Source organism: Streptomyces sp. NPDC006602 (genome assembly GCF_042870385.1).
GTDB lineage: Bacteria > Actinomycetota > Actinomycetes > Streptomycetales > Streptomycetaceae > Streptomyces.
The window spans coordinates 57,358-115,028 of record NZ_JBIAHG010000005.1 but is presented as its reverse complement, the minus strand read 5'-3'; the positions used below and the strand labels follow the sequence as shown (position 1 = coordinate 115,028).

41 protein-coding genes and 2 pseudogenes (2 of these 43 only partly in view) are annotated in these 57,671 nt (G+C 70.2%); 21 read left to right on the top strand and 22 right to left on the bottom strand.

From position 1 onward, the window contains the following. Positions 1-2,935, bottom strand: partial view of a hypothetical protein gene (locus ACFYO2_RS15570; RefSeq protein WP_388348805.1) — the 5' portion only. Its footprint begins 74 nt before the window's first position; only the first 2,935 of its 3,009 coding nucleotides appear in the window; the start codon lies at positions 2,933-2,935; the stop codon falls past the left edge of the window. Between the two features lie 505 nt (positions 2,936-3,440). Here ACFYO2_RS15570 and ACFYO2_RS15565 point away from each other — a divergent pair. After that, entirely contained in the window at positions 3,441-3,620 is a 180-nt protein-coding gene (locus tag ACFYO2_RS15565) for a hypothetical protein (RefSeq protein ID WP_388348803.1), read from the top strand. On the opposite strand, the gene ACFYO2_RS15560 is transcribed toward ACFYO2_RS15565, so the two are convergent. The 5 genes and pseudogenes from ACFYO2_RS15560 to ACFYO2_RS15540 all read right to left on the bottom strand — a co-directional run bounded on the left by ACFYO2_RS15560 (position 3,610) and on the right by ACFYO2_RS15540 (position 8,397). Continuing rightward, a complete protein-coding gene (locus ACFYO2_RS15560; RefSeq protein ID WP_388348801.1) occupies positions 3,610-5,253 on the bottom strand; it encodes an IS200/IS605 family accessory protein TnpB-related protein in 1,644 nt (547 codons plus the stop codon). The two genes, ACFYO2_RS15565 and ACFYO2_RS15560, sit on opposite strands and share 11 nt — an antisense overlap. Next, positions 5,250-5,720 (bottom strand): annotated as a pseudogene (locus ACFYO2_RS15555) (IS607 family transposase); the annotation flags it as partial. The pseudogene ACFYO2_RS15555 and the gene ACFYO2_RS15560, both read right to left, overlap by 4 nt. A 122-nt stretch (positions 5,721-5,842) precedes the next feature. After that, positions 5,843-6,400 carry a tellurite resistance TerB family protein gene (locus ACFYO2_RS15550; RefSeq protein ID WP_388348799.1) on the bottom strand — a complete coding sequence of 186 codons (558 nt, stop codon included), beginning with the start codon at positions 6,398-6,400 and terminating at the stop codon, positions 5,843-5,845. A gap of 146 nt (positions 6,401-6,546) precedes the next feature. Then, the gene (locus ACFYO2_RS15545) at positions 6,547-7,821 is read right to left on the bottom strand and encodes a helix-turn-helix domain-containing protein (protein ID WP_388348797.1); all 1,275 of its coding nucleotides are present in this window, start codon (positions 7,819-7,821) and stop codon (positions 6,547-6,549) included. Positions 7,822-8,031: 210 nt separating this feature from the next. Next, a complete protein-coding gene (locus ACFYO2_RS15540) occupies positions 8,032-8,397 on the bottom strand; it encodes a hypothetical protein (protein WP_388348795.1) in 366 nt (121 codons plus the stop codon). Here ACFYO2_RS15540 and ACFYO2_RS15535 point away from each other — a divergent pair. Then, positions 8,387-8,764 carry a DUF4232 domain-containing protein gene (locus ACFYO2_RS15535; RefSeq protein WP_388348793.1) on the top strand — a complete coding sequence of 126 codons (378 nt, stop codon included), beginning with the start codon at positions 8,387-8,389 and terminating at the stop codon, positions 8,762-8,764. The genes ACFYO2_RS15540 and ACFYO2_RS15535 overlap by 11 nt on opposite strands. Positions 8,765-8,889: 125 nt before the next feature. Continuing rightward, a complete protein-coding gene (locus ACFYO2_RS15530) occupies positions 8,890-9,681 on the top strand; it encodes an Fpg/Nei family DNA glycosylase (protein ID WP_388348791.1) in 792 nt (263 codons plus the stop codon). 57 nt (positions 9,682-9,738) lie between these two features. Here ACFYO2_RS15530 and rutA read toward each other — a convergent pair whose 3' ends face one another. Next, the gene (rutA, locus tag ACFYO2_RS15525; protein ID WP_388349589.1) at positions 9,739-10,821 is read right to left on the bottom strand and encodes a pyrimidine utilization protein A; all 1,083 of its coding nucleotides are present in this window, start codon (positions 10,819-10,821) and stop codon (positions 9,739-9,741) included. A 180-nt stretch (positions 10,822-11,001) separates the two neighbouring features. On the opposite strand from rutA, the gene ACFYO2_RS15520 reads away from it, so the two are divergent. Beyond that, positions 11,002-13,950, top strand: coding sequence for a SpoIIE family protein phosphatase (locus ACFYO2_RS15520; protein ID WP_388348789.1), 2,949 nt, complete (start codon positions 11,002-11,004; stop codon positions 13,948-13,950). Positions 13,951-14,149: 199 nt separating this feature from the next. After that, positions 14,150-16,618, top strand: coding sequence for a SpoIIE family protein phosphatase (locus tag ACFYO2_RS15515; protein ID WP_388348787.1), 2,469 nt, complete (start codon positions 14,150-14,152; stop codon positions 16,616-16,618). Between the two features lie 4 nt (positions 16,619-16,622). Here ACFYO2_RS15515 and ACFYO2_RS15510 read toward each other — a convergent pair whose 3' ends face one another. Further along, positions 16,623-18,623, bottom strand: a complete 2,001-nt coding sequence (locus ACFYO2_RS15510) for a glycoside hydrolase family 97 catalytic domain-containing protein (RefSeq protein ID WP_388348785.1) — start codon at positions 18,621-18,623, stop codon at positions 16,623-16,625. A gap of 247 nt (positions 18,624-18,870) precedes the next feature. Here ACFYO2_RS15510 and ACFYO2_RS15505 point away from each other — a divergent pair, with 247 nt between their 5' ends. Beyond that, entirely contained in the window at positions 18,871-19,761 is an 891-nt protein-coding gene (locus ACFYO2_RS15505) for an alpha/beta hydrolase (RefSeq protein ID WP_388348783.1), read from the top strand. A gap of 139 nt (positions 19,762-19,900) precedes the next feature. Here ACFYO2_RS15505 and ACFYO2_RS15500 read toward each other — a convergent pair. Next, positions 19,901-20,744, bottom strand: a pseudogene (locus ACFYO2_RS15500) (SDR family oxidoreductase). A 206-nt stretch (positions 20,745-20,950) separates the two neighbouring features. Between ACFYO2_RS15500 and ACFYO2_RS15495 the strand changes: the two are divergent. From ACFYO2_RS15495 to ACFYO2_RS15480, 4 genes are all read left to right on the top strand, one after another. Beyond that, positions 20,951-22,645, top strand: a complete 1,695-nt coding sequence (locus tag ACFYO2_RS15495) for an NAD-dependent malic enzyme (protein WP_388348781.1) — start codon at positions 20,951-20,953, stop codon at positions 22,643-22,645. A gap of 312 nt (positions 22,646-22,957) precedes the next feature. Further along, positions 22,958-23,902 carry an RNA polymerase sigma-70 factor gene (locus ACFYO2_RS15490; protein WP_388348779.1) on the top strand — a complete coding sequence of 315 codons (945 nt, stop codon included), beginning with the start codon at positions 22,958-22,960 and terminating at the stop codon, positions 23,900-23,902. A gap of 138 nt (positions 23,903-24,040) precedes the next feature. Further along, the gene (locus ACFYO2_RS15485) at positions 24,041-25,249 is read left to right on the top strand and encodes an NAD(P)/FAD-dependent oxidoreductase (protein ID WP_388348777.1); all 1,209 of its coding nucleotides are present in this window, start codon (positions 24,041-24,043) and stop codon (positions 25,247-25,249) included. Between the two features lie 282 nt (positions 25,250-25,531). Continuing rightward, complete coding sequence (locus tag ACFYO2_RS15480; protein ID WP_388348775.1) at positions 25,532-27,502, top strand: YncE family protein; 1,971 nt, start codon at positions 25,532-25,534, stop codon at positions 27,500-27,502. Positions 27,503-27,586: 84 nt separating this feature from the next. Here ACFYO2_RS15480 and ACFYO2_RS15475 read toward each other — a convergent pair whose 3' ends face one another. Then, the gene (locus tag ACFYO2_RS15475) at positions 27,587-32,011 is read right to left on the bottom strand and encodes a choice-of-anchor D domain-containing protein (protein ID WP_388348773.1); all 4,425 of its coding nucleotides are present in this window, start codon (positions 32,009-32,011) and stop codon (positions 27,587-27,589) included. Between the two features lie 196 nt (positions 32,012-32,207). After that, a complete protein-coding gene (locus ACFYO2_RS15470) occupies positions 32,208-35,261 on the bottom strand; it encodes an FG-GAP-like repeat-containing protein (RefSeq protein WP_388348771.1) in 3,054 nt (1,017 codons plus the stop codon). 470 nt (positions 35,262-35,731) lie between these two features. Between ACFYO2_RS15470 and ACFYO2_RS15465 the strand changes: the two genes are divergently transcribed. Both ACFYO2_RS15465 and ACFYO2_RS15460 read left to right on the top strand, forming a co-directional pair. Beyond that, positions 35,732-37,381: a serine/threonine-protein kinase gene (locus tag ACFYO2_RS15465; protein ID WP_388348769.1), complete on the top strand. Its 1,650-nt coding sequence runs from the start codon at positions 35,732-35,734 to the stop codon at positions 37,379-37,381. After that, positions 37,378-38,211 (top strand): hypothetical protein, encoded by an 834-nt coding sequence (locus ACFYO2_RS15460; protein WP_388348767.1) that lies wholly within the window; start codon positions 37,378-37,380, stop codon positions 38,209-38,211. The genes ACFYO2_RS15465 and ACFYO2_RS15460 overlap by 4 nt, the downstream gene beginning before the upstream one ends. Positions 38,212-38,544: 333 nt before the next feature. On the opposite strand, the gene ACFYO2_RS15455 is transcribed toward ACFYO2_RS15460, so the two are convergent. Beyond that, on the bottom strand, positions 38,545-39,351 hold the full coding sequence (locus tag ACFYO2_RS15455) for a hypothetical protein (RefSeq protein WP_388348765.1): 807 nt from the start codon (positions 39,349-39,351) through the stop codon (positions 38,545-38,547). Between the two features lie 404 nt (positions 39,352-39,755). Between ACFYO2_RS15455 and ACFYO2_RS15450 the strand changes: the two genes are divergently transcribed. Further along, a complete protein-coding gene (locus tag ACFYO2_RS15450; protein ID WP_388348763.1) occupies positions 39,756-42,761 on the top strand; it encodes a hypothetical protein in 3,006 nt (1,001 codons plus the stop codon). A 96-nt stretch (positions 42,762-42,857) separates the two neighbouring features. Here the strand turns inward: ACFYO2_RS15450 and tgmB are convergent, their stop codons facing one another. The 6 genes from tgmB to ACFYO2_RS15420 form a co-directional block, all read right to left on the bottom strand. Beyond that, entirely contained in the window at positions 42,858-43,814 is a 957-nt protein-coding gene (gene tgmB / locus ACFYO2_RS15445) for an ATP-grasp ribosomal peptide maturase (RefSeq protein ID WP_388348761.1), read from the bottom strand. Positions 43,815-43,828: 14 nt separating this feature from the next. Then, the gene (tgmA, locus tag ACFYO2_RS15440) at positions 43,829-44,020 is read right to left on the bottom strand and encodes a putative ATP-grasp-modified RiPP (RefSeq protein WP_388348759.1); all 192 of its coding nucleotides are present in this window, start codon (positions 44,018-44,020) and stop codon (positions 43,829-43,831) included. 305 nt (positions 44,021-44,325) lie between these two features. Continuing rightward, positions 44,326-45,102, bottom strand: coding sequence for a hypothetical protein (locus tag ACFYO2_RS15435; RefSeq protein WP_388348757.1), 777 nt, complete (start codon positions 45,100-45,102; stop codon positions 44,326-44,328). Then, a complete protein-coding gene (locus ACFYO2_RS15430) occupies positions 45,095-45,823 on the bottom strand; it encodes an RNA polymerase sigma factor (RefSeq protein ID WP_388348755.1) in 729 nt (242 codons plus the stop codon). The genes ACFYO2_RS15435 and ACFYO2_RS15430 overlap by 8 nt, the downstream gene beginning before the upstream one ends. A 210-nt stretch (positions 45,824-46,033) precedes the next feature. Continuing rightward, complete coding sequence (locus ACFYO2_RS15425) at positions 46,034-47,218, bottom strand: LCP family protein (RefSeq protein WP_388348753.1); 1,185 nt, start codon at positions 47,216-47,218, stop codon at positions 46,034-46,036. A gap of 15 nt (positions 47,219-47,233) precedes the next feature. Next, positions 47,234-49,333: a bifunctional polysaccharide deacetylase/glycosyltransferase family 2 protein gene (locus ACFYO2_RS15420; RefSeq protein WP_388348751.1), complete on the bottom strand. Its 2,100-nt coding sequence runs from the start codon at positions 49,331-49,333 to the stop codon at positions 47,234-47,236. Between the two features lie 697 nt (positions 49,334-50,030). Here ACFYO2_RS15420 and ACFYO2_RS15415 point away from each other — a divergent pair. Continuing rightward, positions 50,031-50,231: a hypothetical protein gene (locus ACFYO2_RS15415; RefSeq protein ID WP_388348749.1), complete on the top strand. Its 201-nt coding sequence runs from the start codon at positions 50,031-50,033 to the stop codon at positions 50,229-50,231. A 25-nt stretch (positions 50,232-50,256) separates the two neighbouring features. Here ACFYO2_RS15415 and ACFYO2_RS15410 read toward each other — a convergent pair whose 3' ends face one another. Continuing rightward, positions 50,257-51,777 carry an NCS1 family nucleobase:cation symporter-1 gene (locus ACFYO2_RS15410; protein WP_388348747.1) on the bottom strand — a complete coding sequence of 507 codons (1,521 nt, stop codon included), beginning with the start codon at positions 51,775-51,777 and terminating at the stop codon, positions 50,257-50,259. A gap of 767 nt (positions 51,778-52,544) precedes the next feature. On the opposite strand from ACFYO2_RS15410, the gene ACFYO2_RS15405 reads away from it, so the two are divergent. From ACFYO2_RS15405 to ACFYO2_RS15385, 5 genes are all read left to right on the top strand, one after another. Continuing rightward, positions 52,545-52,805: a CopG family transcriptional regulator gene (locus ACFYO2_RS15405; RefSeq protein WP_388349587.1), complete on the top strand. Its 261-nt coding sequence runs from the start codon at positions 52,545-52,547 to the stop codon at positions 52,803-52,805. Further along, positions 52,802-53,245: a PIN domain-containing protein gene (locus ACFYO2_RS15400; protein ID WP_388348745.1), complete on the top strand. Its 444-nt coding sequence runs from the start codon at positions 52,802-52,804 to the stop codon at positions 53,243-53,245. Before ACFYO2_RS15405 ends, ACFYO2_RS15400 begins: the two co-directional genes overlap by 4 nt. Positions 53,246-53,484: 239 nt before the next feature. Next, positions 53,485-53,751, top strand: a complete 267-nt coding sequence (locus tag ACFYO2_RS15395; protein ID WP_388348743.1) for a hypothetical protein — start codon at positions 53,485-53,487, stop codon at positions 53,749-53,751. 279 nt (positions 53,752-54,030) lie between these two features. Further along, positions 54,031-54,252 carry a type II toxin-antitoxin system VapB family antitoxin gene (locus tag ACFYO2_RS15390; protein ID WP_172629543.1) on the top strand — a complete coding sequence of 74 codons (222 nt, stop codon included), beginning with the start codon at positions 54,031-54,033 and terminating at the stop codon, positions 54,250-54,252. Further along, positions 54,249-54,659 carry a PIN domain-containing protein gene (locus ACFYO2_RS15385; protein WP_388348741.1) on the top strand — a complete coding sequence of 137 codons (411 nt, stop codon included), beginning with the start codon at positions 54,249-54,251 and terminating at the stop codon, positions 54,657-54,659. The genes ACFYO2_RS15390 and ACFYO2_RS15385 overlap by 4 nt, the downstream gene beginning before the upstream one ends. On the opposite strand, the gene ACFYO2_RS15380 is transcribed toward ACFYO2_RS15385, so the two are convergent. The 3 genes from ACFYO2_RS15380 to ACFYO2_RS15370 all read right to left on the bottom strand — a co-directional run bounded on the left by ACFYO2_RS15380 (position 54,596) and on the right by ACFYO2_RS15370 (position 56,346). Continuing rightward, entirely contained in the window at positions 54,596-55,270 is a 675-nt protein-coding gene (locus ACFYO2_RS15380; protein ID WP_388348739.1) for an SNF2 helicase-associated domain-containing protein, read from the bottom strand. The genes ACFYO2_RS15385 and ACFYO2_RS15380 overlap by 64 nt on opposite strands. Positions 55,271-55,499: 229 nt before the next feature. After that, positions 55,500-56,066, bottom strand: coding sequence for a hypothetical protein (locus ACFYO2_RS15375; protein WP_388348737.1), 567 nt, complete (start codon positions 56,064-56,066; stop codon positions 55,500-55,502). Positions 56,067-56,091: 25 nt separating this feature from the next. Further along, positions 56,092-56,346: a response regulator transcription factor gene (locus ACFYO2_RS15370; protein ID WP_388348735.1), complete on the bottom strand. Its 255-nt coding sequence runs from the start codon at positions 56,344-56,346 to the stop codon at positions 56,092-56,094. Between the two features lie 281 nt (positions 56,347-56,627). On the opposite strand from ACFYO2_RS15370, the gene ACFYO2_RS15365 reads away from it, so the two are divergent. Beyond that, positions 56,628-57,008 carry a peptidase inhibitor family I36 protein gene (locus tag ACFYO2_RS15365; protein ID WP_388348733.1) on the top strand — a complete coding sequence of 127 codons (381 nt, stop codon included), beginning with the start codon at positions 56,628-56,630 and terminating at the stop codon, positions 57,006-57,008. A gap of 87 nt (positions 57,009-57,095) precedes the next feature. Further along, positions 57,096-57,671 carry the 5' portion of a hypothetical protein gene (locus ACFYO2_RS15360; protein ID WP_388348731.1) on the top strand. It continues 294 nt past the right edge of the window, so only the first 576 of its 870 coding nucleotides appear in the window; the start codon lies at positions 57,096-57,098; its stop codon lies beyond the right edge, outside the window.

Genomic DNA, 57,671 nt, shown 5'->3' with positions numbered 1-57,671 from the left:
CCCAGGCGATCGATGCGTCGCCGGTGCCGTCGGCCGTGTCCGAGCTCAGGGAGACGCTCGGGGTGCCGTGGAACTCGTACGAGTCCAGGGAGACCCAGGCGTTCTTGCCGCCGGTGTCCTGGGAGATCGTCTTGGTCACGACGGTGCCGTCACCGAGGTCGATGCGGTACGTCGCCTGGCCGGTGTTGGCCTCGTGGTCCGGCAGGTGCACCAGGACCCGCGCCCAGCCCTGGATCGACCGGTCGGGCGTCCAGGTGCCGGTGATGACCGAGTCGGTGTAGGTCGGCACCCGGGTGTGGGTGAACCAGAAGTGGCCGCCGAAGCCCGAACCGAGCTGATGGAAGTCGATCTTCGACGGGTAGACGGTCGCGCCGTTCTGCTGGGCAGAGCCGAAGGTGAACGACAGGGTGCCCCGGCTGGTCCAGTTCTTCTCGCCGGCGCAGGGGTTGGTGCCGCCCACCAGGAACTTCACCGTGTTGGGCACGTCGTCCACGATCAGCGCGTCCGACGGGAGTGTGGAGGTGCAGGACGCCGGACGGGGTGAGGTGGCCTTCGGCTCGGGGTCGGTCGCCGCGTACGTCAGCACCTCGGTGCCGCAGGTGGCGGTGCAGTCCGTCCACGTCGACGGCTCGTGCCACCAGCACTTGAAGTCGTCCCGCTGGCAGGGGCCCTCGGGCTGGCTCGAACCCTCGACCTTGTGCGGCTTGGAGGTGTCGCACTCGTTGACCGCGGGATCGCAGAAGGCGGCGTGCGGCGGCTGGGCGTCCGGCGCGTTGCCGGTCGGCCAGGTGCCGACGGTGAAGGCCCGGCCGGTCGTGCCGGTCGTCGGGTCCGTCTTCTGCTGCGAGTACGCCGCCCAGCCCAGGACCCGCTCCGGGTAGGTCCACTGGTTGGGGTTGCGGGCGTCGTCGTAGCCGGAGGACAGGAACATCTTCCGGTCCGGCGGGTAGAGGCCGTTGGCCGGGTTGTTGAACCAGCCCAGGCCCCAGGGGGCGGCGGCGTCCGAGGCGTCCGGCTGGTTGAAGCCGCTGTTGTACGCCCACAGCGCGAACCACCAGTTCTCCAGGTACCGGGGGTCACCGCCGTTGGCGAGAATGCCCTGCTTGTGCAGCTGGTTCCACTTGTCCTGGAGGATCTGCACACTGGCGGCGATGTTGGCCGCGTAGTCGACGGTGATCGCCTTCTGCTGCTCGGCGGTGTAGGTGGTGTCCGAGCGGGCCATGCCGCTGGTCACCTGGCCGATGCCGTAACCGCAGTCGGCGGCCGACCAGTCGACGGTGTGGACGCTGCCGCCGTTGCCGTAGTAGCCGCCCTGGATGAAGTTGCCGCTCTCGCCCGCGGCCGCCCGGGAGGTCGCCTGCACCAGGTTGGACTCCTGGGTGAGCACGCCGAGCATGACCTGCGCGGGCACCCGGCCGCCGCCTTCGAGCGTGACCGGCGGGAACATCCCCTGGGGCGTGTACGACGCAAGGTCGGTGCCGTTCCAGCCGGACCGGCGGCGGACGTCGAGCTTGCCCTGGACGGCGAGGTCGGTGGCCCACTCGACCATGGCGGGGGACGGTTGCAGCGCCTGGAGTTCCGGGTCGTTGCGGGTGACGGCGCAGGCACGGTCCGGGTCGGTCGTGGTGTGCGCCGGGTCGTCGGCGCCGCCGTCCGCCCGAGTGGCGGCCGACGGGCTCTCGACGCTGTCCGTGTGCGGGCCGGCCGACGAGCTCTGGAGGCTGTCCGTGTGCAGGCCGGCCGACGGGTTCTCGACGCTGTTCGTGTGGAGGCCCGTCGATGTGTCCGCCCCGGCCTTGCCCAGGGCCGGGGACTGCTCGGCGCCCTGTCCCTGCCGCGGTGCCCCGGGCTTCACGCGGAAGTCGAAGGTCGCGCCGGTGTCCGGTGCCAGGGCGTCGATGCCGACCGGCTGGGCGGCGTCGGCGGCCGGGAACACGGTGACGGTCTTGCCGCCGGCCGCCTCCGCGCCGTTGCCGACCCGGGTCAGGGCGAGATCGCCGGTGGTGGAGACCTCGGACGAGGCCGGGACGTCGAGGACCTGCCAGCCCTTGGGCCAGCTCTTCGGCAGCACGGAGCCCGGAGTGTCCTCCTGTGCGCCCTTCCCGGTCACGAAGACCCGGCCGCCGGTGCCGCGCACCGCCAGGGCGCCGAGTGCGCCGGAGCCGAGCAGCCGGTCGGTGCCGTCGTCGGTGACCCGGCGGACCTGCACCTTCTTCCCCGTGGCCGGGACCTGGTACGCGAGGCCGCTGTGCGCGTCCGGCACCAGACGGAACGGCGCTCCCGCCGTCCGGGCCAGGGTGTGGACGTCGCCCTGCCGGTTCACCGCCACCACCGAGTCGCCGGTGGCCGCCGCGATGCCGGTCCCGAAGGGCACGGCCGAGGTGAGCTGACCGGGCACGGTCTGCTGACGCGTCACACTTCCCTGCCGCGCGTCCACGGTCAGCAGCTGCGTGCCCTCGCCCTGCGGCCGGGAGAGCACGGCCTGTTCGCCGTCGCCGCAGCCGGGGTTGAAGTAGGCGAGCGACACCAGCTGCGGCAGCTTGGTCACGGTGCCGTCCGCCAGGTCGACCACGGCCGCGAACGCGCCCTGCTGGAAGCCCAGCTGGTCGTTGCTGGCCTGCCGGGGCGCGTAGACCACCACGGCCCGGTCGCCCGACGCCGTCACGCAGCTCTGCCCGATCCACTGGTCGGTGTCGATGCCCGGCTCGGACAGGGTGGCCGCGGTGCGCCACTTGTAGGCGTGCGCGGCGTCGGCGACCAGGACGTGCAGTCCGGTGCCGTCTCCGTCGTAGGTGACGACGCGGTCGTCGGACTGCCGCCATCCGGACGGCAGTTGGGAGGTGTCGGTCACCCGGTCCGGCAGCGGCGTGGCGCCGGGCTGCGACGGGCTGGTCAGGGCCGCCGACGCCAGCGGTGCGACAAGTGCCCCCGCCACTACGGCTGTTCCGCCGGCCGCGAGTATTCGACCGCGTCGACTTTTCGGCACCCGCCAGCGGTGCCTTCCTCCGGGATTTTCACGAGAAGCGCGCAAGGCATTCCGTCCGGGTTCATTTTTCAAGGTCTGGTACCGGCTTTGCGGTTCCCCCGGGCCGGTGAGCGGAAGTTATCAGTCCGCTATGACTGCGGTTGGCGCCTGAGAGGCGCTACCGGGGGGTATCCACGAAATATCCACGAGAAGTGGAGAGCAGTTCATCTCTCGCTCCTCAGAGTGGAGTTGAGGTCACATGTGGTGAACTCCCCGCCTCGGCCATTCGGCTGATCCGCCGGGCGTCGAATCGGGTTACGCTGCACACCAATTCACCTTTGCGAACCCTAAGGAACAGCGTGTCATCGAAGAACAGCCGTCTCAGGATTGGTTTCCTGGCTCTCGTCGTGGGCTGGCCGGCCTGGCCACGGCGGGGCCCGCGGCGGCGGCCACCACGCATCAGTCCGCCGCCGCGGTGTCGTCCGCACCCGTCGACTTCGTGGACCTGCCCGCGAGCCCCCTCGCGGCCGACGGACAGAGTCATGAGGTCACCGTCACCTACCGAAACGAATCGTCGGCGGACCAGACCGTCGCCCCGCAGCTCCTGGTGGAGTCACCCGACGCGGGCCCCTTCCTCACCGTTCCTAAAGACTGAGCGGGAGTGAGTCCTGTTGCCAGGACCCATGCTCAGCCGCGTGTCCCGAACGGTGTTGGGCACGCTGGTTCCCCGCTGTGACCGCACGGCCGGTCGCCGCCCTCTGGGGGCTGGTTCCGTTCCGTGTCCGGCGGAGTCCCTCACGCCCCCGAGTACCACAATCGGCCTGGACGGTCCGATGCCCGCCACCATCGCTCTGGTGGTGGCGGGGCGGTTTCGTCCGTCGCCGGATCGGGTGCCCGAGGGCGCGCCTTCCGATCGCGATGCCCGCTGCGTCGTGGCGGGTCATCGCACGCTTGCTGCTGGTCAGGGGTGTCTTCCAGTGCTCGGCGCCCCACTTGGAGGTGTATGCCGGGTCGACGGCGACCAGGGCCAGGCCGTGCTCGGCGGCCATGTTCACCAGCCTGGCCTTGACCTTGCCGGTGGGGATGCCGTGGATGAGCTGCCGGAAGCGCTTCTTGCGGCCGAACTTCTCGCGGGTCTTCCCGTCGGAGAAGTCGAGGTCTTCGACGGCGATCGCGGTGACGCCGATCCGGGTGGCCCAGCGCAGCAACTGGCTGAGCGCGTGGCGTAGCTGCGCGTCGCGGTGGTCCGCCGAGCCGGTGAGGTCGTAGGTGAACCGTTGCGGGTCACCGACCGGGTTGCCGTGCTGGTCGAGGCGGTACGCGGCGAAGTGGTCGGCGTTCGTGTCCACACCGATCAGCCCGCCCGCCCGCGCCGCCTCCAACGGGAGGGTTTGCACGGCGGGGCGCTTCCACGAGGCGGTCAGGTACCAGCGGCCCTTGGCCACGTCGTAGTGGATCTCGTACGCGACCGCACGGTCGTGGGCGATGCGGTCGGCCCACTCCTCGCCCCGGTGCTGGAACGCGACGCGGCTGGTCAGGACGTACCGGCCACGCGGGCTGTTGGCCAGGTACCGAAGCGGCTTGGGCAGCTTGATCGAGACCTCGCCGTCCGGGGCGACGCGGATCGTCTCGTTCCCGAACCGCTTCCCCGACTCGCCGTCCGCGCTCAAAAACCAGCGGGCAGCCTCCCAGCGTTCCCGCCATCCGGTCTCGGTGAGTTGGGCGGCGGCCAGGTTGTGCCGGTTGTTCGCGAGCCTCTTCCCGCCGCGCACGACGTGCACCCGACCGGTCGCGATGTCCTGCGAGACGGCCGCGAGACGGGCCTTGAGGATGTGGAGTCGGCGGGACTTGCGGAACCACTCCGCCTGCGACCGGTACCCACCCGGCCTGCCCTTCGTGCCCTTCTCCCCGACCGGGAGGGACAGACGGTGCCGAAGCATGCGGATGCCGTCGGTGAGCTTGTCGCGGTATGCGAACTGGCCGCGCCGGGCCAGGGCGTACTGGTCGTGGGTGCCCTTGGTGACGGCACCGGCCCAACGCGACGACGACCCGGCGGTCAGGTCCTGCTTGCGGGTGGCCCAGGTCTGGTTGGTGCGCTCGAAACCGGCCCGCGAGTACAGGGCGAGGTCAGCGGCTGCGAGAGAACCGAGGTGGGCGCCGACCAGACGCAGGACCTTGTCGTCCTGGGGTGTGAGGTCCTTGAACCGGTCACGGATCGCGACACCCGCCCGGTCCTGGACCACGAACGGGTCCCGGACCGGACGGAACGGCTGCGTTCGCTCGTTCACTCCGCGGCCGCCTCAAGTGCTTTCTGCGCCCGGTTCCCCGCCGAGCGGCGGCCGTACAGGCGGGCACAGAACGAGGTCAGGACCTCGGTCATGTCGCGGACCAGGTCGTCCTCGACCTCGCCCTCGTCGAGGACGACCAGGCGGCGGCCGTGCGCGGCCAGAGCGGCCTCGACGAGCTCAACATTCATCCGGCCCAGGCGGTCCTTGTGCTCGACGACCACGGTCGTTACGGCCGGGTCGGCCAGCAGGCGTCGGACCTTCGCCCGCGCTCCGTTCATGCCCGAGGCGATCTCCGACTCCACACGCACGACCCGGTGCCGGGCCTTCGCCGCCCACTTTGCAAGGCGCGCGGTCTGCCGCTCCAGGTCAGCCTTCTGGTCATGGGAGGAGACCCGGGCGTACAGGCCCACACCACCGGTGACATCCACGGCCTGGCTGGCCTCGATGTTCGCCAGGATCGTGCGCGGAATAATCGCTCATCTTCACTAGAACGAGTGCAGTTCAAACCCCGGCGCGGCCGCGGCCTACCGCGACCTGCACGGCTGAGCGGGGCCGGTCGCGACCTGCCGCCGCGCGGCGGCGCCGTGCGTCAGAGGCCGAACTCCTGGGCGGACAGGCCGAGTACCGAGCAGGCCTCGCGCAGGATCTGCTCCTCGGCCGGCGCGATGTATCCGTCCGCACCCGCGACGACGAAGCCGGTCTGTACGACCGCCCTGGCCTCCGTGGGCTTCTTCGCGGCCTTGGCGATCTCCTGCAGGGCCTCGGCCTTGCCCTGCTGGAAGTTGAGCGCCAGCTGGTCGACGTGCTTGTTGAAGCGCTGCCGCAGCTGTTCGGAGGGGAAGTTCTGCAGGACGTCGTTGTTCAGGATCAGCGACTCCACATGCTGCCGCTCGGCCGGGTCGACCTGCCCGTCGGCAGCGGCGACCAGGGCGCACATGGCCATGCTGGCATCCCGGTAGGCGCCGCTCTTCAGCTCCGTCTTGAGAGAGGTGAGCTGGGACTTGAGGGTGTTGACCAGCTGCGCCCGCGATCCCCCGGCGGATCCCGACCCCGACCCCGGCCGCCCGTGGCTGCCGGCGCCCCGCGTGCCCTGCGCCTGCTGCTGCAGCCCCTTGGCCTGGTCCTTGATCCGATCCCACATCGCCATCAGTGCCACCTCGGCTTCCCCATGTCGTTCCGGTCGCCCGAAGGCGTTCCGCCGGTCCTCCTGCCAACTCCTCCCGGCGCCCCTGAGTTCCATGGTCGCAATGCCGCCTGTCGTGTACCGCCTGTCATGCACCGCCTGTCGTGCGCTCAGCCGGGGATGTCGGGGTTCCACTCGTCCCGCGCCCACTCGGAGCCACCGAGCGGGTAGTTGTACGCGGGCCGCCCCACGTTCCCGCTCGTTCGGAACGGCTTGCCGTGGTCGTCGATGCGTACGGAGCCCTGCTTGCCGCCGCTGGACCAGTCCAGCTCCAGGTACCAGCTCACGTTGTGCGCCCGCGCGTCCGCGAAGACGTAGAAGACCTCGGGGTCGGACTCGCTCACCTTGTACGGGAAGTCGCGCTGCCCGGCCTTCGGGGAGGTCGAGGGCCGCCCGGCATCCAGGTTCACACCGAACGAGGCGGTCTCCACGCCGCCACCGCACCCGACGCCCATCGCGAAGTCGTTCCAGGCGAGCGGCGCGCTCTTCTCCACCACCCGCACATGCAGTTTGTCCAGGACGACGGTGGCCTTCCCGGTGCCCTGCACGGTCAGCGCGAGCATCTGCTGCCCGCCGGCGACCCCGCCGAGCGCGGTGACCCACCCGCGCGCGTCCGGCTCGGCCGGCGGCGGAGGGATCTGCTCGGGCTTCCGGTCGACCAGGTAGTGCTGGCTGCACGGCCCGTCCCACTTGTACGGATCCACGGCGACGTCGGGCGCGGTGGCCCCGTCCTCGGAACCGCCGCCCTGTCCCGCTCCGGCCCCGCCGCTGCGGGAGGGGGAGGCGGTGGCAGCCGTAGGACCGCCGCTGCGGGAGGCGGACGGCGAGGCCGAAACCGACGCCGACTCGCCTTTCCCGCCAGGGGACTTCGAGGCGCCGGGACTGTCGTCCACGGACTTTGAGGCGGCTCCCACGGACTGTTTCGCGCCCTGGTCGTCATCACCCTTGCCGGAGACGAGATTCACCACGAGCGCGGCCGACACGACGGCGGCGGCCACGGCGGCACCGGCGAGGACGACGGTACGCCGCCGCCGCGCCACGGGAGCCTCCGCCGCTACGTCCGCCACCACGTCCGCCGCTACCTCCGCCCGAGGTTGTTCCTCGGCCTCGGTCTCGGTCTCGGCCGGGGCACCGCCCGCCTTCTGCCCCCGCCGGGCATCCGCGAGCACCCACCGCCGGTGCAGTTCCACCAGCTCCTCGGGCGTCGCCTTGCACACGCGCGCGAACCGCTCCACGGGCGCGTAGTCCGTCGGTACGGCGTCCCCGTTGACGTACCGGTGAAGCGTGGACGCACTCGTGTGCAGCCGCTTTCCGAGCACCCCGTAACTGAGCCCGGACCGCTCCTTCAGCCGGCCCAACAGCTCCGAGAAGTCGTCCCCCGCCACCGTTCCTCCCTCTCCCCTTGTTCCGTAACCCCGTTCCAGGGGAAGGTCGTTCCCCCTGGTCACAGCTGGTGCAGGCGTTCCAGCGTCCCGGATGCACCGGCAGACGTGGCGGCCGGGACGGATCACCGCACAAGCTCTGGTCATCCAAGCACGCCGCTCCCGGCACCCGGTCGAGCGGCCCGTGCCAACGCCCGTACCGCACCAGGGGGATCACATGTCCGCACGCACCCACCGCACCCGTATGCTTGCCGCCGCCGCGATCACGGTCGCCACGCTGACGCTGGCGGCGTGCAACCAAGGAGAGGGCGTCCGTGACGAGGGCGCGTCGGCGGGATCGGGGTCCACGGCTTCCGCCACGTCCTCGCCCACACCGTCCGCGGCGTCCGCCACGCCGTCGACCGAGGGGAGCGGGGGAACGTCCACGGGGACGGGACAGGGCGACCCCGCGAGCCCGGCGTCCGGGGGTTCGAAGGGCTCGGCGTCCGGAGGTTCGACGGGTTCGGCGTCCGGAGGCTCGAAGGACTCGGCGTCCGCCACCGTCCCCTGCTCCGCCACCATCACCCGGATGGCCGCCACGGAGGTCTCCCGGCCCTTGAACCACCTTCTCCTCACCGTCACCAACACCGGCTCGAAGAACTGCGACCTCACCGGCTACCCGGCCGTCCGGTTCGACGAGGCCCAGTCCGTCCCGCCGGCCTTCGAGGACTCCAAGCCGCAGGCGGTGGTCACGCTGGCCCCGGGCGAGTCGGGCTATGCGAGCGTCCTGCTCGCGGCCGGGGACGGCAGCGGCTCCCACGGCCACACCGCCAAGTCCCTCGCGGTCTTCCTCGACAAGGGCACGAGCGCCGCCCACCCGTCACTCCCCGCGAAGGGCGTGTACGTCGACGACTCGATCGGCGTCTCGTACTGGCAGTCGACCATGGCGGACGCCCTGACCTGGTGACGCACCGGCTTGGTGACGCACCGCTTGGTGACGCACCGGCACGCTGACGCGCGGAGCGTGTGGGGCTGCGCGTCGGCCTGCCGCGAGTGACCATGTCCTGAGGGAGGGGAGAGAGGACGTGCCCCATGCCCGAGCTGCCGGACGTCGAGGGATTCCGCGAGGTGCTCGAGTCCTGCGCGAAGGGCAGGGTCATCCGCCGCGTCGAGGTGCGCGACGCGGGAGTCCTGCACGGGGTGAGCGCGCGGCGGCTGCGCGAGGCGCTGGAAGGCCGCCGGTTCGGCAGGCCGGAGCGGCGCGGGAAGTGGCTGCTCGCCCGCACCGGCGACGGCCCCACCCTCATGCTGCACTTCGGCATGACCGGCCGGCTGGTCTGCGGCAGCCCCGACGACCGGATCGAGGCCCACGACCGGGTCCTGTTCACCGTGGACGGCGACCGCCAGGTCCGGTACCGCGACCAGCGCAAGCTCCGGGGTCTGTGGCTGGCCGACGACGAGTCCGGTGTCGTACGGCTGCTGGACGGGCAGGGGCCCGACGCGCTGGCGGTGGACCGCGACGACTTCGAGGCGGCGCTCGCTTCCCGCCGCGGCCGGGTCAAGACCGTCCTCACCGACCAGTCGGTCCTGGCGGGACTCGGCAATCTGCTCGCCGACGAGATCCTGTGGCGGGCCGGGCTGAGCCCCATGGGCCGGGCGAACGACCTCACCGAGCCCGAACGCCGCCGCCTCTACACCCAGATGCGCCGCACCCTGCGCTCCGCCGTCACCGCCGGCTGCGTCCCCCCGCGCGACTCCTGGCTCACCGGCCACCGCGACGACCCCGACCCGGCCTGCCCGCGCTGCGGCACCCACCTGCGTCGTTCCCGTATGGCGAGCCGCACCACGGTGTGGTGCCCGCACTGCCAGCCCGACGGCTCCTGACCCCCGACGGCTCCTGACCCCCGACGGTTCCTGAGCCCCGGGGGCAGGAAAGCCGGGTCAGGCCGCCGCCGACCCGCCCGACCGGGACGTCATCAGCGGCTGGACGCGCGTACCGAAGGTCTCGAGGCCCTCGAGGAAGTCGTCGAACACCAGCATGATCCCCTTGGTGCCGGCGACCTCGGCGACCTCGTCGAGCATCTTGGCGACGGTCTCGTACGAGCCGACGAGCGTGCCCATGTTGAAGTTCACGGCGCCCTCGGGCAGCGAGATGGTCCGCGCGGTGGAGGAGTCGTCGGCGGTCGTGTCCGTGGCCGATTCCCCCGCCATGTACGCGAGCGCCGCGCGGTCGGCGTTGTCGTGGTAGTCCTGCCACTTCGCCCGGGCGGCCTCGTCGGTCTCGTCCGCGATGACCATGAAGAGGGAGAGCGCGCCGACGTCACGGCCGGTTTCCCGCGCCATGTCCACGAGCGTGGCCGTGGTGTCCGCGAGGGCGAGCGGGGTGTTCACGCCGCTGCCCAGGATGAAGTTGTACTCGGCGTGCTCGGCGGCGAACTTCATGCCGGTGTTGCTCTGGCCCGCGGCAACGATGTCAATGTGCCCGTTCACCGGCCTGGGTGACAGCACGCAGTCGTCCATCTCGTAGAACTCGCCCTTGAAGTTGCTGACGCCCTCGCTCCACAGCTCCTTCATCACGGTGACGTACTCGACGGCACGGGCGTAGCGGTTGCCGAAGTGCTCGTCACCGGGCCACAGGCCCATCTGGGAATACTCGCCCGGCGCCCAGCCGGTGACGATGTTGACGCCGAACCGGCCGGGGGCGATCGAGTCGACCGTCACGGCCATGCGCGCGACGATCGCCGGCGGCAGCGCGAGGATCGGCGTGGAGGCGTACAGCTTGATCCGGTCGGTCACGGCGGCCAGGCCCGCCATCAGCGTGAACGACTCGAGGTTGTGGTCCCAGAACTGGGTCTCGCCGCCGAACCCCTTGAGTTTGATCATCGACAGGGCGAAGTCGAGGCCGTGTTCCTCGGCCTTGCGCACGATGGCCTTGTTCAGCTCGAAGCTCGGCATGTACTGCGGAGAGCTCTTCGATATGAGCCAGCCGTTGTTGCCGATCGGGATGAAGACGCCGATGTCCATGTCGCTCCTCAGCGGTCGGGGGGCCGTGGTCTCGCGCCGGACGATCACGCGGACGTCGCGGTCCAAGATAACTCCGCCTGGTTTCCCCGCTGTTGATTCCCTGAGGGCAGACCCTGGTCCGAGCGTGAGAATCCTGCGAAGCACTGCTTCGGATGAGACGGGAACGGTTAGATACCGGGTATGAACGCACGGCTGGCCCTGCTCAGCACGGTGGACCCGGGTGTCGCGGAGAGCGAGGTCTTCCGGCTGGCGCTCCAACATGCGGTGGGAGAACTGGGCGCCTTGGGAGGAACGATTCACCTCCGCGGTCCCATGTCCGCGCTGCGCTTGGTGTCGACGACCGGTCTGCCTCCCGTCCTCACGCGCTCCTGGGAGATCGTCGACCAGGAGGGCCCGCTGGCCCCGGCCCGCGCCCTGTACCAGGGCAGCGGCGTATGGGTGCCGCTGAGATCCGCCGAACCCGTCGATCCGGCCGAGCACGCCGCCCCGGCCGGATGGCCCGGCACCGGTCTGGCCGCCGTACCGGTGTTCAGCGGGGACCGCAGCATCGGCGCGCTCACCGTCCTGATGGGCGACGGGGGCGAGCCCACCCCGCGGCAGTGGGACTTCCTGCGGGCCGTCGTCGCCTGGACCGAGGAGCGCATGGGCCAGGCACCGCCGCCGTCCGGGCCCGCGCAGACGGAGCTGGGCGGTGAGCGCCTGCGGCAGGCCCTGAAGGAGGTCAGTGTCGGCTCGTGGGACTGGGACATCCGGACCGGCGAGCTGATCTGGGACGAGGCGGCCCTGGAGCTGTACGGCACCCGGCCGCAGGACTACACCGGCAAGATCGAGAACTGGATGCGGATCGTCCACCCCGACGACCTGGCGCCGACCCTGGACGCCGCCGGGCGGGCGATCGGGGACCACGGCGTGTACGAGGCCGAGTACCGGGTGCGCAAACTGGACGGACGGTGGGGCTGGACCCAGGCCCGCGGCAGGGCGACGTACGACGAACAGGGTGAACCCCTCCGGATGATCGGTGTGGGGTGGGACAGCAACGAGCCCCGTTCCGCCCGCGACGCGCTCGGCCGCGCCCTGCGCCACATGAGCGACGGCTTCCTCGCGGTGGACGACGCGTGGCGGATCACCTTCGCCAACCTGGAGGCGGAACGCACGCTGGGCTTCTCCGAGGAGGAGCTGTTCGGGCGCGTCCTGTGGGACCTGCCCTCCGCACGGCAGGTCCCGGGCCTGGAGAAGGGCTGCCGGAAGGCCGCGGCCGAGGAGCGGTCCGCCGGTTTCGACATACACATGCCGGACACCGGCCGCCGCTACCACCTGCGGCTGGTCCCGGGTCCCGACGGCCGCACCCTCTACTTCACCGACGTCACCGAGAAGCGTCGCCTGGAGGAGGAGCGACAGGCGTCCGAGGGCGCCGCCTCCGAACGCGCGGCCCGGATCGCTGAGCTGACCGCGGCCCTCGCCAAGGCGACGACCTCGCGGGACGTGGTGGAGGCGGTCGCCCGACGGGTGCTGCCGCCGTTCGCCGCAGCCGGAATCCTGGTCCAGGCCGTGGAGGGCAAACGCCTCCACAACGTCGGAGCCGTGGGCTACTCGGACGACTTCCTCGACGACGTCAACAGCGTCCCGTGGACGACGAGCAACCCGGCCTGGGAGGCGATCGAGGCGGGCACGCCGCTGTTCGTGTCCTCCGTACGGGAGTTCGCCGCGCGCTGGCCCGACCTCACCGACCTGGTCGAGCGCGGCGACAAGGAGTCCTGGGCGTTCCTGCCGCTGACCGCGTCCGGGCACACGTTCGGGGTGTGCCTGGTCTCCTTCGACCGGCCGCGCCGCCTCACCGGCGAGGAGCGCACCCTGCTGACCACGATCAGCGCCCTCGTCGCCCAGGCCCTGGACCGGGCCCGGCTCTACGACGCCGAACACACCCGCTCCCGCGAACTCCAGCGCAGCCTGCTCCCCCGGGGCCTGCCCGACCTGCCCGCGTGCACGGCCGCGGCCCGCTATCTCCCCGCCGGACAGGGCATGGACGTGGGCGGCGACTGGTACGACATCATCGCGCTCTCCGGCGGCCAGGTCGCCCTCGTCGTCGGCGACGTGATGGGCCACGGCCTGCCCGAGGCGGCCACCATGGGCCGCCTGCGCACGGCCGTCCACACCCTGGCCGACCTCGAACTGCCCCCCGACGAGATCATGAGCCACCTCAACGACATCGTCGGCGGCATGGGCGAGGAGTCGTACGTCACCTGCCTGTACGCGCTCTACGACTCCACCACCCAGGTCTGCTCCATCGCCCGAGCCGGACACCCGCCGCCGGCCCTGGTCCACCCCGACGGCACCGTGGCCTTCCCGGAACTGGCCGCCGATCCACCCCTCGGCGCGGCGGAACCGCCCTTCGAGACGGTCGAGCTGACCGTCCCCGAGGGAAGCCTGCTGGTGCTCTACACCGACGGCCTGGTGGAGTCGTCGAAGCGCGAGATCGACGAGGGCATGGCGGACCTCGCCCGGCTCCTGCGCACGGCTCACGAGAACGGCACGGCGGCGGACCTGGAACAGCTCTGCGACACCCTCACCGCCGGCCTGCTCCCCGCCGAGCACCAGGCGGCCGACGACGCGGCGTTCCTCGTCGCCAGGCTGCACGCCCTGACCGGCGACCGGATCGCCTCCTGGCCGCTCCCCGAGGACCCGAAGGCGGCCGGCCAAGCCCGCCGGCACGTCCGCGAACAACTCTCCGACTGGGGACTGGACGACCTGACCCCCACCACGGAACTGCTGGCCAGCGAACTGGTGGGCAACGTCGTACGCCACGCCAAGGGCCCGGTCAGCCTGCGGCTGCTGCACGGCGCCGAGCTGATCTGCGAGGTCTTCGACGGCAGCCTGACGATGCCCCGCATCCGCCGCGCGACGGACACCGACGAGGGAGGCCGCGGCCTGCAACTGGTCACGGCGCTCTCCCAGCGCTGGGGCACGCGCTACACCGCGACAGGGAAATGCATCTGGACCGAGCAGGCGCTGCTGGGCCCGGGCGGCCGGAAGGATCCACCGCCCGACGCGGTGGCGGCCCTGATGTTCCCGAGCGTGGACGGGTTCGACGGAGACCTGGACGCTCGCCCCTTCGGGGACGAGGACCTGTAGCGACTGTTCTCCCGGACGGCCACGGCTCATGGGTCGAGCCGGTCATGGCGATGCTCACCGGTCGACTCCACCCGTGAGCGCGCGCTCCTTCGCGATGGCCGGTGCCTTGGGGGACCTGATGCGACACATTGATAACGGAATAAGACGGAATAAGGTGGAACAGACGCAATGGGGCTCAACGAGAGCGAGATGAGCGGCCATGGAGCGGCACATCGTCGACGAGCCGGGAGCGCGGCACGGCCCGGATGTGGTCCTTGAAGCGCTCACCGCGCGCGCCACCGTCGACGAACACGGCACCGTGACCGGCTGGAGCGACGGCGCCGAACGCCTGCTCGGGTACTCGTCGACGCGGATCCTGGGCCGGCCGGCCGCCTCACTTCTGGCCGACGAGCCCAAGGTGAGCGACCTCCCGCCCTTCCCGGAGCTGCCGAGGTGGCACGGCCCGCTCGCTCTCCGGCACCGTGACGGCCGCCGCGTCGAGGCCAAGGTCCTGGCGCATCACAGGACGCCGGACGCCGGGCCCCGCGACTGGCTCCTGGTCTCCGCCGTGACCGGGGCGCAGCCCCACCCCGAGGACGACGCACTCATGAGGCAGGGTTTCCTTCTGTCCCCGTTCTGCGCGACCTCGGTGTACGACACGGACCTGCGCTTCCGCAGGTCGAACCGGTCCTCGCAAGGCGCACTGGGCCTGAGCGACGACGACATGCGCGGGCTGCGGCTGCGGGACGTCCTGGACGACCCCATGGTCGAGGAGATCGAGCGGCTGATGCTGCTGGCCCTGGAGACCGGCGAGCCCCAGTACATGGAGAACCACGCGCGTGCCCCCGGTGAGACGCGTGAGCACGCCTGGTCGGTCCACCTCTACCGCCTGGAGGACCCGGACGGCCGCATCGTGGGCGTGGCCTCCACCGGGCACGACATGACGGAGCAGTACTGGGCCCGCAAGCGCCTCCAGCTGATCGCCGAGGCCGGCAAGCGCATCGGCAGCACCCTCGACGTGACGCGGACGGCGCAGGAACTGGCAGACGTGGCGGTCCCGCACCTCGCCGACTTCATCAGCGTCGACCTGCTGGCGTCCCTCGACGACCTGCACGAGGAGGCCCCGGCGATCCCGGCGGCGGACCGTTCCCTCGCACTGCGGCGCATCGCCCACCAGTCCGTGCTTCCGGGCGTCCCCGAGGCGGTCGTCGCTCCGGGCGAGGTGGACCGGTACCCGGCGGGCTCCCCGCCGGTCGAGAGCCTGAGGTCGGGACGCGCCGCGCTGCATCACGTGACGGCGCCCGCGATCGCCGAGTGGGTGGAACGGGCGCCCCCGAGGGCCTCCCGGATCCGCGATTTCGGCTTCCACTCGGTGATGACCGTGCCCCTGTCGGCGCGCGGAACGACCCTGGGTGTCGCCGTCTTCGTCCGTCACCGGCATCCCGACCCGTTCCAGCAGGACGACCTGGTACTCGCCCAGGAACTGGCGGCCCGGGCTGCCGTCAGCATCGACAACGCCCTGCGCTACACCCGCGAACGGCGCACCGCCGTCACCCTGCAGCGCAGCCTGCTGCCGCGCGGCCTGCCCGTGCAGGCCGCGGTGGAGGTCGCCTCCCGCTACCTCCCGGCCGGCGCCCGGGCCGGGGTGGGCGGCGACTGGTTCGACGTGATCCCGCTGTCCGGAGCCAGGGTGGCGCTGGTGGTGGGCGACGTCGTGGGCCACGGCATCCACGCCTCCGCGACCATGGGCCGGCTGCGGATCGCCGTACGCACCCTGGCCGACATCGATCTGCCCCCCGACGAACTGCTCACCCACCTCGACGACCTGGTGGGCCGCCTGGCCACCGAGGCTGAGGGCACGGAGCGGAACGCCGGGCACGGGGAGACCACGGGAGACGTCGGAGCGACGTGTCTGTACGCCGTGTACGACCCCGTGTCCCGCCACTGCACGCTCGCCCGGGCAGGGCATCCGCTGCCCGCCGTGGTGAGCCCGGACGGCACCGTGGAACTGCTCGACCTTCCCGCGGGGCCCCCGCTCGGCCTGGGCGGACTTCCCTTCGAGTCGGTCGAGATCGAACTGCAGCAAGGCAGCCTGCTCGCTCTCTACACCGACGGCCTGGTCGAATCCCGCGACGACGACGACCTCGACCTCGGCATCTCCCGGTTGCGGATGGCCCTCGCCGCTCCCGCCGCATCCCTGGACGTCCTGTGCGACACGGTCCTGGGATCCGTACTCCCCAAGCGGCCCACCGACGACGTCGCCCTGCTTCTCGCCCGCACCCGGGCGCTCGACGCCGACCAGGTCGCCGCCTGGGACGTGCCCCCCGACCCTTCCGCAGTCGCCGAGGCCCGCAAGAACGCGGTCGACCGACTGGCCTCCTGGGGGCTGTCCGACTCCGCCTTCGTCACGGAGCTGGTCGTCAGCGAACTGGTCACCAACGCCATCCGGCACGCCGAACCGCCCATCCAGCTGCGCCTCATCCACGACACGAGCCTCATCTGCGAGGTCTCGGACGCCGGCAACACGGCCCCCCACATGCGCCGCGCCCGCGCCTACGACGAAGGCGGCCGCGGCCTGCTCCTGGTCGCCCAGCTGACCCAACGCTGGGGCACCCGCCCCACCCCCACCGGCAAGACGATCTGGACGGAACAGAGCATCGCCCCGCCCCAACCGCCTCTCACCGCCTGAGCCGTCAGTCCCGCTTCAGGATGATCGCCTGACCGCCCGCCTTGGCCATGGCCACATCCAGCGTGGTCTGCGAGGTGACGGTCCGGGTGCTGACCACGACCGGGGTCTGGTACGGGTTGGTGCCCGGTATGCCGTCGGCGTAGACGGTCGCCGTGTAGGTCCCGTCGTCCAGGAACGACAGCGGGATCGGCAGGGTCCTGGCCGTCTCGTTCGTCATCGCTCCGAGGTACCAGGTGGACCCGTTGCGGCGGGCGACGGCCACGTACTCGCCGATCGAGCCGGCCAGGGTCCTGCTCTCGTCCCAGGTGGTGGGGACGGCGTTGAACCAGGGCAGTCCGGGCCAGTTCGCGGTGCCCGCGTACTTGGACGGCTTGTCGTACCAGAAGAGGAAGTTGAGGGGCTGGTAGTAGACCGCGGCCATCGCCATCTGATGGGCGTTGGTCGTCTTGTCGCGTGACTGCCCGTAGCAGATGGTGTAGTCCATCGGGCCGCCGATGTTGCGGGCGAAGGGCAGCGTCACGTTGTGCGTGGCCGTCGGGAACTGCTCGTTGCCCCGGACGCCTTCCAGGCTGATCCAGTTCGGGTACGTGCGCTCGTAGCCGAACGGCCGGACGTCGTCGTGCATGTCGATCAGCAGCCGGTACTTCGCGGCCGTCTTCGCCCAGTCGATGATCTGGTCGGTCATCGACCGGGTGCCGTCGTTGATGAAGCCGAGCTTGATGCCCGCGACGCCCCAGCTCTTGTAGAGACCGAACAGCGCGTCCGCGTCGGTCAGCGCGAGCCGGTTGACGTAGAGGAAGACGCCGATGCCCTTCCCGGTGGCGTACGAGATGACCGACGGCATGTCGATGGCGGCGATCGGGGTCGTCGCGTCGATGGTGGTGAACTCGGGCCCGTACCAGCCGGCGTCGTACTCGATGTACTCCAGGCCGCGGGCCACGGCGAAGTCGACACCCGAGACGCCGGCGGCGGTGCTGAGCTCGCAGCGGAAGACCTTGCCCGGTTTGATCCATGAGGTGTCGGTGAGTGCGCTCGCCGGGGCCAGATTGAGCACCAGTTCGGCGTTGTCGACCAGTTCGGCGTGCGTCGACCCGATCACCACCGCGCGCCACGGCGTGGCGAACGGAGTGGTGACCGTGGTGGTCGTCTCGACCGGGCCGGTGCCGCGGGCGGTGTGCTCCATCAGGAAGGCGGAGAGGGCGCCCGGCTGCCCGGAGACCGAACTGAGCATCAGACGGGGGAAGTTCACCCTCGCGGACTCGCAGATGCAGGCGATGATCCCGTTGGACAGGGTGGCGGTCAGCGGCAGGTCGGTCAGGGGGCCCTGGTCCGTGCTCGACGTTCCGGTGGAGGGGATGGCGTCGGGGGCGACCGGGAGGTAGGCGTTCTCGTCGCGGGCGCTGTAGACGGTGGTGCCGTCCGGGAAGACGAAGGTCGTCAGTTCGTCGGCGATGGTGGCGGTGATGTCGCTGTCGCCGCCGGTGTCGGTCGCTGTGCCTGTGTCGAGCAGGACGTAGCGGAGGGCGACGCCGGTCCTGTGGGCGCGGGCCTGGACGCCGAAGCGGATCCCCGAGGCGGTGTCCTGGAGGGTCCAGCGCTGCTCCTGGTAGAGGTCGGTGACGGTCGCGTTGCGCCCGTAGACCGGGGACCAGGTGTCGTGGCTGGTGCAGAGCGCGTTGTCGGTCACCGTCACGTCGCTGCCGAGGGTGGTCCCGTCACTCAGCCTGAGGCCCAGGGCGGAGGTGTCGATCACCGTCCTGCCGCCCCGCGCGACGGACCACTGGAGTGCTCCGCCCACCACCGACATCGTGATGGACGTGCCGCCCATGCGTGCGGTGGCGCTGACCGCGGCGTCCGCGGCGTAGGCCGGCCGTGTGGTGCCGAGCCCCACCGCCGCCATCCCGACCGTGACGGCCGCCCCCTTGAGGATCCCCCGGCGGGACAGCGCCCCCGAGCGGCCGCCTCTGTCCGCGACAGGCTCTTCCTGGTCTCCTGCGGCTCTCATCGTGAAGGGACCCCTCCTGGGCGCACGGAATTTAGGTAGTAACCGGTTACTGCGAGGGGAACGTACGCCCGGAGCACACGCGGGTCAAGATCCTGGACGTCTGAGAACAGCAAGGACGCACGCAGGCGCCGGACCGACACGCGATCCCGGACTCACCCGTGACGCGCTGACCGTTGCGTGATGCAGGATGAGCGTCCATTATCAGGAATCCTGTTAATTCAAAGTTGCATCGAATGAGGGTGGGGCCATGCTGTTCGCCAGATTCCAGGCCAGAGGGGTGCAGCTGCTGCTCGGCGGCATGATGGCCCGCGTGCACGAGGACCTGCGCTTCACCGACATCCCCAAGCACACCGAATCCCTCCAGGTGGAGACCACCGCGGGACCGGTGACCTGCACCGTCTACCGCCCGTCGGCCACAACCGGCACTCCGCCCCCCGTGTACATCAACTTCCACGGAGGCGGCTTCGTCGTCGCCCGTCCCGAGCAGGACGACCACATCTGCCGCTACATAGCCGCCACGGCCGACTGTGTCGTGATCAACGTGGACTACGCCGTCTCCCCGCAGCGGCAGTTCCCCGCAGCCGTCACCCAGGCATACGACGTCACCGCGTGGGTCGCCGAGAACGGACCCGCCAACAACTGGGACGGCTCACGGCTCGCCGTGGGCGGACACAGCGCCGGGGCCAACCTGACCGCCGCGGTCTGCCGCACGGCCCGGGACCGCGGCACCTTCACGCCCCGCCTCCAGATCATCGACTCCGCACCGCTCGACCAGCTCGCCGACCCCGCCGCCAAGCATTCCCCCATCGCCAAGCCGCTGCTCACCCCCCACCTCATGCGGGTCTTCACCGCCGCCTACGTCCCGGATCCCGCCGATCGCGCCCTTCCCCTCGTCTCTCCCGGTCTGGCCGACGACCTCGCCGGGCTGCCGCCCGCCCTGGTCATCGTCGCGGAGCACGACCGCCTGCGCGACGAGGGCGACGCCTACGCCAAGGCCCTGGACGCCGCGGGCGTCCCGGTCACCCACCGCGTCTTCGAGGGCGTCGACCACTACTTCACCCACACCGGTCCGGCGCCGGCCGGCAAGGAGGCCATCGAACTGATGGCCTCGGAGCTGCGCACCGCACTCAGTACCTGACGGCCTCGGCGACCCGGCCGTCGGTCAGGCCGGTACGGCCCAGTCGTTCGGCGATCGCCCGGCCGCCGAAGAGGTGTTGCTTGACGGGGGTGGTCAGCGGCAAGGGGTACCAGTCACCCCCCTAGGTCCTGACAGGGAGTCAGAGGATCGGCTGGCCGCCCGTGACGGCGATGCGCGCACCCGAGACGTACGCGGCCTCGTCCGAGGCGAGCATGACGTCCACGGGGGCGAGCTCGGCCGGCTGCCCGGCCCGTCCCAGCGGGGTCTGGCTGCCGAAGTCCTCGACCTGCTCGGGCGGCATCGAGGCGGGGATCAGCGGCGTCCAGATGGGCCCCGGGGCGACGCTGTTGACCCGGATGCCCCGGTCGGCGAGGGCCTGGGACAGCGAGCCGACCATGTTGGCCAGGCCCGCCTTCGTCGCGTTGTACGCCAGCAGGCCAGGCGGCGGGGTGTCGGAGTTCAGCGAGCTGGACGCGATGATCGACGCACCCGGCTTCATGTGCGGCACCGCCGCCTTGCAGAGGTGGAACATGGCGCTGAGGTTGGTCGCCAGCGTGTGGTCCCACTCCTCGTCCGGGACCTCCTCGATCGACTCGCGGAACATCTGGAACGCCGCGTTGCTGACCAGGACGTCGATGCGGCCGAACGCCTCCACGGCCCGCGCCACCACCTCGCGGCAGTGGGCGGGATCGGACAGGTCGCCCGGCACCAGGACCGCCTTGCGGCCGGCCTCCTCCACCCAGCGCGCCGTGTCGCGGGCGTCGTCCTCCTCCTCGTTCAGGTGTGAGAGGAGGACATCGGCGCCCTCGCGGGCGTAGGCGATCGCGACCGCCTTGCCGATGCCGCTGTCACCACCGGTGATCACAGCTGTCTTCCCGGCCAGTCGGCCCGATCCGCGGTAGCTGTGCTCACCGTGGTCCGCCCGGGGCCGCAGGTCCCGCCTCGGAACCCGGAGGCTGTTGCTGCTGGGCGGGCTCGTGCATGGGGATGTCCCCCTCTTCTCTTTCTTTCGTCGCGGGGATCGCCGCACCGGCTGGGAGGCGTGAGAGCCGCCGTACCCGAACGATGGGCCACGTCAAAGAGCGGCAAAGGCTTGGGGCGCCGGTGCGCCTGTCGTGCCGAGCGGGGTACCCGGGGCGGCCGGCAGGAAACGAGCCCCGACGGCAGTCGTGCGACACGAGGAGAGCCGATGGCCCCGCCCCGAAACCGTGCACAGGACGACCACCAGAGGAAGGGGAAGGGCCACACCGGCCGCCGGCAACCGGACGGGCGCGCACTGCTCGCGGACCCGCTGAGCAACAAGGGCGTCGCCTTCACCCAGGAGGAGCGGGAGCGGCACGGCCTGGTCGGGATGCTGCCGCCCGCGGTGCTGTCCCTGGAGCTCCAGGCCCGCCGCGCCTGGGAGCAACTGCGGGCGCAGCCGGACGACCTGGCGAAGAACGTGTACCTGGAGCAGCTCCACGACCGCAACGAGGTCCTCTACTTCCGGCTGCTCACCGACCACCTCACCGAGCTGCTGCCGATCGTGTACGACCCGACCGTGGGCGAGGCGATCAAGCGCTACAGCCACGAATACCGGCGACCGCGCGGTGTCTACCTCTCCATCGACCGGCCCGAGGACATCCGACCCGCCTTCCAGGTGCTCGGCCTCGGCCCCGACGACGTCGACCTGGTGGTGGCGACCGACGCGGAGCAGCTCCTCGGCATCGGCGACTGGGGCGTCGGCGGCATGCAGATCTCGGTCGGCAAGCTGGCCGTCTACACCGCCGCCGCGGGCATCCACCCGGGCCGGGCCGTGCCGGTGATGCTCGACGTCGGCACCGGAAACCAGGCACTGCTCAACGACCCGCTGTACATCGGCAACCGGCACAACAGGGTGCGCGGCGAGGCGTACGACGCGTTCATAGCCGCCTTCGTGGAGGCGGTCACCGAGCTGTTCCCGCGCGCGTTGCTGCACTGGGAGGACTTCGGCCCCGGCAACGGCCGCCGCATCCTCCAGCAGTACGGCGAGAAGATCCGCACCTTCAACGACGACATGCAGGGCACCGGCGCGATCACGCTGGCCTGCGTCCTGAACGCGGCACGAGTCACCGGTACGCCCATGCGGGATCAGCGGGTCGTGGTCTTCGGCGCCGGGACGGCGGGCGTGGGCATCGCCGACCAGCTGCGCGACGCGATGGTCCGCGACGGACTGGACCGCGAGGAGGCCACCCGGCGTATCTGGTGCGTGGACCGCCAGGGCCTGCTACGGCAGTCCACAGAGGGGCTCCGCGACTACCAGCAGCCGTACGCGCGCCCCGACGACGAGTGGCCCGACGACCAGCCGGCCGACCTGCCGAGCGTGGTGGACCGGGTACGGCCGACCGTACTGGTGGGAACCTCCACACAGCACGGGGCCTTCACCGAGGACGTGGTGCGCTCCCTGGCCCGCCACGTGGACCGGCCGCTCGTCCTGCCGCTGTCCAACCCCACGGAGAAGATCGAGGCCATGCCACAAGACGTCCTGCGGTGGACCGGCGGCAAGGCCCTGGTCGCCGTCGGCATCCCGGTCCCTCCGGTGGAGCTGGACGGCACGACCTACGTCATCGGCCAGGCCAACAACGCCCTCCTCTACCCGGGGCTGGGGCTGGGCGCCGTGGTGGCCGGCGCCGAGCGGATCACCGACGGCATGCTCCAGGCCGCGGCGGAAGCCGTCGCCGGCCTCGCCGACCTGTCGCAGCCCGGCGCCGCCCTGCTGCCGGAGGTGGAGAACCTGCGTACCTCGTCGGCCGTGGTCGCCGCGGCCGTCGCCCGCCGGGCCGCCGAGGAGGGCGTCGCGCGGGCCCGCTTCGACGACGTGATCCAGCAGATCCAGGACGCCATGTGGCAGCCCGAGTACGGCTGACTACGGCTGACAGGACGAGGCAGCGCCTGCGACGCATGGACGGAGGCCGCAAGAGAGGGGGAAGCGGCGTCGACCTCCCCAGGCACTCCGCCGCTTCCCCACCGGCACGCTCGACTACCCCGAGGCCGCTGCCCTATGCCTGTCTGTATTTCCGGGAAGCCGAACAGCACCGGTCGAGGGGCGCGGGGCCGCAATGCGGCGGCCGTCGCGCGCCGCGCGAACTAGGGGGTGTTTTGAAAGTCCCGCACAGCACCCACGGCGCCCGGCACGCACCCTCGCCGCACTTTCAAAACACCCCCTAGGATCCCGGCCATGACCCTGACCATGAACGACGTGGACCGGTTCGAGGCATCCAGGCCCCGCCTGGAGGCCATCGCGTACCGCCTCCTCGGCTCCGCGAGCGAGGCCGAGGACGCCGTGCAGGAGACGTTCCTGCGCTGGCAGGCCGCTGACGTCGCCCATATCGAGGTCCCCGAGGCCTGGCTGACGAAGGTCCTCACCAACCTGTGCCTCAACCAGCTCACCTCGGCCCGCGCGCGGCGGGAGACCTACGTGGGCCAATGGCTGCCCGAGCCGCTGCTCGCCGGAGACCCGATGCTCGGCCCGGCCGACAGCGTCGAACAGCGCGAATCGGTCTCGTACGCCGTTCTCGCCCTGCTGGAGCGCCTCTCCCCCAACGAGCGGGCGGTGTACGTGCTGCGGGAGGCCTTCGACTACCCGCACCGGGAGATCGCCGAGATGCTCGACATCACCGAGGCGGCCAGTCAGCAGATCCTCCACCGCGCCAAGAAGCACGTCGCGGACGGCAAGGCCCGCACCGAGATCGACGAGGCCGCCGCCCGACGCGTCGTCGAGGAGTTCCTCGCGGCCGCCACCAGCGGCCGGACCGAGCCGCTCGTGCGGCTGCTCACCCAGGACGCCGTCTCGATCGGCGACGGCGGCGGGAAGGTGCCGGCCCGCACGAGGGCGTTCGAGGGCGCCGTCGCGGTCGCGAAGTTCATGCGGGGCCTGTTCAAGCCGGGCAAGGCCAAGCGCGCCCTGGTCGGCGGCTCGCCCGAGGTGTACGCCACGACCGCCAACGGCGACCCCGCCGTCGTGGCGGTCGTCGACGGCCGGGTCGTCGGCGTCATGTGCCTGGAGGTCACCGACGAGGGCATCGCCGCTGTCCGCAGCCAGGCCAACCCCGACAAGCTCGCCCGCGCGACCGCGCAGTGGGCGGCCGCCGACCACGGCGAACCGCTGCTCCGCGCCTTCTGACCCTGATGTGAGGTGCTTCACACCGCGTTCCTGTCAGGAAACGGCGGGCCGTCCGGTTCAAGGGGCGAATCCGCTCGGTCCGCTCGGTCCGCTCGGTCCGCTCGGTCCGCTCGGTCCGCTCAAGACAGGGAGCCAGGAATGCAGCACCGCATCATCGTCCTCGGAGCCGGATACTCCGGAGCCATCACCGCCGGGCGCCTCGCCAGGCGGCTGCGCAGCGAAGACGTCGCCATCACCCTCGTCAACGCCGAGCCCGACTTCGTCGAGCGCGTCCGCAATCACCAGTTGGCGACCGGCCAGTCCCTCAAGCCCCGGCCCTTCAGTGAGATGTTCGCGGGCACCGGCGTCGACCTGAAGCTCGCGAGGGTCACGGGAGTCGACGTCGACCGCAAGACCGTCACCGTCCTCCCCGTCCGCGACGCGAACGGCGCCGAAGCCGAAGAGCTGGAGTACGACACCCTCGTCTACGCCCTCGGCAGCGGATGGAACGACCAGGGCGTCCCCGGCACCGCCGAGCACGCCCACGAGATCGCCGACCGCCCCGGCGCGCTTCGGCTGCGCGAGCGCCTGGCCCGCCTGGACGCCGGGCAGCCCGTGGTCGTGGTGGGCGGCGGCCTCACCGGCGTGGAGGCCGCGACCGAGATCGCCGAGGCCCGCCCGGACCTCGACGTCGCCCTCGCCGCCCGCGGCGGTCTCGGCGACTGGCTCTCGCCCAAGGGCCGCCGGCACCTGCGGAAGGTCTTCGACAAGCTCGGCATCACCGTGCACGAGCACGCCGTCGTCACCGCCGTCGAGGCCGACCGCATCACCACCGCCGATGGCAAGGCCGTCCCGGCCGCGGTCACCGTGTGGACCGCCGGATTCGCCGTCCACCCGATCGCGAAGGCCACCACGCTGGAGGTCACCGACACCGGCCGGATCGTGGTCGACCGGACCATGCGCTCGGTCTCGCACCCGGACGTGTACGCCGTCGGCGACGCCGCCCTGGCGATGGGCCCCGGCGCCAAGCCGCTGCGCATGTCGTGCGCCTCGGGCGTCCCCATGGCATGGCAGGCCGCCGACGCCATCGCGGCCCGCCTGACCGGCGGGAAGCTCCCGAACGTGCCGCTGCGCTACTTCAACCAGTGCGTCTCGCTGGGCCGCAAGGAGGGCCTGATCCAGTACGTCACCGCCGACGACCGCGCCGTCCGGGCGGCCCTGACCGGACGGATCGCCGCCGTCTACAAGGAGCTGGTCTGCAAAGGCGCGGCCTGGGGCGTCGCCAACCCGTTGCTCGTGCCGACCCGGCGCCGCCGCATCGTACGAGAGCCGGTCCGGGCGGACTCGGCGGTCACGACGCCGGTCTGACGCGCACACCGGAGCGGGCGCCCTCGACGCGAGGGCGCCCGCTCCACTGTCTCGTCAGCCAACAGGTCGTCGCGGTCCGACCGGCCTGCGCCCCCTCGGTCCCTCGGGCCTGCTCCGCTCCGGACCTCCGTGTTATTTCAGTCCTCAATTGTCACTGGCATGCCATACGCTGCATTCCTTGGCAGCGTCCACACACCCATCGTCGGTGTGAGGGGGGACGCGCGGCCTACTCATCTTCGGCCCGGCGACCACCGGGCTGCTTCTGTGGGGGTTCACATCACTGTGCGCAGGCGCACCATCGCGACCGCGACCACACTCGCGGTCGTCTTCAGCTCCGCGGTCCTCGCCGTGGGTGCCGCGGGACCGGCCGCGGCCGACTCCACGAAGATCCTTCCCGTGAAGTCCGTCGGCGACCTCGTCGTGGACGGCGCCCACCAGCGCGTCTACGTCTCCGACCCGACCGGCGGCAAGATCGTCGTCACCGACTACGCGGGCGCCGTGAAGGCGACGCTGACCGGGCTCCCCGGCGTGAGCGGCCTCGCGCTGTCCGCCGACTCCGGGCAGGTGTACGCGGCCGTGACGAACGACAACCGGATCGTCTCGGTGGATACGGGGACGTCCACCCCGACCGCGAGTTACCCGGTCGGCACGGCGCCCGGCGACCTGGAGGTCGTGGACGGCCGGATCTGGTTCGCCCACGGCACCGACTTCGGTTCGCTCGACGTCTTCGGCACCGAACCCGTCGTCCACCTGGCCGAGCGGGGCGACGTCGAATTCCACGGCGCCTTCGGGATGTTCCTGGCCTCCGATCCGGCCGTCCCGGGCGTCCTCGTCGCGGGCAACGGCGGCACGCTCGCCGTGTACGACGTCTCGGCCGACGGGGCCACGCTGCGGCGCGAGGGCGACATGGACACCGCCGTGAAGCAACTGGACCTGACGCCCGACGGCAGCCAGGTGCTCACCTCCTGGGGCAGCCCCGAAAACGGCTACGGCATCGGCGCCTACTCGACCACCGACCTCGCCAAGCAGGCGGGCTACCCGATCGACGCGTACCCGAACGCCGTGCGGATCGCGCCGGACGGCAGCGTCGCGGGCGGCAGCAACTCCTCGTACGACCCCGATGTCCACATCTACCGGCCCGGCGACCAGACACCGGTGCGGGAGTACGAGTTCCCCGACACCGACAACACCAGCGGCTCCGACGCCCTGGTGGACGGCGCGCTGGGCTGGGCCCCGGACAGCAGCCGGGTGTTCGCCGTCTCCGTGAACTACGACGGCGTCCACACCCTGCGCGCCCTGACCGACCCCACCAAGGAGCTGCCCGCCCTCACGGTGTCGGCTCCCGCGAAGGCGGACCGGGCCAAGAAGCTCACCGTCACCGGCAAGCTGACCTCGAAGACGAGCCTGCCCGCGGGCACCGGCCTGAAGGTGACCCGCACGGACCTCGAGTCGCCGAACGGCAAGGCACTGCCCGCCGTCACGACGAAGGCCGACGGCGGCTTCTCCTTCGCGGACACCCCGCCCGCCGGCGGCAAGGTCACCTACAAGGTGTCCTACGCGGGCGACGCCACGCACGCCCCCGCCGCCGGCTCCGACGCGGTGCAGGTCTCGCGCAAGGCGACCACGCTGACCCTGAACAACAACGGCAAGCTGTACTCGTACGGCAAGGACGTCACCTTCACCGCGCACCTCGGCACGACGTACAAGAACCGCACCGTCGCGATCTACGCGGACCCCTTCGGTTCCGACAAGCCGAAGAAGCTCCTGAAGAAGGCCAAGGTCAACGCAGGCGGCAACCTGTCGGCGACCGTCGACATGACCCGCGACACCGCCGTCACCGCCGTCTTCGACGGCGACGCCCGCACCGCGCCAAAGACCGTGAAGTCGACCGGGTACGCCCAGGCGAAGATCTCCACCGCCGTCTCCAAGCACTACAAGAAGGCCAAGATCGGCTCCACGACGTACTACTACTTCCGCAAGAACACCGACCCGGTGTTCACCACGACGATGAACTACTACTCGGGCCGCCAGCAGCGGTTCCAGCTCCAGGTCTACTACCAGGGCTCCTGGTACGACTCCGGATCCGAGTACTTCGCACTGGCCGCCAACGGCAAGTCGGCCGTGAGCCTGGAAGCGCCGGGCGAGTCCGGCATCCGGGCCCGGATGCGCTCGTCGTACATCAACGGCTCCTCCGGCGACACCGTCAACTCCACGACCCACGGCGCCTGGAAGTACTTCACCTTCACCAACTGACAGACGTTCGCAGATGGACCTGAACTGCCCCGCCCTCGGACAGCGCGAGAGGGCGGGGCAGTTCTGTTGGGTCGCAGTCGCCGCTCACTGCCTGGCGGTGAAGTATTGCCAGGCGCCCCAGGTGCTGAGGTTGGTGTTGTCCGTGCTGCTGTGGCGGTACTCCGAGGCCACACGGAACCTGCTGTTGACGGCCCTGGTGAGAGACATCTGCTGGCGGCCGGTGCTGGTGGAACTGAGGGCGGCACAGGGGGTGGTGGTCTGCGTGTGCCAGGCGCCGCTGTAGTACCGCTGCACGTGGAAGACAACGCACTGGCCGGCCTTGTTGGGTGCGACGGTGATGTCGAGTCGCTCGCCCGCGGTGTGGTGGTACACCCGGTAGAGGGTGCTTCCGTAGTACGTGCTCGTGTAGTAACCGGACAGCTTCTGCGAGATCCCCACATACGAGTGCACGCTTCGGGCGACGGTCTTCGGGGCGTACCGGTAGTCGCCGGCGAACACCGCGCTGAACGTGGTGTTGCGGGCGAGCTTGTAGGAAGCCGTCAGATTGCCGTGCGAGTCCACCGTGCCCGACTTCACCAGGACCTTCGTGCCGCCGTACGGCTGAGCGTAGATCGCCGCCGTCCGCTTGTTGTAGGTCGTACCGAGGTGAGCGGTGATCTTCGCGTACTGGCCGTACTTGTACGTCGAGTGGTCGGTGGCGATGGTCAGGGACGTCGAGACCCGGGATACCTGGACGGTGGCGGTGCGGCTGCCGGGCTTGTGTGAAATGTCGCCGCTGTAGGCCACCTTGTAGGTGTTGGCGCCGCCGATCTGCGGGGTGTCCGCGAACCTGAACGAACCGTCCGCGGCGACCTTCGCGTCGGCGAGTGCGACACCGGACGGGTGTGCGAGGTCGGTCTTCGTCACCTTGACGACCGCCCCGGCGGCGAAGGGCGAGCCGGAGAGCTTGCCGGACACGGTGAGTGCGCGTGTGCGGGTGGCCGTGGTCGGCGCCGTCAGGGTGACCGAGGTGGGCAGCTTGGAGACCTGGACGAGGCTCGCGGCGCTCGCCGTCTCGTGGGTCTCGTCCCCCGCGTAACGCGCGGCGTACGTGTACGTGCCCTCTGCCGGCGGAGTGTCGCTGAACGTGAAGGAGCCGTCCGCCGCCGTCGTCACATCGCGCACTGCCGCCGCGTTCCGCGTGATGTGTACGACCTGGCCCGGGGCGAGCGCCGCGGTCGAGTCCAGCGTGCCGCGGGCGGTCAACGGCCGGCCCGGGACACCCGTGCTCGGGGCGGTGAGACTGAGCGTGGTTGCCGCCTTGGGCCCCGGAGCCGGGGGCGCCGCCTCGCTGACGATCAGGCCGCTGACCGTCTGCGCGTCAGCACTGTCGCCCGTGGCGCCGGAGAAGGCGACGAGTGCGCTGGATGTCAGCGTCGGTGTCGCGTCCAGTACCTGCGTCCCGTCGACCCAGAGGTACACATGGCCGGCGTCCACCAGGACGTCCACCTGGTGCGTGCCCTGGCGCAGGGAGGTGCCGAGTTTGGCCACCGACTGGTAGTCGATCTCCGAGGAGCCGGCCGAACTGTGGCCGACACCCACGAAGTTCTGTGTCTGCAGCGTGTTGTTCCAGCCGGTGACGAGCGCGATCACCGCGCCCGGCCGCCCCGCGATTCCGAGGCCGCCGCCGGTCCCGCCCAGTGCCGAGGCGGAGTTCTGGGCGGGGTCGAGGAGGGAGAGCGTCATGCCGTTCCCGCCGCTGCCAGGACCGAACTTGGCGGTGAAGGTGGCCCGCAGGCCGTCGGTGCGCAGCGGCTTGGTGTACACCGCCGTGCCCGCCTGGTTGCTGGTGGCCGGGGTCAGCTGGACGCTGCCGTCGTCGGCCGCCGTCGCCGAGCCGTTGGCCTGCCACAGCCCGTCCTTGGCCGAGGTGGTCGTGGCGGAGCCGGTACCGGTGCCCTTGACCGATACGTACATGGCGCCCTGGCCGTTGCCGTCTCCGTCGACCCCGGTCCCGGTGACCTCGTAGAAGGCGCTCAGATCCGCGGCCGAACGCGGAGTGAACGTCACGCTCTGCACGGCGGTCTGTCCAGGACCGATGACCAGGCCCTCGGACAGCTGCATCGGGCTGTTGAAGTCACCCGTCGGCGCCTTGGCCTTGGTCACCGTCACCGGGATGTTGCCGGTGTTGGTGAGGGTGAACGAGAGCGATTTCGAGCTGCCGATGGGAACCGGGCCGAAGTCCAGCGAGCTCGTGGAGAACTCCAGGTGCCCCTGTCCCGTGATGGCCGTTCCGTTGACCGGCACGCTCACGGTGTGCGCGTCGCCGCCGCCGCTGCTGCTGATCACGAGTGCGTCGCTGTCGTCCTGGTTGCCGACCGGCGTGTAGGTGACCGAGACGACGAACGAACCACCGGCCGGCACGACCGTGCCCGTGCTCGGCAGCCCCGAGGCGGCGAACGAGCCGGTGGGCGAGTCGACCGAGTCGATCGTCTCCGCCTCGGTGCCGGTGTTGGTGATCTGCAGGTTCAGCGTCGATGTGCTGCCGGTGGGCACGTCCCCGAAGTCCATGGCGGTGGGCGCCGCCCCAAGACCGGGTCTGGTGCCGACGCCATGGAGTGCGAAGACCAGCTTCTGGCCGTCCGACAGAGTCGCGGTCAGCGTGCCGTTGATGCCGCCGGTGGTCGTGGGAGTGAAGCTGATCGGTACGTCCAGTGCGGCATCCGTCGCCAGCGCCGTGGGCTGCTCGGCCGTGGGTACGGCGGACGGGTCCACCGAGAACGCGCCGGAGGCCTTGAGCCCGGTGATGCTGACGTCCTGTGTGGCTGTCAGCTTCATGTCGGCCGAGCTGGTGCTGCCCACGCCGACCTGGCCGAAGTCGACGGAGGCCGCGGTCAGGGCGGTCCTGGCCGGGCTGCCGAAGCCGTAGAGCACGCCGTCCCGGGTGCCGACGTACACCTTGCCGTCGTCGGCGGTCGGAGTGCTGAACTTCGTTGCCGTGCCGATCGGTGCGGACCACAGCAGCTGCAGCAGGCCGTTGCCGTCGGGGGTGGGGCTGTAGGCGCGCAGGGTGCCGTCGGCCCCGGAGGCGTTGCTCGCAGAGACCATCCACACCAGGGCGGTGGAATCGTCCGTGCCGTTGGACGTGACCAGGGGAGAGCCGCTGGTGTAGCCGAAGGTGTCCTGGCTCTGGCCGGTGAGAGTGAGCGCGGGCGTGCCGCCGTTGCGTACGCCGTACTTGAGGGCGCGCAGCGGACCGTAGTTGCCGACGACATAGACATAGCCGCCGTCGCCGCCCCAGAACGCGGGATGCCCCCACATTCCCTGGTAGGGGCCGGACACGCTGACCGCGGCGTCTCCGCCCGAGGCTCCCTGGCCCATGCCACCGAGGTTGTCGCGGTCGAGCAGGAACACCCGGCCGTCCTTGCCCTGCTGGACCAGCAGGTGGGGGTGTTCGCCGGTACCGAAGCCGTCCGGCAGTGCCATCGGGGCGCCCGAGGAGATGTCCTGGTCGTTCAGGTCCAGGGTGGAGGCGTCGGTCGGGCTGAAGAAGTCGGCCGTGCTGAGGCTGTTGTCCGCGTTGACCTGGAGGCGGACGACGGACTCGGCCAGGGTTCCCTGCGTGGTCCCGCCCGGCCCGGGGGCTGGGCTGATGCCGTTTCCGGTGCTGAAGAAGATCCGGCCGGAACCGTCGGAGACCAGGCCGCCGCCCGACTGCCAGATGCCGGCGCCGCCCGTGCCGGCACCGGTCACCGCGGCCCACATCGAGGTGATGCTGTGTTCGGTGGTGCTCACGCCGACCACGTAGCCGCGGTACGGCCATGCGTCGCAGTGGCCGCCGAAGCCCGCGTAGACGACGCCGTCCATCAGCAGCAGGCCGGGGCGCTGCTGCTCGTAATAGGCGTCGAAGACGGCGCTCGGGTCGTTGCCGGGGCTTCCGCCGATGGTGACCGGCCACCCCGGGAGCTCGGTTCCGGAGGCCGGGTCCACCGCGTGCATCAGCCACTTCGGGTGGCGGTGCGTGGCGGTTCCGTCGTCGACCTTGGTGGTGAAGTAGAGGGCGTTGGTGGCGGGGTCGTAGACGGGAGTCGCGGTCGCCCCCACATTGGGCGCCAGGTCACCGCAGCCGATCGCCGCGGCCGGCCACGCCGGTCCGTAGTTCCTGCTCCACTCGATCGCACCGGTGGCGCGATCGAGGCCGTACACGGTGTTGCTCTCGGTGACCGCGATCACCTCGTCGCCCAGCACCAGCGGTTGGGCGTATATCTGCCCGTCCAGTTTGGTGGCGAAGAGCCGGCCGAAGGCGGACGACTGGACAACCGCCGGGGAGAGCCCGGTTTCGTTCGAGTCCCAGTTGGTGCGCAGGTTGTCGACGCCCTGGGTGGTCTGTTCGGCCTGGGCCGACGGCATCAGCAGACTGATGGTCGTGCCGATCAGTGCCGCTCCGGCCACGGCTGCGATGGCGAACAGCCGTGTGCGTCGCCGGTCGCGATGGCGGCGACGGCGTGTGGGCGCAGTGAACCCGGCCAAACCGGGACCTCCTCCACTATTCGCTCCCGGAGTGGCCACAGGTGCGGGGTAAACGCAAAGACTGAGCGGCTTTTCCTACCATCGCCCGACCTGTTTCTGCACGACTTGTGCACACTTCGTTCCAAGATCGTCACTTGTCGCCGCGCATGCATGAGCTGTCGGCCCCTCCATGGAGGGGCCGACAGTGTCGGTCGGCTCAGAACAGGCCCTTGTAACCCTGCCAGCCAGTGGCGATCTTCGTACGGCCGCCGAAGGAGCCCTTGCCGTTGCCGTTGTTGCGCCACACGGTGCCGGAGGTGTCCCGGGAGACGATGTCGGCCTTGCCGTCGCCGGTGATGTCGCCCACGCCCACGATCACGTTGTACGACGTGCCCCAGTCGCTGAAGACCTTCACCCGGCTCTTGAACGTGCCCGAGCCGGTGCCGTCGTAGCGCCACAGCTCGTTCGACTTGTCCTGCGCCAGCAGATCGCCGTGACCGTCGCCGTTCACATCCCCCGCGCCCACGATCTTCTTGTAGCCCGTCCACCCGGACGCGATCTTCACCCTCGCCGAGAGCTTCCCCGTGCTCGTCGCCTTGTACAGGTAGACGTCCCCGGTCGAGGCGTGACGGGCGATCAGGTCCGCCCGCCCGTCACCGCTGACGTCTCCCGGCGAGGTGAGCACGTTGTACTGGTTCCAGCCCGTGCCCAGTGAGGTGTACGCGGTCGACGGTGTCACCGCCGCACCGCACGCGGGCCGGTAGGCGCGCAACGCGCCGCTGCTGAACCGTACGAGCACGTCGTTGCACCGGTCACCGCTCAGGTCGCCGAAGGGCACGACCTTCACCGTCGTCGGCCACCCGGAGCCCGTCCGCTTCCCGGTGAACGTTCCCTTCCCCGTCCCGTACTGGTACGTCAGCCCGCCCGAGCCGTTCAGCGTCACCAACTCGCCGAAGCCGTCCGACCCGACGAAGTCCCGCCACGCCGCTGCCGCGCCGGTGACCTTCACCGTCCCGGACTTCGCCGGCGCCGCGCCCTGCCCGTCCGCGGGGGTGACCGTGAGCGTCCAGTTGTAGGCGCCGTTGGGCACCAGCCGGCCGGAGCCGTCCTTGCCGTTCCACGCCGGGGTCACCACACCGCGCGCCAGACCGCCCGAGAGGGTGCGGACGGCCGTACCGGCCTTGTTGCCGATCACGAGCTTCCAGGAGGCCGCGGGCTTGTTCAGCCACCACTTCGGGCTCCACTGCGCGGCGCCGCCCTTGACGTCGACCGAGGCGGCGACGGTGGCGTCGCGCTGGACGAGAGCGGAGACGGGGACATCGCTGGAGGTCAGACGGACGGAGTTGTCGGAGCGGAGCTGGGCGATCACGCCGGTGTACGGGTCGACGTCCCAGGCGTTGCCTTCGAACTTCCCGGCGGTGTGCGACACGGGCGTCCCGCCGCGCACGTCGATCACCTTGAGCTGCCCGTCCTCGACGGTCGCGACGAAGCCGTCGCCGAGCTGCGCCTGCTCCCAGCCGTCGCCCGACACGAGCGTCAGATTCCGCCTGGTGACGGTGTCGTAGACGCCCTGCCCCTCGGAGTTCAGTACGCAGTTCCACAGCAGCCACCGGCCGACCGCCTGGAAGTCGTTCAGCAGACAGCCGCGCCCGAACGACGCCGAGTCGACCTGCTGTCCGGTCAGCAGGTCGACGGAGACCACGGCGTTGTTGCCGGACATCACCCACAGGGTGGTGCCCCATAGCGCCCGCACGGTCTCCGTCGTCGTGTACACCGTGCGCCCGGTGTCGAGGTCGACGACCCGGGTCTCCGCCACGCCGGCGCTGTCGTACGGCCCCGTCAGAGCGGCGAAGCGGCCGCTCGCGGCGGTCGCGGTCTGGTAGCTGCGGGAGCTGTCGATGCGGGTGCCGGGCAGTGACTGGGTGGCGCCGAGGAGCCGGGGCTGCTGGGCGTCGCTCGTGCCGTAGCCCGAGATGACGGTCCGGCCGTCACCGGTGTCGAGGAGGCTCGGGCGGCCCTGCGCGTAGTTCAGCGGCACGACACGGCCGCGGGTGGTGCGTGCCCCCGCAGTGGGGGCGTCCGCCACGCCGGTCTCACGGGTGTGGAGATAGGTCCACTCACCCACCGGGTCCTGCTCGACGGTGGTCAACCGCCCCTGTGTAAGGGTGAGTTGGGAGACCGTGTGGACGGCCTGGCGGGGGTACGCGTCCGCGATCCCGCGCACGGTGACCCCGCCGCCCTCGGCGGCCTCGACGAGGGAGACACCCCAGTGGTCGGTGTCGGCGCCGCCCGCCACCAGGAGCCCGCCGTCCGGAGTCGGCACGGCCTCCCGTGACGTCCTGGCCAGAATCGTCCGCGGTGCGGAGCCGTCGAGGGGGACGGCCTCGACCCGCGAGACCGGGAGGCTGGTGTCGTAGCGGCCCAGGGCGGAGTCGTACCGGGACACGATGGCGGTGTCGCCGACGAGGCCCAGCACCTGCGCGACCTCGCCGACCCGCAGGGTCCGCACGGCGGCGGCCGGGTCCTGACGGGAGGCGACGTGCAGGGTGCCGTCGTACACCCACAGCAGGTGGGTGGGGCTGAGCGCGATCTGGGAGTACCACGGCAGCACGGTGTACGGCAGGGCCGTGAAGCGCGCCTGCTCGACATCGAGCCACCCGGTGACGGTGTCGTCACCCTTGCTGTAACGCACCACCTGTCCGTGCGCGTCGCCCAGCCCCGCGGCGGACCACAGGGAGACGCCGGAGGGGACGCCTTCCACCGTACGGTCGGTGACGGAGCCGTCGTCCTGGGCGTCCAGCAGATGCCACGCGAGGTCGGTGCCCGGGGTTCCCGTCATCGTGACGACCGTCGACCCGAGGGTGCTGAAGTACCAGTGCCCGTCGGGCAGCGCGACCGTACCGACCTGGCCGGACGTCATGTTCCGCAGCGTCACGATCCTGGCGGAGCTGTCATAGCGGGCCACGACGTCCGAGCCCGCGCCGGCGCTCGTGACGCCGTACGCGTCCGTGCCCGACGCGTCGACGACCGTGTCGACACCGTCGTACGTCGTCCACAGCTGGCCCCGCCCCTCCTCATAGCGGAGGAATCCCGAGGGCCCGGCGCTCAGCAGGCCCGTGCGGGGAACCAGGGCCGTGGTGGCCGGCACGACCACCTCTCCGGTGACCGTTCCGCCGTACGCGCCGCCGGCTGTCAGCGAACCGAGGCCGACGGCGAGAGCGAAGGAAACGGCGGCGGCGGTGGCGCCTCGTACGAGCGCACGTCTGCCCATGCAAGATCTCCGGGAACGGTAGGCGAAGGTGTGGGGAGACTCGTGCGTGCGCCGTCGAGCCGCAGGTCAGGACCACGCGGCATGTCTGACGTTCGGACGCCCCCCCAGGCAAGTGGCCGGATCTTAGCAGTTGCTTTGCCTTGCCTTGCCCGGCGCATGACCGGCAGGGCCACCCCTGATTCACTCCGCAGCCGCGGCAAAAGCTGCAGGAAACGGGTCGGACCGGTCGCGCACCCGCGTGGAACGCGGGCCGTGCGCCGGACTGTTACCGGCGTTCCGGGCTGATCTGTGCTGGTTCTGAGGCACTATCCAGTGGTGCTCCCTCCGATTTCCCGGCTGCCGGTGCCCGGAACGGGGATACCGGATGCCGCACCGCAACCGCAGTGGCTGAAAACGTGTCTTTGGACGCGTGGCCGAAGCTCCGGGGCGGGTGAGTCTCCGGCAGCACGTGCGGCCTTGGGGGGCTGTTGATGAACACTTGGGGAGTGCCCGGATATGCCGAGTCACTGGAGCTCGGATCAGGGGCGAGCGGGCGGGTCGTCCTTGCCGTGCACGAGGAGACGGGCGTGCCGGTCGCGGTGAAGTACCTCAGCGAGTCACTGCGCGCCCGGCCGGGCTTCGTACGCGAGTTCAGGGCGGAGGCGCGGCTGCTCGGCGGCCTGGACAGCCCGTACGTCACCGGGTTGTACGAGTACGTCGAGAGCCCGGACGGCGCCGCCATCGTGATGGAGCTGGTGGACGGTGTCTCGTTGCGGACCCTGCTGACCAGGGAGGGTCCGCTCGATCCCGAGGCCGCGCTCGTGGTCCTCAAGGGGTCGCTGCTCGGCCTGGCCGACGCGCACCGCATCGGCGTCGTCCACCGCGACTACAAACCGGCGAACGTCCTGGTCGTACCGGACGGATCGTCCAAGCTGGTCGACTTCGGGATCGCGGTGGACGCCGGCACCAGCGTCGGCGTGGCGGGAACCCCCGCCTACATGGCCCCGGAGCAGTGGACCGGCGCGCCCGCCTCTCCCGCCGCCGACGTGTACGCGGCCACGGCCACCTTCTTCGAGTGCCTGACGGGCCACAAGCCGTACTCGGGTGACAATCTCGCCGAACTCGCGCTGCAGCACGTCGACGCGCCCGTCCCCGCCGAGGAGGCCCCCGAGGCGGTGCGGGAGCTGGTCCGGCGTGGTCTGGCCAAGGACCCGCGGGAACGGCCCACACACGCCGAGGAGTTCGTCACGGAACTGGAGGCGGTGGCCGGCGCCGCCTACGGACCCGACTGGGAGGAACGCGGCCGCGGCCGGCTCGCCGCGCTGGTGGCCCTGCTGCCGTTGCTGCTTCCCTCGGCCCGCGCCCCGCGCACCACGACGGACACCGCACGTACGGTCCTGAGCGAACCGGGCCTCGGCTGGGCGCGGTCGTGGCGTCCCGGCCGGCCAGGGATGCTGGTGGCCGGTGCGGCCGTGCTTCTGGCGGTCCTCCTCACCTACGGCATCCAGCACACCCCGCTGGGAGCGGATCCGCAGCAGGCGGCGCAGGCACTGGCCACCACCAGTGCCCAGCCCGGTGTGGAGTCGGGAGAGCTCATCGCTCCACCGACCGCGTCGGCGAACTCGTCCCCGCCGCCCCCGACGTCCACCGTGTCACCCAGCCTGTCGCCCTCGGACCCGGCGACAACCGGCACCGACGAGCCTTCGGCGTCCGCCACCACGGCTCCGGCTCCGGCCGCCCCGGAGACGACGACACCCAGCGCGGCGACCACCGAGGCGACGCCGACGACCGCTGCCCCCACCTCGCCGGCCGCTCCCGCCGTCAAGGACGTCGCGGTGTCGGGCTTCCGGCAGACGGGTCCGACGACCGCCACGGCAACGATCGGCATCACCACGGACGGCACCGAACCGTTCTCCATCACCGTCTCGTGGTTCACGGGCGACACCGGGGGACAGCCCGGCACCCCGGACGGTGCGTCCCAGACGTTCGAGCGCAGCGGCGCCACCCAGTACACGCTCACCGTCGACCACACCTTCCAGGGCAACGGCTGTTACTGGACGGTGCAGGCCACGACCACTCCGCCCTCCGCCGACGGCGGCGCCTCGCAGCAGCTTCTGACCAGGGGGTGTGTCATCGGATGAGCGCTCACAACGACCGCACTCCCGCCTCTGCCGAGGACTGGGAGCCCACCCAGGTGCTCGGCTCCGCCGACGAAACGCGGGTGCTCGACCCGGCCGACGACCACACCTCCACCCTCCACCTCGGCCCCACCGACGAACACGCCCCGAGCGACGAACTCGGCTCCGCCGACGCCGAGTACAGCGCCACGGTGCTGGCCAGCCACTGGATCCAAAGGCCCGAGCCGGACACCACCCTCGTCGGGCCGCCCTCCACGAGGATCCCGCCGACGCCGACGCCGACGCCGACGCCGACGCCGACGCCGACGCCGACGCCGACGCCGACGCTGCCGGATCGTGCCGAAGGCACCGTGCTGCGTTTCGGCCCGGGGGTCACGGCCGCCGTCGCGCACCGTACCCATGGCATGCTGCCCTCAGGGCCGCCGCCCCTCGCGCCCCCGCGCCGAGGTCTGCGAAGACACGCCTTGCCCGCGCTCGTGCTGACCACCGTCATCGCCTTTCTCGCCTGGCAGCGCCTCGGGCCGTCCGTCACGGTGCGCACGGTGGCGGTCACGGCCCGGCCGACGGTTCTGGGATGTGACGACACAGCGGACATAGTCGCCCTCGTCGCCACCAACGGCCGACCGGGCACGCTCTCCTACCGCTGGACCCGGAGTGACGGCACCGCCTCGGGCGTCCTGCGCGAAGTGGTGGTCCGGGGCCAGAGACAGGCACGACCGCACCTGCTGTGGACCTTCCAGGGCAAGGGCCACTACACGGCACGGGCTGAACTACACATCCTTTCTCCCACCCACCGCACAGTCACCACCCACCTCACGTACGACTGCCTCTGAAGGCCGTCGGTCGGTCGGGCCGTCGTTCGGGCGTTCCGGGTGGGATGCTGCCGGCGCGGGACCGGTTCAGACCCGGCCGAGGTCGATCTCCGCCGGGAAAGGGGCGGTGACCTTGAGGAGACCGGTGAACACGTCACTGTCTCCCACTCGTCGGCCGCTTCGCACGGGACTCGGCCGGTGTTGACTTGCACCGTGTGCGGGTCCGGCCGCGCCGCTGGTGACCGTGCTTGCCCGCTCCTACGGGTACGGGATGGGCACGGCTTCGAAGTGCGACGGGGAGAAGTCAGTGCCGCATCGCCGCACCGCGCCGACGTATTCCGGCCCGCCCGCAGCTCAGTGGTCGTCGGTGATGGTGGTCGCGATGCCGTTGCTGATCTCGACCTCGGCGGAGAAGCCCTGCTTGGCGGCCGTCTCCAGTTCGGCCTCGGTGCACTCGGCGCCGCCCTCGCCGCCCGGCCCGGTGTTCACGGCATCGCAGATGTCGTCGTAGCCCATGATCTTGGTGTCATCGGCGACGAGGAACTGCTGCTCGGTGCCCTTCATGTCGGAGACGGCGTACTTGCCCGGCGCCAGGTAGGAGACGTTGCCGAACCAGGTTCCGTTGACGCCCTTGCCCTCGTTGATGCCCTCGACGACGGTCTCGCGGGAGTCGGAGTCGGAACCACTGCCGGAGTCGGACGCGGAGTCCTGATGGGCGGCACGTCGCTCGGTCACCAGGGTCGCGGCGCCGTTCTTCATCTCCACGTCGGCGTTCACGGCACCCTTCTTGAGGACCGACTCCAGCTGGTCCACTGTGCACGGCGCGTCCACCTTCGCCCCCGCCTCGCCGCATATCGTGCCGGCGCCGTAGACCTCGGTGTCGTCGGCGACCCAGAACTGCTGGTCCTCCCTGCCCGGTACGGACACGATGTACTTGCCCGGGGCGAGGTAGGTGACCTCGCCGTTCTCGAACGAGCCGCTGACGCCCTCGGAGTCGTTGGAGTCCGACGCCTTCTCCGCGGCCGCCACCGGGCTTGCCGTGTCCGCCGGGCTCTTGCCGGACGAGCTGTCGGCGGTGCCGTTCTGGCAGGCCGTCATCAGCAGTCCGGCGGTGATCGCGGCGGTGGCGAGGACGGCCTTGCGCAGGTGGCGGTTCTTCACGGCAGGTTCCTTCCGGGGGCGGGAGTAGCGGGGAGCCGGCGGCGTTTCCACCGTTTCCCGCTCTGTGATCACTATGAGGCCGCCCAGAACCCGCAGGTCGCGCCGGTCTTCCCTTCAGGACACCGCCGTGGCACAGCCGTGACACAGCAACACATCGGCTGTGAACGCCAGTTCGTCGACGCCACCTTGCGTCACCATCCCTGGCCGTCCCCCACCACCCGGCCGTGGTCATCGCTCAGGAAGAGGGTGAGATCCGAGTCCGCGCCGGTGAAGCCGAAGGCGACGCGCAGCCCCCTGGTAAGAGAAGTGCCCTGTTCGGTGAGAAAACAAGATCCGCCCGCTGTGCGGAGCGGACCTCTGTGTCACGATTCGCGCCTTGATGTTCGCGCAGAGATCGGGCTGCCATGCCTTCCCACAGACGCCGCTTCCTCGCTGTCCCGGCAGCCCTCACGGCGCTCGCCGTAGCCCAGGCCGTCACCTCCGTGACGGCCGTTGCCGTACCGGCGACCGACGTGTCGACCACGCTGGCCGCGCGGACGACTTCCGTGCCCGCCGCGGACGAGATATCCGGTTCCGGTCAGGCGGTCGTCTGGCGGCAGAAGACCCCCGCCGACACGCCGGCGCACGGCTGGCTCGCCGTCTCCGGAGGCACCCCCCAGGACCTCGGCCGGCTCGCGGACACCGACGAGTCGGTGAACGTCGACGCGGTGTCCGTGCAGGACGGGGTGGCGGCCGTCGCCACCTCCGCCAACCCGAACGGTGATCTCGCCGACCACGTCAGCCTGCGCCACCTCGACTCCGGTGCCGAGGACGTTCTCCCGGTCGCCTACGACAATTCGGGAGCCGCGGGGGACGAGCGTTACCGTGGGCAGGCCGGCGACGGCATCCTCGTACAGCAGAGCTACGACGACGACAGTTCCGCCCGCCGAGTGCGCCTGCTGCTGCGCACACCCGGCAGCGAGGACCGCACGCTGCTGTCCGACGACGAGCAGTACGAAGTCCGCGCCTCGGACGCACACGGCGCCCTGGTGCTCCGGCGGACCGCGCCCGACTGGGCCCACAGCTTCGTGTATGTCGACTTCGCCACCGGCGCGACGGTCACCGTGGCTGAGCCCACGACCGACGAGATGCCGTGGGGCCTGGAGTTCACCCCCCGCCATGTCGGGGTCATCGACGGCTCGACCCTGACCGAGTGGCAGCGGTCGGCGCCCGGCGACGGCTCCTCCACCGTCACCCTGCCCACCGGCGGGGCGCACTGGATCAGCGACGACACCCTCGCCGGCTACATGACGAACGCGGACGGGACGGGCGAGCTGTTCGCGATGCCCAGAGACGGCTCCGCACCGGAGCGGGACCTGGGCGGGACCTTCACCGACCTCTCGGTAGGCGACGACGGCAAGATGCGCGTGACGCTCTACCGGCCCGACGTGGACGCCGCGATCCAGACCCTCGCCGACGGCCGGGTCTCCACCGCCGCCGGCGACGCCACCACGATCCCCGCAGGACCCGCCAGGCTGGACGCCCTGGCGCTGTCCCACGGTGCGCTCTACACGGCCGACGACTCCTCCCGTCAGCAGGGCGTCCTGCTCCGCTCGAACCTGTCGGCCGGCCCGGCCGGAGCCTCGGCGAGCACGCCGTCCCGGGTACTGGCCTACACCGACGGCCTGGTCCACCAGACCCTGGCCGCCGCCGGCGGACGCGTCCTGGTCGAGCAGGGCGGTCCCCCCGCGCGGGCCCACCTCCAGGTGTACGAGGACGGCAAGCTGGTCGGTACGCAGCTGGACTTCTACGACTTCTCGGACGTGAGCGTCGTGGACTTCGACGGTGCGCACGTCCTGCTGGCGGACAAGACGACCGCGTCGGACGGCACTCTCTTCCTCGACACCTTCGCCGACGACCGCAGGCAGAGGGTGCCTGCCGGCTCCGCTCTGGACGGCGGCGCCCTGTACTCCTCGGTACGGAACGGCACCACGTCCACCTGGTCGATCCGCCGGACCGACCTGACCACCGGCACCGCCACCACCGCAGCCACCGTGAGCTGCCTGCCCGGCGCCCTCCAGGTGCGAGGCTCCCGGATCCTGTTGACCACCTGCGGCGCCGCGTCCACCACCGGCCTGCTGCTCAAGGCGGGCAGCTCGACCGGCACCACCGTGGACGCCTCCGTCCACACGCCGATCCTCGGCACGAACGTTCTCTACACCTTCACCAAGTCCCCGGACGGCGGCGCCGTCACGCTGAACGCCCAGCCGCTGGGCGTGACGGGAGCCGCGGCACAGCCTCTGTTCGCCCTCCCGGGCAAGGCCGACACCGCAGCCGCCGACCGGTGGGCGGTCGACCGCGACGCCCCCTGGGCAGCCTGGATGGACGACGCCGGCGTCACCCACGTGACCTGGGCAGGCGTGCCCACCGTCGCCTCGGCCACCGCCCCGACCGGCTTCAGCCCCAACGGCGACGGATCGGCCGACACCTGGACCCCCACCTGGACCTACGACCGGCCGGTGAGCTGGACGCTCACCCTCAAGTCCGGCACCACGCAGGTGCGTTCCCTGACCGGTACGGCCACGGGCGGCAAGATCGCACCGGTGTGGAACGGAACGACGCAGGCGGGCGGAGCAGCCGCCGAGGGCGCCTACACCTGGACGCTGACCGCGCGCGACACCGTCACCGGCCGGGCGGCAGCCGACGTCAGCGGCAAGGTGACCCTGCGCCGGGTGGCCCCGGCGGCCTCCGTCACCGCGCCGACCCTCGCGAGCAGCGCGGCCACGAGCGCCGCGGTGCCGGTCGCCTGGTCGGCGAAGACCGCGGGCGTGAAGTCGTACGACGTCGGATGGCGCGTCGCCACCCGTGACAGCGCGGGCGTCTGGAGGCTCGGGCCGCTGCACACCTGGCGCACCTCCACCACGGCCACCTCCGCGGTCTTCGGCAAAGCGGGCAGCCCGGTGCTGCCGGTGCCCGGACTCACCTACCGGTTCTACGTCCGCGCCCACGACGACGCCGGCCAGACCGGCTCCTGGAGCAGGGCGGCCACCACCGGCATCCCGGTCGACGACCGCTCCGCGGCACTGCACTACACGGGCACCTGGAAGTCGGTGGCGGCATCCTCCGCCTGGTCCGGCACCGAACGTACCTCCGCCACCAAGGGTGCGTACGTGTCCTTCTCGGCGGACGGCACCCAACTGCGCATCGTGGCGACCCGGAAGTCGAACGGCGGGCGCTTCGCGGTCGTGGTGGACGGAAAAACGGTCGGCACGGTGAACACCTACGCTGCGGCGACCGCCTACCGGCAAGTGGTGTTCACTCACACACTCGGCACCACGATCACGACCCACAAGGTGCAGTTGCGGGTCCTCTCCGGCAGCACACCCGAAAGATCCACCGTCGTCCTGGACGCCGTCATGGTTACCCGCTGAGCCGACCCGCCCGGCCGTGAGACCGCCACGAAAACGGCCGTCTCACGGCCCCACGACCGGCAGCGTGAGATGGCCGCCGTTTGTCGGGCGGCTGTCTCACCGGTGGCTCCGGGAAGCACGACGGTCCGCCGTGCGCTCTGACAGCCACAGGGCGACCGCCTCCGAGATCGGCTGCCCGGTCTCCAGTTCGACGAAGCCGAACTGGCCGCTTTGGTTGCACTCGAGGAACCACCAGAGACCCTCCTCATCCTCGGCGAAGTCGAAGGCGGCGTAGGCCAGTCCGGCAAGATCGACGTACTCGTACACCGATTTGCGGACGCGTTCGGGAATCGGGACCACCTCCCAGGCGTGCTCCGTGTCGCCGTAGCGCCCATCGACCTGGCCGGGTTCGGCAGCCTTCCGTGCGGCGAACAGCCGGGTGCCGACACAGGTCAGACGAATGTCGGCACGCTTGGGCACGTACCGCTGCAGCAGCGCAGGACCGGCCGCGACGCCGGAGAAATCCGTGTCGGGGCCGACCAGGGTGGTGGGCAGAGCCAGCGCGGGGTCACCGGGCGGCGGCCCCGAGGCGGACTTCACCACCACGTTCCTGTGCTCATCGGCGAACTGCCGTGCCAAGCGCGGGGTGGTGGTGATGACAGTCGGCGGCACGGCGAAGCTGCTGAGATGAGCGACCCTCAACTGCCACGGCTTCAGCCGGGCTCGGTCGGCGTTGCGCGGATGGTTCATCCACCGCGCAGAGGCGGAGTAGAGCATTCCGAACAGCGCCTGACGGGTCTCGGCGGTCAGCCACGCTGATGGGTGGGGCGCGTGCGCGGCCGGTTTGCCGGGCCTGCGCACCCATACGGAGCGCAGGCCTCCCGTGCTGAGGACGTGGCCGTTCACCGACAGGTGCCCCTCGAAGTCGCCGTGGGCGTAATGCGCGGACAACACGGCCTTGCCCGGCAGGTCGGCAGGGTCCAGCCGCATCACGGACACCCCCGTCTCATGCAGCTTGGCCACCACCATGTCGGCGGTGACGTCCTCTTCGGACGTCAGGATCAGCACAGTCATTCGATTACGGATCGTCAGTCGTCGAAGTGTGTCTGGGAACCGGCGGTGGACGTCGTCGTACCGGCCGCCAGGAGGAGGTCCGGGTCACTGACGGCCGGGCGTCCGTCGGGAAGCACGTTCAGTTGAAGCGACTCGTCGAATCGGTAGGGCGTCACCATGGTCGTAAGCGCCCTGGAGAGGGCGTAGTTGAGGGTGAACGGTCGCACTCGAAACCTCCAGGTTCGCACGCTGCCTGCGTGCACTCCCTCACGTGTTCTTGCGCAAGGAATTGATCACTTCTGCCTCATCCGCGGATGTTCATCACATATCCGCCACCTCTCTCGCCTCATCTGCACCATCGACATCAGAAGACTCGATAGCCGTCAACTTCCCCACGACGTACAGATCGAAATGGATGCCGTAAACGTCACAGGAACACGCTTCGTCACCCGAGGTACGGCGCCTCGGATCGGCGACGCCGACGGCCAGGCGGCCCCCGAACGGCGAGCGGACCGGCCGATGGGCGCAGGCACTACTCGCCCTTTTCGCCGCTTGCCTGGCCGTTGCCGGCCGCATTGCCCGCGCCGCCGGTGTCGATGCCGGGATTCCCGTTGCCCGACGTGCCGGTGTTCCCCGCCGTGCCCGTGCCGGCGTCTGCGGCCCCCTTGCCGGGTTCGCCGGACCTGCTCGGCACGGCTGTCGCCCGCGCGAGCTGCTCGGAGCAGTACGCGGCGACCTCGCCCTCGCCGCCCGCGGACGCGACGAGTCGCTGCCAGGCCGTCGCGTCGAGCGTCTTGCCGCGGTCTATCGCCTGTTCGTAGGCGCGGCAGTGGGCCTCGATGTCCTGGGCGGTGGCCGAGCCGTTCGTCGTTCCGACGCCACCGGAGGATGCCGACGAGGGCTCGCCGCCCGGCCGGGCCGGGGTGACCACCGCAGGGTGCGCGGTCCTCCGTCCGGCACCGGCACCGTCCGCGGACGAGCCGGCCGAACCGATGGCCGCGACCGCGACACCGCCCAGGGCGAGGCTGGCGAACGCGGCGCCGAACGTCGCCTTCACAGGGCGCCCGACACGCCGCTCGGCGGGCAGCCGCCAGTCGTCCCGGCGCCGGGTACGCGCCCGGTGTACGCCCGCCCCGCGGGCGTCCCGGAAGGCGGCCACGGCCCGCTGCTCCGCCCCGGGGTCGAGACCGCCTCCGCGCATGACGGCGGCCAGCACCGTCTCCAGCGCGGCCTCGTGACGCACGTCCTTCGGGCCGGACACGGCATTGCCGGGGCCCGGAACTCCGTCGCCGCTCAGCCGTTCACCCATGTCCGCTTCCGTTCCTGTCCGACAGGTTCGATTCATGCGGCGTGCCGGTGCCTCGTGCCCGCCCGCCGGTCCACTGCCGCCGTTGTCGTTCATTCCGACTCCCCAGCGTCCGGGAAGCCTCATCCGTCACGCCCTCTCCCACCTCGCTCTCGACGCCCAGTTGGCGGGCGAGGCGTTTCAGACCCCGGTAGGCGGCCGTGCGCACCGCTCCCGGGCGCTTGCCGAGGACGCGTGCGGCAGCGGGACCGTCCAGGCCGACGACGACCCGCAGGAGCACGGCCTCGGCCTGGTCCTGCGGCAGCCCGCGGACCAGTTCGAGGGCCCGCTCGGTGGAGAGGGACTCGAGGGCCTGTTCATGGGTGTTGTGCGGGCCGGGCAGGTCCAGTACGTCCTGTTCGATCGCCCCCGGCCGGGGCCGCACACGCTGGCGGCGCAGATGGTCCACTGCCCGGTGCCGGGCGATCGTCGCCGTCCAGCCGCGGAAACCGGCACCGTCTCCTTTGAACCGTCCGAGGTCGCGGGCGATCTCCAGCCAGGCGTCGGAGGCCACGTCCTCCGCGTCCTCGCCGACGATTCCGCGCAGATAACCGAGCAGGCCCGGCTGCATGATCCGATAGGCGACCGCGAAAGCGGTCTCGTCTCCGTCCTGGGCCCGCGCCACGGCCGCGCCCAATTCTTCGTCGTACGGCCGTGCGTAGCGGGGTTGCCGTTCCTGGCCCAAGACCGTCCTCGTTCGCCGGGTTCATTGCGAGTTCGCACTGTCCGAGGCGCCCGGTTCGCAACGACGGCCCCACGGTGACCAGCGTCCGTTCTCACAGAAATGTCACAACGCATCAGGAGTCCTTCACGCCGCCGACGGTGTCCCTGACGCGCCGTCGGCGAAGACACGGTGGTCTTCGACCGCTCAACGGGGCGGTCTCCCATCGGGCGGTCAGCCTTTCTCCTCGATGCTCACCGGCCGGTCGTTCCTCAGCTCGGTGAAGAGCTGCTTCGCCTTCGCCGCGTCCCATTTCACGGCGCTGCCCTTCGACGTGCTGATTTCGAGGTGGGCCACGGGGACGTTGAGCTGCCTGCCGGCTCCGGACGAGACGCTCCGCATCGCCTCGAACAGCGAGACCAGGGTGCGCAGTTGCATGTCCTTGTCCACTACGAGGGTGTCCAGCGCCGAGCCCAGCAGGGGATAGGCCCGGAACGGATTGAGCGCGGTGCCCGGTGTGGCCGCCTTGTGGGCGAGCGCGGCGAGGAACTTCTGCTGGTTCCTGCTGCGCCCCAGATCGCCCTGTGCCTCCTGGTGCCGCTGGCGGACGAACGCGAGCGCCTGGGCGCCGTCCAGGGTGTGGCAGCCTTGCGTCAGGTCGAGACCCGACTTCTGGTCCTTGATGTTCCGGTCCACGCACATGTCCACGCCGCCGACGGCGTTCACGACACCGACGAAGCCACCGAAGCCGATCTCCGTGTAGTGGTCGATGCGGATGCCCGTGTTGAGCTCGATGGTCCGCACGAGCAGTCGGGCGCCGCCCAGGGAGTAGGCCGCATTCAGCTTGTCCTTCGCCGGGCGATGCCGCTTGCCGGTGTCCGGATCGAGGTACGACGGGAGGGTCACCCAGGAGTCGCGCGGCAGGCTCACCAGCGTGGTGCCGTGGGTGCCGGTGTGCAGGAGCATCATCGAGTCGGTACGTCCGCCGCCGCCACCGCCGGCGTGCAGATCCTTCCTGGCCTGCTCGGACAGGCCGTCACGGCTGTCGGAGCCCACGATGAGGTACGTGGTCCCCTTCCCCTGCGACGGACGGTCCCCGGCCTCGCCGAGGTCGACCGCACGGTCGAGCTCGAAGTCGGCCCAGGCGTACGTGCCGCCACCGGTGAGGAACAGCGCGCACAGGAGGAGTGCCAGCAGACGGGCGATACGGCGACCTCGGCTGGGGCGTACCCGAGGGGGTCGCGTGCCGCGGGCGTGACCACCGCCGGGCCGCACCTCGTGCGGGCTCGGGACGGGTTGGACGGGCTGCGGGTATGGGCTCGGGACGGGTTGCGCGTACGGCCGTGTCCGATCCGTCTGCGCGATGACGTGTCCCGTGATCACTCGGGGCGCCTGTGTCTCCCCGTTCCAGTCACTCATGGTTCCACCCCCTGATCACCTCGACGACAACTCCCGTGCGGCGACCGGCTGTCTCAGCTGCTCCGCGGCGGCCGTACCCGCACGCTGCATGCGGTGCCACTTCAGCCGTGTGCCGCCCAGGAGGGCGAACACGGACTGGATGACGACCAGATACATCAGCTGCCGGTAGACGAAGAGCTGGAACGGCATCGACCACAGGGCCCGCAGCTTCTCCCCGTCGAGCCTCAACGCGTAACCGGCACAGCACAGTTGGATCAGGAGGAAGGCGAGCCATATCCCCGTCGACTGCACGGGGTCGGTGAAGAGCGCCCCGTACAGAGCGAACAGGTCGACGACCGGTGCGATCAGCGGCAGGCCTACCTGAAAGAGCATCAGGTACGTCAGTCCGCGGCGTGCGAAGCGTCCCGCGGTGCCCACTTCGAGAACGGCTCCGCGGTGCTTCCACATCGCCTGGAGCGTGCCGTAGCACCAGCGGTAGCGCTGCCGCCACAACTGCCGTAGTGAGGTCGGCACTTCGGTCCATGCGATCGCCGACTCCTCGTAGACCACCCGCCAGCCGGCCCGCCACAGGGCCATCGTGAGGTCGGTGTCCTCGGCGAGGGTGTCCTCACTGACCCCGCCGACGCCGAGCAGCGCGTCACGCCGGAAGGCGCCGATGGCTCCCGGAACCGTCGGCATGCACTCCAGCACCTCGAACATCCGCCGGTCGAGGTTGAAGCCGAAGACGTACTCCAGGTGCTGCCATCTGCCGAGCAGCCCACGCCGGTTGCCGACCTTTGTGTTGCCGCTGACGGCGCCGACGGCCGGGTGCGCGAGCGGCTGGATGAGCCGGTAAAGGGCGTCGGGCTCGAAGACGGTGTCGGCGTCGACCATCACGACGATGTCGTACGAGGCGTGCGCCATACCGGTGTTGAGCGCGGCCGCCTTGCCCGAGTTGGGCTGCCGGATCACCCGCACCCGGGGGTCGTCGATCCACGTGGCGAGGTCCGCCGTCTGATCCGTCGACCCGTCGTCGATCACGATGACCTCGAGGTAGGGGTGCGTGGACGCGAGCAGCGAACGGAGGGTGGACTCGATGCCGGCCTCTTCGTTGTACGCGGGGACGAGCACCGTCACGGGTGCGTCGACCTCCCGCAGCCAGGGCGCGCCGGGGCGGAAGCGGGTCAGGCGCCGGACGTGGGCGTGGGCGAAGGCGGTCAGCATCACAAGCCGCAGCACGCCGAGCACGCCCAGCCCGAGCAGCACCCAGGTCATGGCGTGCGTGAACGCGTGACCGGCGGTCGTGGTCCAGATCAGCGCCTTGCCCTGCCACCGTTCGGCGGTGGACACCCGTGTGTCGGCCGAGGCCATGCCGAGCGCGTCCGTCACGGTGGTGAACCGGTTGGCGTGCCGGTTGCCGAGCAGGTGCTTCGTCTCCTCGTACGCCAGGTCCGTCTGGCTGAACTGGCGCACCATGCCGTATGCCGGATCGCGGTCGGGCCGGTTCGCGGCGACCAGCACGTAGCCGTCCGCGGCTGCGTGCCGGGCCGCCGTCCACTCGGCGCCGCACAGCGTGTCCACCTCGGTGGTCAGCGGCATCCGCAGCAGGCTGGTGCGGATGCCCGCCGTGCCGGCGAGGGTTTTCTGGGTGAGCGTCAGCTCCATCGCGGTGCGCACGCGCGACGAGGAACCGAGGTCGGCCCCGGTGTACGTGTTGGAGCCGATCTCGTGGCCCTCGTCGAGGATCCGCCGTACCAGTTCCGGATGGCGTGCCGCCTGCGCACCGAACAGGAAGAAGGTCGCGTGCGCATGATGCTTGCGCAGCAGGTCGAGGAGGCGCGGGGTCCATACGGGGTCGGGCCCGCCGTCGAAGGTGAGCGCGACGGTACGTGCGGGCACGGCCGAGGACTCGACGTCGTCCCCGCGGATCCGTCGCAGGACCGGACCGCTCTCGTCCACGGCCCTGGGCACGGGTCTGGTGCAGGGAAGCCGCGACTTGGCGGCGTCGACCTCATGGATGGTCCAGCCCTCGAAGAGCAGGGCGGCGAAGACGACGGTCAGGGTCAGGGCCAGCAGCCGCCAGTGACCGCGGGGCTCGCGGGAACGGGCGTGGCGGCGTCGTTCCGAACGGCTCACACCACGCTCCCCAAAGTGATGTTAATCACAGCTGAACCGGGGCCTGTCCGGCGGGAATCGGGTGCGACTGCGACCGCTCCGAGCCCGGTGCGGACCGGTGAGCCGAGCTCGTGTCCGAGACCGCGCGCATCGGTGGGGAACGTCCGTCTGACGGGGCGGGCAGCGACGAATGCGGCAGTGGTCCACCCACTCTTCACAGGGGTGTCGAAAGCGTCGGCACTCGATGAAGGGCCACGTGTTTTCTGCTGGTTTGTCTTCCGGTCGAGCTGTTGCATGGGCGGCGAGTGTAGCCACGGGTGATGATGCGGGTGTGTCCGAAACAGACCAGGCGCCCACCGCGCCACGGGGGTGTGACACCAACGCACATCCGTGCGCTGGACTAGGTAGCTGCGGGGAAATGTGTCCACCCGTAGCCGCTTTCCGGAGCGGATCTTCCGGAGTCGCGACCTCACCTCACCAATGGTTTTCAGCCATCCGTCCGCTGCGCGGTTCCCGAGGAACGAAGGTCGGCACAGGGAAAGACCAGCCTTGACGACAATCCAGCACAGCCTGGCAGGACGACGGCAGGCCATGCGCCGGATCCGGCCTCACGACGGGTACCTGTGGAGTCCCTGCAGAGCGCCCTGGACCGGGCCGGCGTCTGAAGACATCGAAGTGTCACGGAGCGGCTGCCGCCGAGGGCTGCGCGGAGTGCCCGGTGAGGTTCGCGGCCGCAGGATGGTGTCCCTCCCTCGACCAGTTCGCCATCGAGACAGCGGTTCCGGTCATGACCGAGCAGGACCTGGAGCGCATGCGCGAGGCCAACCGCGACTTCGAACGGGCCGTCGCCGCCAACGACATCACCGCCGCACGACGAAAAGGGCGCCTGACCGGCATCAGCCCAGGTCGGGCGCCCTAATCGGGTGGCTGGAAGAAGCTGACTCCTATGCCTGTGTCGCCTCCGGCGCCTCCTTTGCCGCCGTCCTCGCTGTGAGGGGGCTTCTGCCTCCGCTGAGCGCGAAGTAGAGCACCCCGGCCACGCCGACTCCGATGAACCAGGAGTACGGACCCAGCGCCGCCCCGTATCCGGACGGCCCGTAGACGGGAAGGATGCTGGAGAAGACGGCACCCACCACCCCGGCGGCGAGCGCCCGTACGTTCCAGCCGCCCTGGAAGCGGAACTCCCCGTCTTCCTTGTACAGAGCGGGCACGTTCAGCTGTGTCTTCCGGATGAGGTAGTAGTCGACGACGATCACACCGAAGATGGGGCCCATCGTCGAGCCGATGGCGTTGACGAAGCTGGGGGCGTTGTCCCAGGGGTGGAGCGGGTAGAGCAGGAGCGCGATGACGGCGGCGATGAGGCCGCCCCTGCGGAAGGTCACGTACTTCGGGGCCACGTTGGCGAAGTCGAAGGCGGGACTGACGAAGTTGGCGACCACGTTGATGCCGAGGGTCGCCACGGCGAAGGTCAGGGCGGCGAGCAGGACGAGGAACGCGCTGTCGAACCTTGCGGAGATCTCGGCCGGTTCGAGGATGACCTCGCCGTACACCTTGCTGGCCGCGGCCGTGGTGGTCGCGGCGACGAGGGAGAAGAGGATCAGGTTGACGGGCAGGCCCCAGATGTTGCCCTTTTTCAGGGCCTTCTCGTCGGGGGTGAAGCGCGCGAAGTCACCGAAGTTGAGGAACAGGGCGGCGAAGTAGGTCACCCAGGTGGCGGCTATTGCCGCGATCGCGGCGAACGAGCCCGGGGAGACATCGAGTCCGGTGGCGCTCTTGGCGAGCGCGGCCAGGTCCTTGCCCGGCATGTCGACGGAGAAGGACAGCGCCCCTGCCTTCACGGACAGCGCGATCGCGAGGACCAGCATCATCAGCCAGACCGCCGGGCCGGCGAAGTCCTGGAAACGGCGAACCGTTTCCATCCCCTTGCTGATGATGAGCAGTTGGGCGGCCCACACACCGAGGTAGCACAGCACTTCAAGGCCGCTGTGGTCGAAGAGCCGGCTGGTCTCGTGCAGATGCTTGGGTCCGTCGTAGCGGACGAGGAAGGCCACGATGGCGCCGGCGGCGGCGCTGGTCTGGGCGCCGTACCAGAAGGTGGCGACCACGGCCCGTACGAGCGCGGGGACGTTGGCGCCGAAGGTGCCGAACGAGGCGCGGGCGAGGACCGGGTAGGGGACACCGGTCTTGACGCCCGCCTTGCCGATGAGGGTCATCAACCAGTAGATGATCAGCGAGCCCACACCGATGCCGATGAGGAACTTGAAGGTGTTGCCCGCGACGAGGAACAGGCTGGCGGCCAGGAAGTAGCCGTACAGACTGTGCACGTCCGAGGTCCAGACGTTGAAGATGCTGAAGGCGCCCCACTTGCGCTCGGTGGCGGGGGCGAGGTCCGCGTTGTAGAGACGGGGGGAGTACCCGGGCGGGGTGGCGGTTCTGTCCGCGTCCGTGCTGTCCGTGGCCGTCATGTCCTGCTCCTTCTTGCCGTACCCCATCCCCTACCGGCGTCGTGCCGGACGGTTGAGGCGTCAGCTAAGAGCCGGGACGTTGCACCGGCATGTCCGGCGCATGGCAGACTCGTCAACGGAAAATCTCTTCCATTTCCGGGCCGAGTCGCCGGTTGACCGGTGCCTGCGGAGCGCTTGGACGAGGGGCGTGATCACAGGCGAGACGGACTCCCGCGGAACTGTCGGCCGGTGACAAGGGCCCGAGGCGTGATGCGCGGCGCGTGCTCGTGCCGCTCACCCCTGGTGACGACTTCGATCGCATGCAATGGCGGCGATGGCAAGTCCCTTTGTCGACAGCGGAATTGTTCTGCCTGCGGTCGCACGGCGACCGCACCGGCCCGGCGGGCAAGGTGCCCCTCCGTGTCCAGGCCGGAGACGGTGATGCGCCCAGCGGCTACGGCTGTCACGACCGCTGTACGGGGCCGAAGGCGTCCGTGCCGATGGGCGGCGCCCTCGTGGCGGAGCCGCCGGACGGCTCGCTGAGGTTGTGCGCGCAATTCCTCGGTGGCCGGGCGAGTGCAGAGTGCGGCAGCGGTCGGCGTCCGGGCGGGTGACCGGTGCCGGAGGAAGGCGTGGACCTGGTGTGGTCGGCCGGGCCGGTCGACGGTGGTGCCGGCCGTGCACGTCTCCGTGGCGGAACAGACGTGCGCGAGGGCGGCCGGCCGACCGGTCAGGGCCTGGGTGTTGTGGACGCTGTCGTCCTCCAGTACATGGACTACTCTTGGTACATGTCCATGAAGCGCACGAACGTCTACGCAGACCCCGAGGACCTGGCGATCATCAAGGAGGCGGCCAAGCGGCGGGGCATAAGCGAGGCCGAGATCATCCGTCAAGGGATTCACCTCGCGGCGATGGCGAACCGGGTCTGGGACGAACCGTTGTTCTCGCGGACGTTCGAGGGGTCGGGGCGCACGCCGTCCAAGGCTGAGGTCCGTGACGCCGTCGCCGATGCGGTCCGCCACGAGACGGACTCCGGAACTGCCGCGTGATCATCGTCATCGCGGATACATCCGGCCTCCTGGCCGCTCTCGACTCGACTCACCCGGAGCACACGGGCGCGAGCGAGGCGATCATGGCGGCCGGCCTCCTGATCATGTCCCCGCTCCTGCTGGCGGAACTCGATCATGTGGCAACGCGTGCGTTGGGGCGCGAGGCCGCCCTGAGCGCGGTCGACGACCTGCGGCGCTGGATGAGCCGGGGTCGTGTCGTGATGCCGGAGATCACGGAGGACCACTTGGGTGCAGCCCAGTCCGTCCGAGTCCGCTACGGCGCGCTCGACCTGGACCTCGCCGACGCGGTGAACGTGGCGCTTGCGGCCGACTACGACACCGACGCTATCCTCACCCTCGACCGAAGGGACTTCCGGGCCGTACGACCATGGGGCCGCCACAAGGCGTTCCGGGTACTCCCGGACGACCTTCCGCTCTGACGCGGGATCCTCGGCGGCCAAGCGCCTGCTCCCGCAAGAGGATTGCCCACGAGCTGCTGGCAGGCGGCGCTCTCGGGCGAGCCGGTCGCGATCGGCCACCCCTGCTGCAGCGCGGTGCCGTAGCGGACCTGGTGAACGCTCACTGCGGCTCGCTCGCCGCAGCCGCAAGCGGTACTCGCGCTACGAGTTCACCCTGAACACCTTCCGAGGCGCCACTCTCAGGTCGATAGCCTGCCCGAGTGACGAAGAAGACCCTGATGACAGGCGTGCTGCTGGCCGCCGTGTGCGCGGGAGCGGGCGCCGCCACGTACGCCGCCTTCGCCGAGGACCCGTCCGTCTCCGTGCACACGCAACAGCCGAAGAGCCGTGGGGACTACATCGAGATGTGGAAAGCGGACCTGGCGATGTCCGGCAAGCAACTGCCCGCGGACGTGGACTCGATGACGACGCAGGAGATCCTTGACGAGTGGGGCAAGGAACTGGGCAAGCACGCCGAGCCGGAGTGACATGACAAAGGGGCCCGCGCCTACGCGGGCCCCTTTGTCCGTTCCGGGTCAGCTGGTTCTACTGACTCGGCGGGTCCAGTTGGTTCAGCTGATGCCGTTCGCGGTGCTCATCGTGTTGCCGGCCTTCGAGTCGTGCTCCGAGGAGCACTGGTTGTCGTTGAGGCGGTTGCCGGGGCTGTCGGCGTCGTGGTGGCTGATGGCGACACTCAGACGTGGCGCCGTGAATGTTGGTGACGTATTCTTCTATGTACATCATCAACATTGTGTGGGAGGTGCGGTATGTCTGTGACCCAGATCGACATCGACGACGACGCCCTGGAACGCGCCATGGCTCTGTCCAAGGTCAGGACCAAGAAGGAGGCGGTCAATCTCGCTCTGCACTTCTACGCCGAGCAGCAGGAGCGTGCGGCGCGCATCAGCCGTCACTTCGAGCGTGCGCGTGAGTGGGGTGCCGTCGAGGATGCCGAACGGCTGCACCGGGCGGAGAAGCACAGCCGGTGATCTACTTGCTCGACACGTCCGGCCTGGTCCGGCTGCTCCGCGATCCCAAACTGCAATCGGCCTGGTACGACGCAATCGATGCCGGAGCCGTCGCCTCCTGCTACGTGCAGCGCACCGAGTTCCTCCACAGTGCTCGGAACGGACGCGAGTACGACGAGATCGTCGAGATGTTCACGGACCTCTATCCCAATGTGTCGGTGCCGAAGAACGCGGGGCGCTGGATTGGCGCGGTGCAACACCGTATGGCCCAGGCCGGGGAGCACCGCAGTGCCTCGGCGGTGGACCTCGTCATCGCCGCCACCGCGGCCCACCACAGCCTGGCTGTCCTCCACGACGATGCCGACTACCGTGCCATTGCCCGGCACGCATCCGACCTGGTCGAGCACAACGTCCACGACATCGCCTGAGGTGGTTTGTCGCCCGACAGGCTGTGGATGGCGGCGTCCTGCGAACACAACGGCACGATCATGTCAAGCGAGTTGGACACCTTCTCATGGGCTGCCCTGTCCACATGCAGGCCGCCCGCGGTGGAACCGGGGGCGGTGCGCTGCCCGATCTCCGCGGTCGCGGTGAGTGCCGTGACCAGTTCGCGCGGCCAGTGCACGTCGACACCGGCCACGCGCAGCGCGTCCGTGGCGTCCCCGAAGAGATCGAAGGCTTCGTCGTCGGTCAACCGGAGCTGATCGGGAGCGGCATCGTCGAGCAGCCTCCGCAGCGGGGGCCAGGCGCGGGCGCCGCGGCGCAGGGCGAGCAGGGTCTCGGTCTCGGCGCGCGGGCCGAGCAGCCGCTCCACTTCGGTCGGCTCGCTCCAGAGTCGTGCGGCCTCGACGACGAGCGCCGGGTCCGCCGCGGTGTGCAGTTGCAGGACGGCCCGGAACTGCCGTCGGCGTCCTTCGGGTACGTCGACGCGCAGGGAGACACTGACCTCGGCGGTGAGCGCCGCCTGGGTTTCCTCGGCCCGTTCACGCAAGGTGGGCACGGCGCGGGCGTCGCGCCAGGCGTACGGCAGCGCTCCCATGGCGAGCGGCGTGGCCGGCGTACGGACCAGATCATCGGCGACCGCGTCGCAGAACTGGCGTACCAGCGGCGCCGGTTCGGCGATCCGTACCGGAGCAGGGCCAGCCTCGGGCAGTCAGTGGGCGTGTGGCGGCGGAGGCCTCTGGCTCACCGGGTCGATCCAGCGGACCTGACCGTTGCCTGCCAGGCGTGGATTACCACGGCCCACTGCCGCCTTCGCTGAGTCCAAGTCAGGACGATGCGGTGGTTTTGGGCTTTCCGTCACCTGGGAGGACCATGTTGTGGGCAATGCAGTTCCGCATGGCGGGGACTCGCCCGTCGGATTCCAGGAAGACCGGGTTCGAACGATCTGCCACCCTCCGTTCGGCCGGCCATGTGACGCCCTGAGCGACGACGCATCCGCCCAATCTGACTTGGAATTCGGCCTGCGCAGGTTCTTTCGGTGCGCTGCCCTCACCCTTGAACTCGATCGTCTTGGCGAATGCCCGCTGTTCCTCGGTGCAATCGCTCTCGGCGTCCTCGACGGCAGATCCGGGCGCGTCACCCTTGACGATGATGACCCCGCCGGCATGCTCGACACGCAGTCCTGCGCCTGTCAGGCACTTGCCGTATGCAAGCAACTCGGTACTGGGATTTGGCACGAGGTCCGGTACGGCGGATGAGCTGCTGCTGGGAGTTGCGGAATGCCCGGGCGTATTCCCGCTCGAACCGTCCCAAGTGAGGACTGCGCCGACTGTCGCGGCACAAACGACCAGTCCTCCGGCCAAGAGACTCCACGGCTTCATACCGCGTCCCATAGGTGCTCCTTGTTCGTCCTGCACATCACAAAGTCTTTTCGAGCAATGTCGGTCGATTCGAGTCCGGGACAAACGGCCCGAGCAGACCCAGTTGCTGGGCTCTGGCCCCCAGGGCGAACCGATTGGGAACGGAAAGCTTGGCCATCAGCTGTTGCACGCGCCGCTGGATGGTGCGGTGGCCCACCTGGAGGCGGCGTGCTATGGCGGCGTCCGAAAGCCCCATGCGCATGAGCCCGAGTATCGAAATGTCCGTATCGTCCAAGTTCAAGTCGGAGAGCACGGCAGATACTCGACGTCTCAAAATGCCCCCTCTGGGCAATCTTCCTGTCAAGTTCACCTGTGTTTCGTCTAAGGGTCGGCGCATCATACACGCGGCGGATGCGCTGCCACCTCCCGCGGGAGCGGCGATTGGCTGCCCTGTCAAGGGCGTTGGCAAGCCAGGTTGGCGTAAATGCGCCACTCCCGATGGCAAGATCACTTTCCGAGGCTACGGTTGCCGACGCTTGCCACCATGTGCCCGGTGGTCTGACGGGCACGGAGTCCTTTGCACAGGAGGTCACGTTGAAGTTCCGTACCATGAAGGCCGTTGCGATGGCTGCTGCAGCCGTTGCCGCGGTGGTGGGGTCGTCCAGTGGTGCCCAGGCGGCAGCCTTTGACGGTTCGTGCAACGACCATGAGGTCTGCAACTACCGCCTGACCAGCTACACGGGCGGAATATGGGACACGCCCGGTGACGTATCCAGCTACGTCGGGCACTACTTCAGCAGCGGCTACACGCTGAACGACCGCACGAGCTCGCTCAAGAACAACGCTGATATTTACGACGTAACCCACTACACCGACGCCAACTACTCGGGTGGGTGGCTCGACACGGGCACCAACTCCGCGCGTGCCAGCCTTTACACGACCTGGGACAACACGTTCAGCTCGCACTACTTCTAAACCTTCATCACTTCCCTGCAGCTGCCCGCCCGTAGCGTTCGGGCGGGCATTGCGGTAGAACGGACGGCACCTATGGGGCGAACGCCCTTGCGCGCACTTGCCGCAGTGATCACATGTGTTGGGCTTGCCGGGTGTGGATCGGAATCCAACGGTGCCGGCGGATCGGCGGAGCCTCCGCTGGGGACTCGCCTGAAAATCACCGATACCCGTGAACTCCGCCTTCCTCTGGACAGCTATCGGCTCTCCCGGGAAGAGCAGTGGTCGCTCACGGTTGCACGCGTTCCCCTGGTTGAGCGCTGTATGAAGCAGTATGGGTTCGACTATCACATGGTTCTGCCGCAGCGCAGGTTTCCGATGGCTGACAACGAGCGCATCTTCGGCCTCACCGACGAGGATTCCGCGCACGCCTACGGGTATCGCCTTCCTCCCCAGAAGCTTGAAAAGCTGCCGCCTGAACCCGAGTTGACCCCGCAGGGGCAAGCGGTCATGGAGGGAAGCGGTCAGAGCACCTACAAGGGCGTGCAGGTTCCCAAGGGTGGTTGTGACGGTGAATCCAAGCGCGCCCTCATGAAGGGTGCCCCGCAGGTCGAGGACACGGACGCGGCCGGCGTACTGGCTCTGCAGGTGGCCGACAGGGTCGAACAGGACTCCCGGGTCCGTAGG

Coding starts and splice junctions, on each gene's coding strand:
- rutA (WP_388349589.1), bottom strand. CDS start 10,821: ATGGACATCGGCGTCTTCATCCCGATCGGCAACAACGGCTGGCTCATA.
- ACFYO2_RS15380 (WP_388348739.1), bottom strand. CDS start 55,270: ATGGGAGCGCTGCCGTACGCCTGGCGCGACGCCCGCGCCGTGCCCACC.
- ACFYO2_RS15515 (WP_388348787.1), top strand. CDS start 14,150: ATGGAGCGGCACATCGTCGACGAGCCGGGAGCGCGGCACGGCCCGGAT.
- ACFYO2_RS15435 (WP_388348757.1), bottom strand. CDS start 45,102: ATGGGTGAACGGCTGAGCGGCGACGGAGTTCCGGGCCCCGGCAATGCC.
- ACFYO2_RS15470 (WP_388348771.1), bottom strand. CDS start 35,261: ATGGGCAGACGTGCGCTCGTACGAGGCGCCACCGCCGCCGCCGTTTCC.
- ACFYO2_RS15375 (WP_388348737.1), bottom strand. CDS start 56,066: ATGGGACGCGGTATGAAGCCGTGGAGTCTCTTGGCCGGAGGACTGGTC.
- ACFYO2_RS15535 (WP_388348793.1), top strand. CDS start 8,387: ATGGCCGCCACGGAGGTCTCCCGGCCCTTGAACCACCTTCTCCTCACC.
- ACFYO2_RS15390 (WP_172629543.1), top strand. CDS start 54,031: ATGTCTGTGACCCAGATCGACATCGACGACGACGCCCTGGAACGCGCC.
- tgmB (WP_388348761.1), bottom strand. CDS start 43,814: ATGACTGTGCTGATCCTGACGTCCGAAGAGGACGTCACCGCCGACATG.
- ACFYO2_RS15465 (WP_388348769.1), top strand. CDS start 35,732: ATGAACACTTGGGGAGTGCCCGGATATGCCGAGTCACTGGAGCTCGGA.
- ACFYO2_RS15530 (WP_388348791.1), top strand. CDS start 8,890: ATGCCCGAGCTGCCGGACGTCGAGGGATTCCGCGAGGTGCTCGAGTCC.
- ACFYO2_RS15490 (WP_388348779.1), top strand. CDS start 22,958: ATGACCCTGACCATGAACGACGTGGACCGGTTCGAGGCATCCAGGCCC.
- ACFYO2_RS15520 (WP_388348789.1), top strand. CDS start 11,002: ATGAACGCACGGCTGGCCCTGCTCAGCACGGTGGACCCGGGTGTCGCG.
- ACFYO2_RS15505 (WP_388348783.1), top strand. CDS start 18,871: ATGCTGTTCGCCAGATTCCAGGCCAGAGGGGTGCAGCTGCTGCTCGGC.
- ACFYO2_RS15485 (WP_388348777.1), top strand. CDS start 24,041: ATGCAGCACCGCATCATCGTCCTCGGAGCCGGATACTCCGGAGCCATC.
- ACFYO2_RS15550 (WP_388348799.1), bottom strand. CDS start 6,400: ATGGCGATGTGGGATCGGATCAAGGACCAGGCCAAGGGGCTGCAGCAG.
- ACFYO2_RS15405 (WP_388349587.1), top strand. CDS start 52,545: ATGTCCATGAAGCGCACGAACGTCTACGCAGACCCCGAGGACCTGGCG.
- ACFYO2_RS15450 (WP_388348763.1), top strand. CDS start 39,756: ATGCCTTCCCACAGACGCCGCTTCCTCGCTGTCCCGGCAGCCCTCACG.
- ACFYO2_RS15495 (WP_388348781.1), top strand. CDS start 20,951: ATGGCCCCGCCCCGAAACCGTGCACAGGACGACCACCAGAGGAAGGGG.
- ACFYO2_RS15510 (WP_388348785.1), bottom strand. CDS start 18,623: ATGAGAGCCGCAGGAGACCAGGAAGAGCCTGTCGCGGACAGAGGCGGC.
- ACFYO2_RS15460 (WP_388348767.1), top strand. CDS start 37,378: ATGAGCGCTCACAACGACCGCACTCCCGCCTCTGCCGAGGACTGGGAG.
- ACFYO2_RS15425 (WP_388348753.1), bottom strand. CDS start 47,218: ATGAGTGACTGGAACGGGGAGACACAGGCGCCCCGAGTGATCACGGGA.
- ACFYO2_RS15410 (WP_388348747.1), bottom strand. CDS start 51,777: ATGACGGCCACGGACAGCACGGACGCGGACAGAACCGCCACCCCGCCC.